This is a genomic window from Neolewinella aurantiaca (assembly GCF_008014675.1).
Classification (GTDB): domain Bacteria; phylum Bacteroidota; class Bacteroidia; order Chitinophagales; family Saprospiraceae; genus Neolewinella; species Neolewinella aurantiaca.
In genome coordinates, this window is record NZ_VOXD01000032.1 from 1 (window position 1) to 57,671 (window position 57,671).

51 protein-coding genes and 1 tRNA gene (1 of these 52 running past the window's edge) are annotated in these 57,671 nt (G+C 52.6%); 19 read left to right on the plus strand and 33 right to left on the minus strand.

Features of this window, described 5'->3' with window-relative positions; translation table 11 throughout:
- Positions 1–200 precede the first annotated feature (200 nt).
- The 4 genes from FUA23_RS17445 to FUA23_RS17460 form a co-directional block, all read right to left on the minus strand.
- A complete protein-coding gene (locus tag FUA23_RS17445) occupies positions 201–665 on the minus strand; it encodes a hypothetical protein (RefSeq protein ID WP_147932049.1) in 465 nt (154 codons plus the stop codon).
- Positions 666–667: 2 nt separating this feature from the next.
- Positions 668–1,894, minus strand: a complete 1,227-nt coding sequence (locus FUA23_RS17450; RefSeq protein ID WP_147932050.1) for a hypothetical protein — start codon at positions 1,892–1,894, stop codon at positions 668–670.
- Positions 1,872–3,155: a DNA cytosine methyltransferase gene (locus FUA23_RS17455; protein WP_147932051.1), complete on the minus strand. Its 1,284-nt coding sequence runs from the start codon at positions 3,153–3,155 to the stop codon at positions 1,872–1,874. Before FUA23_RS17455 ends, FUA23_RS17450 begins: the two co-directional genes overlap by 23 nt.
- A gap of 71 nt (positions 3,156–3,226) precedes the next feature.
- Positions 3,227–4,003, minus strand: a complete 777-nt coding sequence (locus tag FUA23_RS17460) for an ISAs1 family transposase (RefSeq protein WP_147932052.1) — start codon at positions 4,001–4,003, stop codon at positions 3,227–3,229.
- An 89-nt stretch (positions 4,004–4,092) separates the two neighbouring features.
- Here FUA23_RS17460 and FUA23_RS17465 point away from each other — a divergent pair, with 89 nt between their 5' ends.
- The 6 genes from FUA23_RS17465 (at position 4,093) to FUA23_RS17490 (ending at position 12,759) form a co-directional block, all read left to right on the plus strand.
- Positions 4,093–4,974, plus strand: a complete 882-nt coding sequence (locus FUA23_RS17465; RefSeq protein ID WP_147932053.1) for a nuclear transport factor 2 family protein — start codon at positions 4,093–4,095, stop codon at positions 4,972–4,974.
- A 13-nt stretch (positions 4,975–4,987) separates the two neighbouring features.
- Positions 4,988–6,034: a M20/M25/M40 family metallo-hydrolase gene (locus FUA23_RS17470; RefSeq protein WP_147932054.1), complete on the plus strand. Its 1,047-nt coding sequence runs from the start codon at positions 4,988–4,990 to the stop codon at positions 6,032–6,034.
- A 1,937-nt stretch (positions 6,035–7,971) separates the two neighbouring features.
- Entirely contained in the window at positions 7,972–8,283 is a 312-nt protein-coding gene (locus tag FUA23_RS17475) for a YbaB/EbfC family nucleoid-associated protein (protein ID WP_147932055.1), read from the plus strand.
- Between the two features lie 71 nt (positions 8,284–8,354).
- Positions 8,355–10,229 (plus strand): cation:proton antiporter, encoded by a 1,875-nt coding sequence (locus tag FUA23_RS17480; protein WP_147932056.1) that lies wholly within the window; start codon positions 8,355–8,357, stop codon positions 10,227–10,229.
- Positions 10,230–10,442: 213 nt separating this feature from the next.
- On the plus strand, positions 10,443–10,862 hold the full coding sequence (locus FUA23_RS17485; protein WP_147932057.1) for a hypothetical protein: 420 nt from the start codon (positions 10,443–10,445) through the stop codon (positions 10,860–10,862).
- A gap of 313 nt (positions 10,863–11,175) precedes the next feature.
- Entirely contained in the window at positions 11,176–12,759 is a 1,584-nt protein-coding gene (locus FUA23_RS17490) for an NAD(P)/FAD-dependent oxidoreductase (protein ID WP_147932058.1), read from the plus strand.
- Between the two features lie 90 nt (positions 12,760–12,849).
- On the opposite strand, the gene mscL is transcribed toward FUA23_RS17490, so the two are convergent.
- From mscL to FUA23_RS17530, 8 genes are all read right to left on the minus strand, one after another.
- The gene (gene mscL / locus FUA23_RS17495; protein ID WP_147932059.1) at positions 12,850–13,284 is read right to left on the minus strand and encodes a large-conductance mechanosensitive channel protein MscL; all 435 of its coding nucleotides are present in this window, start codon (positions 13,282–13,284) and stop codon (positions 12,850–12,852) included.
- 118 nt (positions 13,285–13,402) lie between these two features.
- Entirely contained in the window at positions 13,403–14,386 is a 984-nt protein-coding gene (locus FUA23_RS17500; RefSeq protein WP_147932060.1) for a DUF6427 family protein, read from the minus strand.
- A 201-nt stretch (positions 14,387–14,587) separates the two neighbouring features.
- The gene (locus FUA23_RS17505; RefSeq protein ID WP_147932061.1) at positions 14,588–16,333 is read right to left on the minus strand and encodes a BatD family protein; all 1,746 of its coding nucleotides are present in this window, start codon (positions 16,331–16,333) and stop codon (positions 14,588–14,590) included.
- Between the two features lie 132 nt (positions 16,334–16,465).
- On the minus strand, positions 16,466–17,257 hold the full coding sequence (locus FUA23_RS17510) for a tetratricopeptide repeat protein (protein WP_147932062.1): 792 nt from the start codon (positions 17,255–17,257) through the stop codon (positions 16,466–16,468).
- A 129-nt stretch (positions 17,258–17,386) separates the two neighbouring features.
- A complete protein-coding gene (locus tag FUA23_RS17515; RefSeq protein ID WP_147932063.1) occupies positions 17,387–18,412 on the minus strand; it encodes a vWA domain-containing protein in 1,026 nt (341 codons plus the stop codon).
- Between the two features lie 225 nt (positions 18,413–18,637).
- Positions 18,638–19,180 carry a hypothetical protein gene (locus FUA23_RS17520; RefSeq protein WP_147932064.1) on the minus strand — a complete coding sequence of 181 codons (543 nt, stop codon included), beginning with the start codon at positions 19,178–19,180 and terminating at the stop codon, positions 18,638–18,640.
- 72 nt (positions 19,181–19,252) lie between these two features.
- Positions 19,253–20,260 carry a vWA domain-containing protein gene (locus tag FUA23_RS17525; protein WP_147932065.1) on the minus strand — a complete coding sequence of 336 codons (1,008 nt, stop codon included), beginning with the start codon at positions 20,258–20,260 and terminating at the stop codon, positions 19,253–19,255.
- Positions 20,257–21,339, minus strand: coding sequence for a hypothetical protein (locus FUA23_RS17530; protein WP_147932066.1), 1,083 nt, complete (start codon positions 21,337–21,339; stop codon positions 20,257–20,259). Before FUA23_RS17530 ends, FUA23_RS17525 begins: the two co-directional genes overlap by 4 nt.
- A 252-nt stretch (positions 21,340–21,591) precedes the next feature.
- Here FUA23_RS17530 and FUA23_RS17535 point away from each other — a divergent pair, with 252 nt between their 5' ends.
- Both FUA23_RS17535 and FUA23_RS17540 read left to right on the plus strand, forming a co-directional pair.
- Positions 21,592–22,326, plus strand: a complete 735-nt coding sequence (locus FUA23_RS17535; RefSeq protein WP_246144325.1) for a YdeI/OmpD-associated family protein — start codon at positions 21,592–21,594, stop codon at positions 22,324–22,326.
- A 108-nt stretch (positions 22,327–22,434) separates the two neighbouring features.
- Complete coding sequence (locus FUA23_RS17540; protein WP_147932067.1) at positions 22,435–23,793, plus strand: lytic transglycosylase domain-containing protein; 1,359 nt, start codon at positions 22,435–22,437, stop codon at positions 23,791–23,793.
- Between the two features lie 24 nt (positions 23,794–23,817).
- Here the strand turns inward: FUA23_RS17540 and FUA23_RS17545 are convergent, their stop codons facing one another.
- From FUA23_RS17545 to FUA23_RS17570, 6 genes are all read right to left on the minus strand, one after another.
- On the minus strand, positions 23,818–24,327 hold the full coding sequence (locus FUA23_RS17545; RefSeq protein ID WP_147932068.1) for a Uma2 family endonuclease: 510 nt from the start codon (positions 24,325–24,327) through the stop codon (positions 23,818–23,820).
- A 107-nt stretch (positions 24,328–24,434) separates the two neighbouring features.
- Positions 24,435–25,469, minus strand: a complete 1,035-nt coding sequence (locus tag FUA23_RS17550; RefSeq protein ID WP_147932069.1) for an NAD(P)/FAD-dependent oxidoreductase — start codon at positions 25,467–25,469, stop codon at positions 24,435–24,437.
- A gap of 191 nt (positions 25,470–25,660) precedes the next feature.
- Positions 25,661–26,338: a phosphoadenylyl-sulfate reductase gene (locus FUA23_RS17555; protein ID WP_147932070.1), complete on the minus strand. Its 678-nt coding sequence runs from the start codon at positions 26,336–26,338 to the stop codon at positions 25,661–25,663.
- A 60-nt stretch (positions 26,339–26,398) separates the two neighbouring features.
- The gene (locus tag FUA23_RS17560) at positions 26,399–27,241 is read right to left on the minus strand and encodes a precorrin-2 dehydrogenase/sirohydrochlorin ferrochelatase family protein (RefSeq protein WP_147932071.1); all 843 of its coding nucleotides are present in this window, start codon (positions 27,239–27,241) and stop codon (positions 26,399–26,401) included.
- Positions 27,242–27,264: 23 nt separating this feature from the next.
- The gene (gene cobA / locus FUA23_RS17565) at positions 27,265–28,062 is read right to left on the minus strand and encodes a uroporphyrinogen-III C-methyltransferase (protein ID WP_246144329.1); all 798 of its coding nucleotides are present in this window, start codon (positions 28,060–28,062) and stop codon (positions 27,265–27,267) included.
- Positions 28,063–28,111: 49 nt separating this feature from the next.
- Positions 28,112–30,232 (minus strand): nitrite/sulfite reductase, encoded by a 2,121-nt coding sequence (locus tag FUA23_RS17570; RefSeq protein WP_147932072.1) that lies wholly within the window; start codon positions 30,230–30,232, stop codon positions 28,112–28,114.
- A 352-nt stretch (positions 30,233–30,584) separates the two neighbouring features.
- Between FUA23_RS17570 and FUA23_RS17575 the strand changes: the two genes are divergently transcribed.
- A complete protein-coding gene (locus tag FUA23_RS17575; protein WP_147932073.1) occupies positions 30,585–31,241 on the plus strand; it encodes a hypothetical protein in 657 nt (218 codons plus the stop codon).
- 70 nt (positions 31,242–31,311) lie between these two features.
- Positions 31,312–31,899 carry a hypothetical protein gene (locus FUA23_RS17580; protein WP_147932074.1) on the plus strand — a complete coding sequence of 196 codons (588 nt, stop codon included), beginning with the start codon at positions 31,312–31,314 and terminating at the stop codon, positions 31,897–31,899.
- 156 nt (positions 31,900–32,055) lie between these two features.
- Here FUA23_RS17580 and FUA23_RS17585 read toward each other — a convergent pair whose 3' ends face one another.
- The 4 genes from FUA23_RS17585 to FUA23_RS17600 all read right to left on the minus strand — a co-directional run bounded on the left by FUA23_RS17585 (position 32,056) and on the right by FUA23_RS17600 (position 37,920).
- Complete coding sequence (locus FUA23_RS17585) at positions 32,056–33,918, minus strand: sodium:solute symporter family transporter (protein WP_147932075.1); 1,863 nt, start codon at positions 33,916–33,918, stop codon at positions 32,056–32,058.
- Positions 33,919–34,240: 322 nt separating this feature from the next.
- Positions 34,241–34,822, minus strand: coding sequence for a hypothetical protein (locus FUA23_RS17590; protein ID WP_147932076.1), 582 nt, complete (start codon positions 34,820–34,822; stop codon positions 34,241–34,243).
- An 83-nt stretch (positions 34,823–34,905) separates the two neighbouring features.
- Positions 34,906–35,832, minus strand: coding sequence for a bestrophin family protein (locus tag FUA23_RS17595; protein ID WP_147932077.1), 927 nt, complete (start codon positions 35,830–35,832; stop codon positions 34,906–34,908).
- Between the two features lie 516 nt (positions 35,833–36,348).
- A complete protein-coding gene (locus tag FUA23_RS17600; RefSeq protein ID WP_187271114.1) occupies positions 36,349–37,920 on the minus strand; it encodes a septal ring lytic transglycosylase RlpA family protein in 1,572 nt (523 codons plus the stop codon).
- Between the two features lie 404 nt (positions 37,921–38,324).
- Here FUA23_RS17600 and FUA23_RS17605 point away from each other — a divergent pair, with 404 nt between their 5' ends.
- The gene (locus tag FUA23_RS17605) at positions 38,325–39,086 is read left to right on the plus strand and encodes an enoyl-CoA hydratase/isomerase family protein (protein ID WP_147932079.1); all 762 of its coding nucleotides are present in this window, start codon (positions 38,325–38,327) and stop codon (positions 39,084–39,086) included.
- A gap of 18 nt (positions 39,087–39,104) precedes the next feature.
- Here the strand turns inward: FUA23_RS17605 and FUA23_RS17610 are convergent, their stop codons facing one another.
- The 8 genes from FUA23_RS17610 to FUA23_RS17645 form a co-directional block, all read right to left on the minus strand.
- Positions 39,105–39,308 carry a hypothetical protein gene (locus FUA23_RS17610; RefSeq protein WP_147932080.1) on the minus strand — a complete coding sequence of 68 codons (204 nt, stop codon included), beginning with the start codon at positions 39,306–39,308 and terminating at the stop codon, positions 39,105–39,107.
- 9 nt (positions 39,309–39,317) lie between these two features.
- A complete protein-coding gene (locus FUA23_RS17615) occupies positions 39,318–39,881 on the minus strand; it encodes a hypothetical protein (RefSeq protein ID WP_147932081.1) in 564 nt (187 codons plus the stop codon).
- Between the two features lie 237 nt (positions 39,882–40,118).
- Positions 40,119–40,598 (minus strand): ExbD/TolR family protein, encoded by a 480-nt coding sequence (locus FUA23_RS17620; protein WP_147932082.1) that lies wholly within the window; start codon positions 40,596–40,598, stop codon positions 40,119–40,121.
- 130 nt (positions 40,599–40,728) lie between these two features.
- On the minus strand, positions 40,729–41,286 hold the full coding sequence (locus FUA23_RS17625; protein WP_147932083.1) for an ExbD/TolR family protein: 558 nt from the start codon (positions 41,284–41,286) through the stop codon (positions 40,729–40,731).
- A 23-nt stretch (positions 41,287–41,309) separates the two neighbouring features.
- Positions 41,310–41,822 (minus strand): hypothetical protein, encoded by a 513-nt coding sequence (locus tag FUA23_RS17630; protein WP_147932084.1) that lies wholly within the window; start codon positions 41,820–41,822, stop codon positions 41,310–41,312.
- Positions 41,823–41,853: 31 nt separating this feature from the next.
- Entirely contained in the window at positions 41,854–42,573 is a 720-nt protein-coding gene (locus FUA23_RS17635) for a MotA/TolQ/ExbB proton channel family protein (RefSeq protein WP_147932085.1), read from the minus strand.
- Between the two features lie 409 nt (positions 42,574–42,982).
- Positions 42,983–43,069 (minus strand) — tRNA-Ser (locus FUA23_RS17640).
- A gap of 122 nt (positions 43,070–43,191) precedes the next feature.
- On the minus strand, positions 43,192–44,010 hold the full coding sequence (locus FUA23_RS17645; protein ID WP_147932086.1) for a TatD family hydrolase: 819 nt from the start codon (positions 44,008–44,010) through the stop codon (positions 43,192–43,194).
- Between the two features lie 223 nt (positions 44,011–44,233).
- Here FUA23_RS17645 and FUA23_RS17650 point away from each other — a divergent pair, with 223 nt between their 5' ends.
- The 4 genes from FUA23_RS17650 (at position 44,234) to FUA23_RS17665 (ending at position 48,326) form a co-directional block, all read left to right on the plus strand.
- Positions 44,234–44,905: a ribonuclease H1 domain-containing protein gene (locus FUA23_RS17650; RefSeq protein WP_147932087.1), complete on the plus strand. Its 672-nt coding sequence runs from the start codon at positions 44,234–44,236 to the stop codon at positions 44,903–44,905.
- Between the two features lie 96 nt (positions 44,906–45,001).
- Positions 45,002–46,105, plus strand: a complete 1,104-nt coding sequence (locus FUA23_RS17655) for a glycosyltransferase family 4 protein (RefSeq protein WP_147932088.1) — start codon at positions 45,002–45,004, stop codon at positions 46,103–46,105.
- 154 nt (positions 46,106–46,259) lie between these two features.
- Positions 46,260–47,033, plus strand: a complete 774-nt coding sequence (locus FUA23_RS17660) for a 3-keto-disaccharide hydrolase (protein WP_147932089.1) — start codon at positions 46,260–46,262, stop codon at positions 47,031–47,033.
- 42 nt (positions 47,034–47,075) lie between these two features.
- Positions 47,076–48,326: an MFS transporter gene (locus FUA23_RS17665; RefSeq protein ID WP_147932090.1), complete on the plus strand. Its 1,251-nt coding sequence runs from the start codon at positions 47,076–47,078 to the stop codon at positions 48,324–48,326.
- Positions 48,327–48,419: 93 nt separating this feature from the next.
- Here FUA23_RS17665 and FUA23_RS17670 read toward each other — a convergent pair whose 3' ends face one another.
- A complete protein-coding gene (locus tag FUA23_RS17670) occupies positions 48,420–49,322 on the minus strand; it encodes a DMT family transporter (RefSeq protein WP_147932091.1) in 903 nt (300 codons plus the stop codon).
- Positions 49,323–49,714: 392 nt separating this feature from the next.
- Between FUA23_RS17670 and FUA23_RS17675 the strand changes: the two genes are divergently transcribed.
- The gene (locus FUA23_RS17675; protein WP_147932092.1) at positions 49,715–50,218 is read left to right on the plus strand and encodes a hypothetical protein; all 504 of its coding nucleotides are present in this window, start codon (positions 49,715–49,717) and stop codon (positions 50,216–50,218) included.
- A 180-nt stretch (positions 50,219–50,398) separates the two neighbouring features.
- Here the strand turns inward: FUA23_RS17675 and FUA23_RS17680 are convergent, their stop codons facing one another.
- Positions 50,399–51,079: a hypothetical protein gene (locus tag FUA23_RS17680; protein ID WP_147932093.1), complete on the minus strand. Its 681-nt coding sequence runs from the start codon at positions 51,077–51,079 to the stop codon at positions 50,399–50,401.
- Positions 51,080–51,269: 190 nt separating this feature from the next.
- On the minus strand, positions 51,270–53,669 hold the full coding sequence (gene rnr / locus FUA23_RS17685) for a ribonuclease R (protein WP_147932094.1): 2,400 nt from the start codon (positions 53,667–53,669) through the stop codon (positions 51,270–51,272).
- A gap of 304 nt (positions 53,670–53,973) precedes the next feature.
- On the opposite strand from rnr, the gene FUA23_RS17690 reads away from it, so the two are divergent.
- The 3 genes from FUA23_RS17690 to FUA23_RS17700 all read left to right on the plus strand — a co-directional run.
- Entirely contained in the window at positions 53,974–55,257 is a 1,284-nt protein-coding gene (locus tag FUA23_RS17690) for an NAD(P)/FAD-dependent oxidoreductase (RefSeq protein WP_147932095.1), read from the plus strand.
- Between the two features lie 399 nt (positions 55,258–55,656).
- A complete protein-coding gene (locus FUA23_RS17695) occupies positions 55,657–56,298 on the plus strand; it encodes an O-methyltransferase (RefSeq protein ID WP_147932096.1) in 642 nt (213 codons plus the stop codon).
- Positions 56,299–56,586: 288 nt separating this feature from the next.
- Positions 56,587–57,671, plus strand: partial view of a hypothetical protein gene (locus FUA23_RS17700; RefSeq protein ID WP_147932097.1) — the 5' portion only. 892 nt of this gene lie beyond the right edge of the window; the window shows 1,085 of its 1,977 coding nt (coding positions 1–1,085); the start codon lies at positions 56,587–56,589; its stop codon lies beyond the right edge, outside the window.

A 57,671-nucleotide genomic window follows, 5' to 3' on the forward strand; every position in this document is an offset into this window, starting at 1 on the left:
GTTATACCATATCGACATCTCGCTAGATTTTGTCGATCGCGCCCTGACTACCGTAACTTACCAGCAGGTCTACGACTGGGAAACCGCCAACACCTGCCCGACGCGATACACTCAGCTAAGAGTGCTCCGAGAGAGGACGGAATCGGCCACGGCCGCAGCCTAACAGAGGGAACATTTTAGTTTTAAGTGTTGATGGCATCTCACTTAAAACCATCAAAACATTCCGTCATATTATCATTATAAAAGCACTCTATTTTCACTCCATCATAAAGTGCAACAAAATCAACACTTTGCAGTTCATTTAAAGAGCGACTCAAGTTACTATCTGATTTTGGCAATCCTATCCCATAGTATATTGACACCCAATCAAACTTCCGAAGCAAGTATCTTAATGACTCAATATATTCGTCAGAATTCTTGATACGTTTAATCTTATCAAAATCTGACTTAGTAAATTTATCTTTATTTTCAAAATAAAGAACTACTCCATTTTTAAATGATATTATATCGGGTATAACCGATTTCTCGTTTTTTGAATCTTTACTTTTCTTATTGCTATGTAATACATAGCCCGTACCACTCTGAGGAAAATCAAAGCAGACTATTGACCAGCCCAAATCACTTAAATGGCTTAGCATTCCAACAGTTAATTCAGCTTCATCCATAATTACCCATCTCTCCACAAGGCACCGTCAGTAAATAGAATTGCATCAGCAAAGTAGCTGTATACTCGGATATGTTTTACCTTACTGTAAGTTGATCCATATCTGACTTGCATATAATATCGAGGTATCTCTGATTTTTTTAGTTCCTTAAATGATTTAGCAAGAATATTTTTGTTCTCGCTCTTCTGAACAGCTTTTGTAAAATCATCTATAGATGCTTTTTCACTATGAAGCTCTAAGCGATAATTTTTAATCTCTATACTTCCCCATGCCAAAACAAGATTATACTTCCTCTCCTCAAATGATTTACCTTCTCTACATATCAAGTAGTCAATTGCTGCTAAAGCTCCTGGATATGGATCGCCTCTAAACTTGGCATTAACTTGATAAATTACCGTCTTGCTCCTAGACCGAAGCAATTCGCCAATTTGATAGTTCATTCCATCCTTTCTGGTAAGATATTCAATTAGATAGGATGTGTCTACCTTTACTGTAGCACTTACAGGAGACATATTTTCATGTCCGCCTTTTCTATTGAACTCCTTACTCATGAATGTACTACGTTCCATTACTGAACGTAAGCCGAGAGAAGCCTCAAGTCCAGTCACTACTCCTTTTTTCTTAATTGATAAAATGAGGTCGTTCATTGTACTGAACATCAAATTCATTTCATCATCCGAACTATCTGGACTTCCAGCATATTGAAAATCTGGCTCATATTTCAGCCCCTTTTTATCCCTATTTGGGCAATCTTCTATTGCGTTTCCATCATTTAAATCAGACGGAAAATAATATAACAATGCAGGAATTTTGTGAATTTTCATTACATCCAACAGAGCCTTAAACACTAATGGGTTTATTTTATCCCATCTACTAGGGACTCCTTTCCTATCAATAATTACTCCCTCAGGATAGATGTAGAATGCTGGCACTTGATTTTCAACAGATGCAGCTAGTCTTGCAAATCTTTGAAATGCATTATGACCAGTACCAGCCTCTGAACTCACTTCAATAGAGAAAATGGGCTCGTGATCGAGTTCTACGATTACGTCAGGTGCATCTAAATAGAGTATGTTTTTGATGTGATGAGGCATAGTGTGAAAAAAAGCAGAGTTGTTTGCATCACTCTCGTACATTTTACTGTACATCACCTCATAATTCTTTAAGTCTGTGTTCTCGACAATAAACTTAGCAAATGGAAGAGCACTATGCCAGATCCGAAACCTCATGTAGATATTGTTTGATCGCTAAAGCTACAGCTTTTGCCAGTAATGGAGGCACAGCGTTTCCTGTTTGAACACGAGCCTGAACAGTTCCACCTTTTATAACTATATGATCTGGGAAGCTTTGTATCCTACATCTTTCTCTTATAGACAATCCCCTTGGATCAGAAGGATGACCTAATTGAAATTGAGGTCGTATGCCGCCCGACACTTGAGTCGGACTCAACCCATCCCACGAAAGTCTTATTCTCTGCTTGAACTTAGGGTACATTGGTGAACCTGGTTCTGTATTCCCTATTCTTGAAATTGTAGCCTTAGGATGCTTAGGCGATCGATGATTCTCAAGCCTTTTACCTTTCTTTTTCCTCATCAACCGCTGAAATTTAGAGGTAGCTTTGCTTCCATATTCAAATTTCTCCTCTCCATTAGATAGCGGTGGTAAATCTCCAATAGCTTGCTCTATTGTCACGTATTCTTGACTCGTAGTCGGACCATGAGTCTTAACAATATCATCAAAACTAAAATCTTTTGACTTAGTTCCCACAAAAACTAGTCTAGTTCTTTTTTGAGGTACTCCGTAATCGGGAGCATAGAGTAGCTTACTCGTTACTTTCATCCCTGACACTAAACTAAGACTCTTTTCTATATCCTCTGAAAAAGTACCAGTACTTTTCATTCCTGATACATTCTCAACAACAATAGAATTTGGTTCTAGATAGTCCACAAACCTGAGAAATTCTAAGTACAAAAAATTCCTGTTATCGTCTTGCTTTCTTTTCCTATTATTTAAAGAGAAACCTTGACAAGGAACTCCAGCAACTAGTACATCAACCTTCTTACCGTCAAGGAGATTTTCAATCATTTCTGGTGTAACTTTCTTGATGTCACCCAAAATCGCTGAAGATTTCGGGTGATTATGCTTGAAAGTTTCGATTGCCGGTCTAAGAATATCACAACCTAATGCGACATCGAAGCCTGCCATTTCAAATCCAACGGAAGTACCACCACAACCACAGAAGAGTTCAACTACTAGTGGCTTTTTAGACGTGTTGTGAATGGTCCCTTTATGAAGTACAGGATCTCCGTTCCAATAGTATGAACTTTTCTCGACTTCTACCTCTTTATCCCATTTGTTGTCAGTAACCATTCTCGTGCTTGAATTTTCGTACAAAGATAACTGTGTATCGTTGACCTCAAGAACACTAACGATAGATTTATACTTCATTTTTTCAACAAAAATACAAATAAATTTAAAAATAAAAAACAAATTGTTCTTGCATGCAAAAACTTGCTTACATACTGTTGTACACTTCCCCTATGCCCACCAAGGCTGACGCATCATACCTGAAACAATTCTGATCGTCGCTTATCTGAGAACGCAGCGCGCATTCTCGCCTTCTTGATTCCAGCTTTACTTTTACCTGGCATCAGATAATTCATCGCTATTTTTCGAATAAGGCTCAAGTTGGTCGCCGCATTTCCCTTTCGCATCCTGCTCGCATCCTCTTCAAAGGTTACATCCAGAACATGATGTAGGCTGTATTCCACAGCCCAATGCTGTCTGATTTTGATCGCAATTTCGTTTATCCCCTTGTCTAGACTCGTCACATAGTAATGTGTTTCAGTGCTAAAATCAGTTTCTTTTCGAGTTATTCGTCGTTCTCTTCTGACTTCAATTACGTTGGCCAGCATCGAATAAGGAGAGGTGACTCGGGCGTCCAATTGAGTGGCGTTTACCAGCCGATACGTTCTGCGCTCTTCGCGACCATGACCTGTTTCGGTAATTTGATACTCATCTTTTTCTATGGCCTCATCACCAAAAACCTCTTTAGCAGCGCCAAGTAATTTACCGTTACGCCCCTTTAGCGCAATCAAATAGTCGGCACCTTTACTTATGATAAGTTCCATCAAGTCAAAGTTGCAAAAATTGGCATCACCACTAATACACTTTCCTTTAACATCAACACTTTCAATCAATTGTACAGCACCCTTCGTTTCACCCGACTTACTGTCAACAGCAGTTTGACCTAAGGCTATACTACTGGCAGCGGCAAAACAGTTGACGACGATCTTAGCGTAATCTCCACCTTCTCTGCGGGGCTTCATCTGGTCCATCCGATTAGCACTGCTCGCCAACCGTTTCAAAGCCCCTCCACCTAAAACCCCTACCTTGTAGCCACTACCGAACCAACCAGCACGTCCTCATGCGCATTATACTTTGCTCTTTTATCCTTTTGCTTTGCACCTGCGTCCGCGCCCAGGAAACGCCCAACCAGACCATTAATTCGGTCTTTGCGTCCATGAAGGCCGGCGATACCACGGGAATGCGCGCCTACTTCCACCCGGATGCGACCCTGCACAGCGTGGTGACCAAGCCGACGGGCGAAACGGTGGTTTCTTCGGGCAGCATCGACCGCTGGTTTGCGGGCATACAAAAAGCCGAAGCGGGCGACTGGGAAGAAGAGCTGAACTACACCGAACTGAACATCGACGGTCACCTGGCCAGCGCCTGGACGCCCTACGTGTTCAACTTCAAGGGTAAGCTGCACCACTGCGGCGTGAATGCGTTCCAACTGGTAAAAGACGGCGAAGCCGGCCAGTGGCGCATCCTCCACATCACCGATACCCGCCGCGACGCCGAAGGCGACTGCCAGCCGGTGAGCAAGCAAACACCCCGCGCGGCCATCGAAGCCCTGGCCACCGGCTGGCACAAAGCAGCCGCCGATGCCGACTCCACCGCTTTCTTCGACGCCCTGACCGACGACGCCATCTACATCGGCACCGATAAGGGCGAACACTGGACGAAGGCCGAGTTCCTCGGCTTCGCCGCGCCCTACTTTGCCCGCGGCAAAGCCTGGGATTTCCACGCCACCGAACGCCACATCTTCTACGACCCCAACCAGCAGGTCGCTTACTGGGACGAAGTGCTGGACACCTGGATGGGACCGTGCCGCGGCACCGCCGTCGTGAAACGCGCCGGCCCCGATGGTTGGAAGATCGCCCACTACACGCTGAGCATGACGATCCCGAACGAGAAGGTGCAGGAAGTGATTAAAGCTACCGGAGAAAAAACAAAAGAACGGTAAAACCAAACGGCTCATGTACCTACAACTTCTGAAAACACTGATCTCTACGCCTTCACTCTCCCGCAAGGAAGACCAGACGGCTGATATAATAGAGGCCTTCCTGCGCAACCGGGACCTGAAGCCCAACCGCCACCTCAACAACGTGTGGTTGAAGTCGCGCAACTGGCAAGACGGCCAGCCCGTGATTTTGCTCAACAGCCACCACGACACCGTGAAGGCCGCCGCGGGGTACACCCGCGACCCGCACAAAGCAGAGGTAATCGACGGCAAACTGTACGGTTTGGGCAGCAACGATGCGGGCGGAGCGCTGGTGTCGCTCATTTCGGCTTTCGTTGAGCTGGAGAACGATCCCGATCTCGGGTGCAACCTCATTCTGGCCGCTACGGCCGAAGAAGAGATCAGCGGCCCCAACGGCATCGCCGCGCTGCTGCCGCTGCTGGGCCACATCGACGCGGGGATCGTGGGCGAGCCCACGCTGCTCGACCTCGCCGTCGCGGAGCGCGGCCTGGTGGTCATCGACGGCGAAGCGCAGGGTGTTTCCGGCCACGCCGCCCGCAAAGAGGGCGTCAATGCTCTGTACCTGGCACTGGATGACATCGCCGCCATCCGCGACCACGTATTTACCCGCCCCAGCGAGCTGCTGGGGCCTACTTCAGCCAACGTCACCGTACTGAACTCGGGGACCCAGCACAATGTGGTGCCCGACCGCGCTACCTTCCTGATCGATCTGCGGGTCAACGAAGCGTACCGCAACGAAGAAGCCGTGGCCGAACTGCAGGCCGTTTGCCGGCACGCAGTGCTGACGCCCCGGAGTTTGCGCTTGCAGTCCAGCGGGATTGCGGCGGCGCACCCGCTGGTGCGCGCGGGTCTTGCCGTCCGGCCGGAGGCGAAGGCCTACGGCTCGCCTACCCTTTCCGATCAGGCGCTGATGCCTTTTCCTACCCTGAAACTCGGCCCGGGCGACAGTGCCCGCAGCCATACGGCGGATGAGTTCATCTACGTCGCGGAGGTGGAGGCAGGGCGGAAGATGTATGCTTCGTTGTTGCGAGAGGCTTGGTGAGGCCATTCGCGGCTCAGCCGTTATTTTCGTGGTGAGTGTATTACAATACTACTCTACATTTTGATTTTCCCCCTCTCCCCCCGCCCTCTCCAACAAGCTTCGCCTAAGGCTCAGCGGAGAGGGAGCCAAAAATGTAGAGTAATGTGGTGTATTACAATACTACTCTACATTTTGATTTTCCCCCCTCTCCCCCCGCCCTCTCCAACAAGCTTCGCCTAAGGCTCAGCGGAGAGGGAGCCAAAAATGTAGAGTAATGTGGTGTATTACAATACTACTCTACATTTTGATTTTCCCCCTCTCCCCCCGCCCTCTCCAACAGGCTTCGCCTAAGGCTCAGCGGAGAGGGAGCCAAAATGTAGAGTAATGTGGTGTATTACAATGGTTCGCTACGATTTCAGGCAGCTCTGGCCCCAGACAATTTTCCCTGCCGGTGCCAAGGCCGACAATCGGGAGTTAAAGCCTTGGATTTCATTTGAAACTACTTTGGTTCCCATATAACCCTCAGGCAAAGCTCAGCCTCCTCAGGAGCTTAAGCAAAAGGTGTGTAATCTGCCGATAAAACAGACCAACGATCTTAACCCCAAAACGCGAAGCGTTTTCACCAGCTCCCTTCTCCTTCGGAGAAGGGCTGGGGATGAGGTTACGAGCGGCAGCGAGCAAAGCAGTCCAGCTGCCATCATGACTTCATATCCACAGACGGAACACCCTTTTGACCTCACCTCACAGAAACTGCACAGCAAAAGGGGCCGGAAACAGGGTTAACACATTCGATTTTAAGCCTCCAGCCCGAAACCATAGCCACCGTCAACAGCTTGCAAACTAAAACGCGGAGCGTTTTCACTAGCCCCCTTCTCCTTCGGAGAAGGGCTGGGGATGAGGTTACGAGCGGCAGCGAGCAAAGCAGCTCAGACACCATTATGACTTCATATCCACAGACGAAACACCCTTTTGACCTCACCTCACAGAAACTGCACAGCAAAAGGGGCCGGAAACAGGGTTAACACATTCGATTTTAAGCCTCCAGCCCGAAACCATAGCCACCGCCAACAGTTGTCCAGCCCAAAACGCGGAGCGTTTTCACTAGCTCCCTTCTCCTTCGGAGAAGGGCTGGGGATGAGGTTACGAGCGGCAGCGAGCAAAGCAGCTCAGACACCATCATGACTTCATATCCACAGACGGAACACCCTTTTGACCTCACCTCACAGAAACTGCACAGCAAAAGGGGCCGGAAACAGGGTTAACACATAAGATTCGATTTTAAGCCTCCAGCTCGAAACCATAGCTACCGCCAACAGCTGTCCAACCCAAAACGCGAAGCGTTTTCACTAGCCCCCTTCTCCTTCGGAGAAGGGCTGGGGATGAGGTTACGAGCGACAGCGAGCAAAGCTATTCAGACACCATCATGACTTCATATCCATAGACGGAACACCCTTTTGACCTCACCTTACAGAAACTGCACAGCAAAAGGGGTCGGGAACAAGGGTTAACGCATAAGATTCGATTTTAAGCCTCCAGCTCGAAACCATAGCCACCGCCAACAGCTGTCCAGCCCTAAAACGCGAAGCGTTTTCACTAGCCCCCTTCTCCTTCGGAGAAGGGCTGGGGATGAGGTTACGAGCGGTAGCGAGCAAAGCTGTCCAGCTGCCGTCATAACTTCATATCCACAGACCTTCATCGTCCTCCGGAGCCAGTATTCTTTTTTTAGATTTATTTTTGCGCACAGGCAGCGTTCTGTTTATTCCAACCGTTTGCCTAACAGTTTTGATGATGAAAGATTCTACAGCCTCACTTTATTCTCACTAGTAGTTTTGTTTTACAGGCTGTTTACGAAAATGGGGAAGCCGGACTAAACGTTCGGCTTCCCCATTCTTTTTGCGGGTGGCGAACTAAAAGCCCCTTCTAATCATTTTTATGGTTCATTACCAAAATACACACCTATGTTCGGAGACATGATGAACCAGATGCAGGAGATGCAGGAGCAGATGAAGAAGCAGCTCGAAGCCCAGACCTTCACTGCCGAAGCCGGTGGTGGTGCCGTTACGGTGACGTGCACTGGTGCCCGCGAGATCACCAACGTCAAAATTGACCCGGAGCTGCTCGACCCTGAAGATGCCGAAGGCCTCGAAGACCTGATCGTTGTAGCCACCAACCGCGTTTTGGAGAAAGCTGCCGAGTACGAGCAGGGCCAGGCGGGCAACATGATGAACAGTATGCTGCCGGGCGGCCTTGGCGGCCTTTTTGGCGGATAGTCACTTCACCCATTTTCGGAAAGCCGTTTTCAGCTTGAGTTAGCGCCCCGGGGTGCTTCTACCAATAATCTATGCAGGAATTAGCCGGAATTATTGTTCTCGGAATCTTCGCTCAGTGGTTGGCCTGGCGCGTTCGCCTGCCTGCCATTCTACCGTTGATCGTGGTCGGTCTGCTCGTAGGGCCGATTTCCACCTTGTTTACGGCCGACGGCTCTAAACTCATCAACCCGATTTTTAACGGAGAGTCCGGTCTTTTCCCGGGGAAATCCCTGTTTTACTTCGTCAGCCTTGCCATCGGCATCATCTTGTTCGAGGGTGGGCTCACGCTCAAGGTGAAGGAAGTAAAGGAAACCCAGCGCACCATCCTGCGGCTGATTTCGATCGGTAGCCTGATCACTTTTGTTGGCGCGGGCTTCGCCGCGCACTTCCTGATGGAGCTCAGCTGGAGCATCAGTTTTCTTTTTGCCGGGCTCATCATCGTCACCGGTCCTACCGTTATTGCGCCTATTTTGCAGAACATCCCCCTGAACCGCAACGTAGCTACGGTACTGAAGTGGGAAGGCATCCTAATTGACCCTATCGGTGCTTTGGTGGCCGTACTCGTATTCGAGTTCATTAACTCCGCGGGGCACGGAGCGGAGTACACCGTTCATGCTTTCGGCACCTTCCTTCAGATCGTGATCATTGGCGGCACTTTCGGTTTTTCGGCGGGGATTGCTCTTTTCCACATCCTCAAAAAAGAGCTCGTTCCCCACTACCTGCTCAACGTATTTGTGCTGGCCTACGTGCTGATGATCTTTGTGGGTAGCGACATGGCTGCCCACGAATCGGGCTTACTCTCGGTGGTCGTTATGGGCCTCGTACTGGCCAATAAGGACGTCCCGAGGATCGAAGAGATCCTTTACTTCAAGGAAAGCCTGAGTGTTCTGCTCATCTCCATCCTCTTCATTCTGCTGGCGGCCAACATCGACATTACTGAGCTTCAATTGCTCTACGAAGATTGGCGGCCGATTGCACTTTTCGGCTTCGTGGGTCTCGTGCTGCGGCCGTTGAGTGTGTTCGTAAGCACCTACGGCGGTAACCTCAACTTTCAGGAGAAGCTTTTCATCAGCTGGGTTGGTCCGCGTGGCATCGTGGCGGCGGGTATTGCCTCTCTTTTTGGGCTTACACTGGCCGATAAGGGAGTTCCCGGGGCAGAATACATCACTCCGCTGGTCTTCATGATTGTGCTTGGTACCGTTTTGCTCAACGCTACAACCGCCCGGTTGGTCGCCCGCCTCCTCGGCGTGGTACAGGATGTATCGGATGGCGTACTCATTCTGGGTGCCAACGGTTTTGCCATCACCATCGGTAAATACCTCAAAGACCACGGCCGGATGGTCCACCTTGTGGATTCCAACCCCAACCATATCGCCAAAGCGAAGAAAGCCGGCCTGGAAGGCATCGTAGCCAACATCTACAACACCGAACTGGCCGACCTGTACGAGCTGCTCGACGTAGGCTACCTGCTGGCCTTCACCAGCAACGACGACGTGAACACCTACGCCCTCAATCGCTACGAGAAAATATTCGGCGAAAGCGGAGCTTACCGGCTCGTTACCGGCGATGAGCTGAAAGGCCGGACGGAGCCTTCCGACGAGCGCGTCTTCAGCTACACCGAAGATTTCATCAACCTGAGCGAATCCAACCGCGAGTCTGCTACCATCCGCGAATTCCCGTTCACTACGGCCGGGCAACTGCAGGAGATGCTGGCGCAGGCCGCTACGAACATCGACATCGCGCCAATTTTCCTCAAGCAGCCCGACGGGCAGCTGCAGGTAATCCCCGAAAACCCGGGCGAGCTGAACTTCGATACCGGTGCCATCTGGCAGCTCGTTTGCCTCGGTAATGCACTGGCCACTTCAGACGACACTCCGCAGGCGACCGAAGCAGAGAAGGAGGCGTAAAGCCAGCAGAATCCGTTCTGAACGTTGGGCGTAACCGTTCCTGACGGCTACAATTCCCGACCGCAGGAATGCGAAAAACTCACATTTGTCGTGGGGGCGCGGCCGCAGGTGCAAGGCGGAGAACAACAAGGAGCAAGGCAGGGACGTTAAATGGTTACAACTGTGAGCAACACCTTAAAACCTGAAATTCCCCGTCTAACCAACTCTCCTCTCATGCGCTTTCTGCTAACCCTGGCCATTCTGGCCTGCGCCGCGCTTTCCTTTGCACAGGACCCGGCCGACATCTACCACAAAACCGTCGATCTCGACGACATCAACCAGATCAGTTTCGATGTCTACAAAGATGACCAGCTCGAAATCAAGAGCTGGCCGGGAGACGACATCCTGATCGAAACCAGCGTTAAGCTCAACAACGGCGAGCCCCACATCCTGAAGTTCTTCCTCGGCAAAAAACGCTGGGACCTGGCCGAGCAGGTTTCCGGAGACCAGTTGGTCCTGGAAAGTGTCGATAAGCAACGCCGCGTCGTTCAGGGTACTGAGTTCTCCACATCCGAGACCGTCAGCATCGTCGTCTATATGCCCGAAGATTTCTCCGAATCAGGAGACCGGACCTACAAGCGACAAAGCCGGTAACGCCTGTTCGGCAGCCTTCAGGCTGCCCCTGCGCCGCAAAAGCAATCGGCCCCACAAGCGACAAAGCCGACAACACCGGTTCGGCAGCCTTCAGGCTGCCCCTGCGCCGCAAAAGCAATCGGCCCCACAAGCGACAAAGCCGACAACACCGGTTCGGCAGCCTTCAGGCTGCCCCTCTATCGCAAAAGCAATCGGTCCTCGAGTGTGCGTATCGCCAATCAAAAGCGATTGCGACGCAGGAGCTTGCGATAGCCCTGACGCGGCTCCGAAAGGACCATTGTTGTACACACGGGGTTCAGTATCTTTGCAGCTTATGCCAACTACCTTCGAGATCAAACTTCCCCCAGCCGATTTACACGACCAGGACGCCCTGCGCCGGGCGGTACTTCGTCAGGGACCTCTGCCATCCGCCGATGTGGGCGAAATCATTGTCGAGCGCCGGAGTATCGACGCACGTAGCGCCCGCCCCGTATTCCGGATGCGGGTAAGCGTTCTCGGCCCGCAGGAGACCATCACCCCGGAAGCTCCCGTCATGGATGCCTACGGCGATGTTTCCGATAAGCCCGCCGTCGTGATCATCGGGTGTGGTCCGGCCGGCATGTTTGCAGCCCTGGAGCTAATCGAACTCGGCCTGAAACCGATCATCATTGAGCGGGGTAAAGATGTACAGGCCCGGCGGCGCTCCCTGCGCGCCATTCAGCAGTTCGGGGAGGTAGACCCCGACTCCAACTATTGCTTCGGAGAAGGCGGAGCTGGCACCTATTCCGACGGAAAACTCTACACCCGCAGCCTGAAACGGGGTAATTACCAGAAGTCGCTCAACATTCTCGTAGAGCACGGCGCTCAGTCAGAAATCCTGATCGATGCCCATCCCCACATCGGCTCCAACAAACTACCGCAGGTAGTTGCTAATATGCGCGAAACCATCCTGAAGTGCGGCGGAGAGATTCGCTTCGGGCACCGCATGACAGAGTTGGAACGGGACCAGAACGACATCCAGGCGCTGGTTATCCTCGACGAAAAAGGAGAGACCTACCGCCTGACAGCCAAAGCTTACATTATTGCGACGGGCCACTCGGCCCGCGATGTGTACGAGCTGCTGCACCGCCACAACGTACGGCTCGAGGCCAAGCCGTTCGCCCTCGGGGTCCGCATCGAGCACCCGCAACCGCTCATCGACCGCATCCAGTACCGCCAACCGGAGCGGGAGGAGAACCTCCCGGCCAGCAGTTATAAACTCGTTACTCAGGTAAAAGGCCGGGGCGTTTTCAGTTTTTGTATGTGTCCCGGCGGCTTGGTTGTACCTGCCGCCACGGCCCCCGGCGAGATCGTTGTGAACGGCATGAGCCTTTCGCGTCGCGACAGCCCCTACGCCAACTCGGGAACCGTTGTTGCGGTGGAACTCGAAGACCTAAAGCCTTACGCTAAACACGGGGTCTTTGCCGGCCTTGAGTTTCAGAAAGATGTAGAGCAGCGGATGTTCCGTGCCGGCAACGGCAGCCAGGCGGCCCCGGCTTCCCGCATAACGGACTTCACGAAGAGTAAAACCTCCAAAGACCTACCCGACACGAGTTACATTCCCGGTTTATTCCCGGCTCCTCTTCATCAGTTGCTTCCGCAGTCCATCTTCAGCCGCCTGCAGCAAGGCGTACAGGACTTTGGCCGCAAGATGCGCGGGTACTACACCGAGGAAGCCAACGTGATCGGTACCGAAAGCCGGACTTCAAGCCCGGTCCGTATCCCCCGCGACCGGGCCAGTTACCAGCATCCCGACCTGCCGAGTCTCTATCCCTGCGGTGAAGGCGCCGGCTTTGCCGGCGGCATCCTGAGTGCGGCCATGGACGGGCAGAACGTAGCGAAGGCCGTTGCGGCAGTACTCGTTGGTGATAGTAAGTGAACGGCGTGAGATCAGGCACATCAGCCAGGACATCAGGTAGTGCAGCAACCTGAAACCGTACAGTAGGCTACATCAGAAACCGGCTTCCAGTTATTTGCTGCTGTTCATCTTCCGCATTTCGTCTCTGATGTCAGACAGGAGCTGGATATCCTTAGGGGTTGGCACTGTGGCGTTTTTCTCGTCCTCGGCTTTCTCTTTTAGTTGGTTGATTACCTTGATCACGAAAAACAGCGTCAGGGCCACAATCAGGAAATCGACCATGGCCTCCAGGAAGAAACCGTAACCGATCACTACTCCGGGGTCCGTCACCGTTCCGTCGGCGGCGGTTACAGGCTCCTTCAGCACCAGTTCCATATCGGTCAGATCCACCCCTGCGGTGAGGTAGCCCAGGGGAGGTGTGATGATTTTTTTGACGAGTACATCAACGATTTTGTTGAATGCCGCACCGATGACGACACCGATGGCCAGGTCGACCATATTGCCCTTGACGGCAAAGTTTTTGAACTCCTGTAAGAACTTGCTCATAAGTTGGGTAAGAGACTGGTTATATCCTCTCCAACGGAAGGCGGAGACTGTTTGTTAGCAAGCCCTGCTCTTTAAGTCCGTCCGCATTGCACCTGCGCCCGCGCCCGACCAGCAAAAGTTAACCTCCGAAGGCCCGCCACAGCAAAGGACCAACCGCCAAAACGAACAGGATGAGGTGAAAAAACTCAGCCCTGCCCGACGGTAAAAGAATGAACCGCAGGCCAACCAGCAGGCCCAGCGGGCACACCAGCACCTGTAAAGCCGGCAACAACCCCACGCTACTGAGCAATAAGCTCAAGGCGCCGAAAAACAATACCCAGGCGATGATGCCCGAGTTCTTCTTCCCCTCGATGTTCAACAACCGTACTATATTCCCGTACGACCCCATCACCACCAACAGCAGCACCCCCAGAGCGATCAGCCCCGGCAATGAGGACGCTTCGATCCCGGTAAATTCGACAAACCGGAGCCCCGAGAAATTTCTTGCCGGTACTCCTTCCCAGTTCCCGAAGATATAAGCTATCGTAAAGCCCAGAAAGTACATGAGGCCTCCACCTACCAAAAGTTGCATGATGCTGCGGAGATCGGGCCGCCGTAACGTCCCCACCCCGATGATCAGCGCGGGCAACAGGCAGAGATAGAGGGGAACGAACAGCGAAGCCAGCCCCAACCACGCCCCGGCGTTGAACAGGGGCACAGCGGCTTCTTCTTTCTTGTACACACTCGCCAGAGACAAAAGCCCCAGCATCAGAAAAAGATTCGCGAAGTGGAACGATTGTAACTCCCGGAAAGCAGGTATCAGGCCCCAGCAGAGTACGATAAAAAGCCCAGGAAACTGAGTCACCTTACGCGACAACCGATACCGGGTAACCAGCATGTTGGCGACGATACCCTGCATGGTAACCAGCAGGACGGGCAGCAACAACGACAGCCACCTTTTGCCTTCCAGCCAGCCAACTACCGTCCTTCCGGCCGTACCACTGATTACCTCCGCTCCCGCCGCATCCGGAGTACCAAAGAAGGCCGGAAGCTGCAACAGCAAAGCATAAAAAAACAGTAATAGCCCCGCAGAGGCCTGATTGGTACGAAAAAGAGAAAGCAAGATGAGAAAGAGGTTGAAGCAAATAGAGGGCTTACCAGAGAATCCGCATCCGGCGGACGATTGGCCGCTTGAATTCAGCTGTTGGATTCTCTAACGGGCCCTAAGGTAATCTTGAAACGCACCTGTAAAAAGAATTTCAGGAGAAATCCGTTCATAACTGCCTAAAAACGTTGCCGAAAGAGGGTATTCCCGTAGTCTGTTCTAAAACTCTCCGCTTGTTTGGCGCTCAGTGTCAGCAATCAGCTCCGTTGCGGTCTTATACGCTGCCGCGAGGTCATCGGCTTTATCCTGGCCGGCATACAGGGCCATTTCGCAACGTTGGAGCAGCTGATCGTACCGGTCGGTGAGGGTCGCGCTTGCACCGGCGGAGGTCAGTTTTTCCCGGATGTTGCGCCGGGTGAGGTCCGCTACCGGCAGCTGGAACTTATCCCGTAGATACCCCAGTAGTGAGCCTTCGATCGCATCGTAGAAAGCCCGGGGCTCTACCTTGTCGAGGTGAATTTTGGCCGACTTCAAGCGTTCCTTCGCAGCCCGCGCTGCGCGTTCGCGGGCGAGTTCCACGGGGTCGCGGTTGTCCAGGTGGGAACGGTAGCGCTGCCACCCGATGAGCCCTCCGGCGAACAACAAAGGCAGCAGGAAAAGCCCCCAGTAAAGCGGCTGCCCGGGCAGGCTGCTACCGTAGGTTCTGCCCGCGGGCAGATCGGTTACGGGCAACAGACTGAGCTTAGCCTCTTCGGTGGTGGTGGTATCGATTTCGTAGGTGGTGTTACCCGATCCCGCGGCGACCGTGATGTTGAAGTTTGTTGGTGCGTGCACGACGTAGCGCGCACTGTCGACGTCGAAGTAATGCATTTCGGGGCGCAGGTTGTAGACGCCGGCCCGTTTGGGCACCACCTTGTATTCGAATATTTTACGTCCCAGCATCCCCGTAGGACTGTCCAGGAATTCTTCGGAGATGATGTCCGGGTCGTAGATGTTCCAGTCTGCTTCACTCACCGGGGGGAAGGTTTCCAGCCTTTCTATATCGCCTTCACCGGTCACCGTAATCCTCAGGGTAAGGGCGTCGTCGGTCGTCATTCGGTCACGATCGGCCTGTACTTGCATGCGGTATTCACCTACTCCGCCGCTGAAATTGTCTGGCCGCGGCTGCGGCAATTCGCTGACGTCTACGTATATCGTATCGGTGTTCAGCGGGATTTGTTCGGTAAATCTCCGGGAGTAACTGCTGTTGCCGCGGTACCGCAAAGCGCCCAGCACCATCCGGTACGGCGTGATGGTAATGCGCCCGCTCTTGGTGGGAAACAAAGCGATGCTCAGTAAGGTCCGCCGCTGGTATTCGCGCCCGTTCTCGATGATCGAACGGGGCCGGCCGTCGTATTGCCGGCGGGGCTGAGCGTAGAAACCATCGTAGCTGGGCTCCTGCACCAGGTTACGGGAAATGATGTTGGTGGTGGAGTAAAGGTTGAGGTTCAGGATGATCTGCTGGCCAACAAAAGCCGTGTCGGTGGTTAGCTCTGCGCGCAGAAAATCATCGGGCGTTCCCGCTGCTGCAGCGTCGTCTACTTCGAGTACATCTACCGATTTCGAATTGGTCCGGTACGTGCGCCCGCTGGCGCGGATGGAAGCGGGGCCAATGGCCAGCTTGCCCGTACGCTTAGGTTGCAATTGCCAGCTGTAGCTCAGGTAACTCGTCCCCACACCGTTGATGATCGAGGTTCCGAGCGAGCGCATGGGCCCGCGCAGGACAATGAAGTTGTCGAATTTCGGCGGGGTCAGCTCATTGCCCTGGGCGTTGTTGAGCGTGAGTTTGAACTCCAGCGTGCTGTTTTGCAGCATTTTCGTTTTGCTCACTTCCGCGACAAAAGTGATGTCCTGATGCTGAGCGGCCAGTTTCGGGGCGCCAACGCAGGTGCAGAGTACGATTAGAAGAGCAAAGAATGGTCGCATCAAAGTTGGTTCGTTGGTTCGTTGGTTCGTTGGTTCGTTGGTTCGTTGGTTCGTTGGGGCAACTCTTAATCAGAGTTGAGGTTGTCCGGGGCGGGGAAGTTTTCGGTGATTGGTCGAGATTGCTACCCGGTATTACCAGTCTTTTCCGTCTTTGCATCCGGAGCGGGCTCCTTGTTGCAGTTTTTTCATTGTTTCCTTTTCTGCCTCTTCGGCAATTCCGAGTTGCCGTTCGGCTTCCTCACGGCTCATCTTCGGCTGGTTACGGTTAGCGGTAGACTCTCCGTTTTGCCCTGCCTGTTGCTGTTGTTCCTGGTCTTTCTGCTCCTGCGGATTGCCGTCTTGCTGTTGCTGGTCCTGTTGTTCTTGTTGCTGATCGCTTTCGTTCTGCTGATCGCTGTCTCCTTGCTGCGGGTTACCCTGACCTTGTTGCTGCTGATCGTTCTCCTGGTTCTGGTCCTGAGGGTCACCTTCCTGCCCTTCTTGATTTTCCTGCTGTTGCTGTTGTTGCAGCCGACGGATGGCTTTACTCAGGTTGTACTTCGTCTCTTTGTCTTCCGGGTTGATGCGCAGGCTTTGTTTGTACGCTTCTACGCTCTCCTGGTAGTTTTCCTGACGGTAGTGTGCGTCGCCCAGGTTTCGGTAGGCACTTGAAGTAATCGTCGGGTCTTTGCTCAGGCTGGCGGCTTCTTCGTACTTCTTGGCTGCTTCCTCGTAGTCGCCGCCCTCGTAGAGCGCGTTGCCGAGGTTGTAATTCCCCTTGGCCGAGTTGTCGGATTCGAGGGCGCGGTTGTACTCCGATTTTGCTTCTTCGAAGTTCTTGTCCTTATACGCCTTGTTCCCGTTGCGCAGGGCACGGTGGCTCGTTTGGGCTTCGATTGTGGCCAGGGAGGCAAGCGTTAGCAGCAATATGAGTAAGTAGCGCATTTTATTCGGATGTCAGGGTTCAGAAATCGGGGTTCAGTTGTTGGAGTTCAAAGATCAGGCTCAAACACGGAGCAAAAACTTCAGTTTTGGAGCGGGCCGTGCGGCAGCCTGATCGCCGCGCTCTGACACCTAGATTTCAAGTTCCGCGGCTCGTTTGCGGTCTTTGCGCCCGAGTGCAAACTCGAACAGCAGCAGGAGGATCGCCGGAGCGAGGAACCAGTAGAAATAACTGTCGTAGGTAGAAAAAGATTGGCTCTCGAACTCTTGTTTTTCGATTCGGTCGACCTTGGCCCTGATGGCTTCGGCCAGGTTCTTGCTGTCGCCCGAGAGTGGGAAGTAGCTTCCGCCGCCAGCAGATGCGATGGCCTCCAGCGTGGCGGGATCGGCATTGGTGGTTGCGGGCCCTCCGCCGTTCTGGCGGACATAATCTCTGCGGCCATTGGCCAGCTCCACAGGCATAAAGCTCCCCTCCTGCTTACCTACACCGATGGTGTAGATCAGAAGCCCGGCGTCGTTGGCGCGGCTTGCCGCCGCGGCTGCGCTGCCGTCGTGGTCTTCTCCGTCGGAGATGATGATGAGGGCACGGTGGTTGGCGCTCTCGTCTTCGTAAGCCTCCTCGGCTCGGTCAATTGCTTCGCCGAGGTTAGTTCCCTGAGCAGAAATCTGGTAAGGCCCCGCTGCGGAGATCACCGACTTGATGAAAGCGTAATCCGTCGTGAGCGGCGCCTGCATCAGTGAGGTGCACGTAAAGAGTTCTACACCGATGTTGTTGCCAACGAGTTCGTCGACCAGTGTCGTGGCGAAGTAGCGCGCCCGTTCCATCCGGCTGGGCTGAACGTCTTCGGCCAGCATGGAGTTAGATACATCCAGCGCTACGACTACATCGATGCCTCTGCGTTTTACTTCCTGCCGCTCGGCCGCCCACTGAGGGTTGGTCATCGCAACGGAGAGTAAAGGGATGGCGAGTACCAGAAGGATGAACTTGGTCCAGGGCAGGCGCCGGTTCATTCCCGGAGCGAGTTGTTCGATCAATTCCCGGTCGGCAAAACGATCTAGCGCGGCACGGCGTCGGTTCCAGTACCACAAAAACAGGCCGATCAGGACGGGGACGACCAGAAGCAAATAGAGGTATTCGGGGTTTTGTAAGCGAAACATTTAGATGATTGCAGTATGCAGATTGCAGGGTTCAGGTTGCAAGATACGGGTTGAGCGCTTTTGGCGCAGCAATTTAGAGGAGCAATCGTGCGGCAGGCGTTCAGTCCCTAACGTTACCGCGGGAGAGGAGGTGCTTGAAGGCCTGTGCCCTATGCCTTCCAACCTGTTTTGTATCCCGCGTACGCGCCTTATGGTGAGAATTTACCGCGCGAGACGATACAACGCTTACTTAACTCCTTTTATGTCCTTTATGATTCCCATGATCGAAGGCGTCATCTCCTTCGGCATCGCGAAGGTATCCCGCCGGTATTTCGCCCAACTTTCCTCCTCGGCCAACCGGTGATCGACTTCCCGGCGCAGCGCCGCACAAAGGTGCCTCAGGTGGCGGAACTTCTTTTCGATCTCTTCGAGTATCCGTTGTGATTCCTGCATGCTGTTACTCGGGAAGATGTCTACCTGCAGCGCGATCTCAACCCGCCGGGCCTGCTTCGAGTAGAACCACTCCTGGATTTCTTCCAGTGCAATGCCGCCCCGGTTTTCGGCGCTCCAGCACAAAACGTTGTACAGTTCTGCTACTTTAACAGCCGGTATTCCCTCGCTCAGCTTATAGATCAGTTCCGTGATTTTCTCGCGGGGCACCATGCCCAGAAAGGTGAGCAATTCGGCAAAGGTCTCTTCTCCAAACCCTACCTGTTCGTAGCCCGGGCGGCCTTCAAGCACCATCAGGTCATAGACTTTTCGGAGTTGGGTACGGGCTTCGCTTATCATAATTCATTGATTCGTTGGCAGAAGTGACTCGCTGGGCATTTTCCTTTGTTCCGGTACACCCGAACATTGTCACTATGGTACTGTCCGTAACACCGTGTACCGCAAAACGGTTTCCAGTAACAGGAGCCCCAGGCCGATGAGCAGGAACCGGCCGAATTGTTCTTCGTACCGCTTGAACACGGTCGTTTCAATTTCGGTCTTCTCCAGTTCGTCAATATAATCGTAGATGGAAGCCAGCTCTTCTTCGTCGCGGGCACGGAAGTAACGACCGTTGGTGGTTTCGGCGATGTAAGCGAGCAGTTTGTCGTCTACCGTACCCCGGGTAGGCTTGAAGGTGTAACGCCCGCCGCCCAGCGGGCTGCTGGGCATCAAAGTTTCCTGACCGCTGCCTACGCCGATCGTGTAAACCCGGATGCCGAATTCTTTGGCCAGCTCCGCGGCCAGCTCCGGGCTGTGGTATCCCTGATTGTTCTCGCCATCGGTAAGGAGGATGATAATTTTACTGGCCACATCACTGTCTTTGAGCCGGTTTACAGCCGTGGCAAGACCGGTTCCGATGGCGGTACCGTCGGTAATTTCCCCCATTTCAAGCTCAGCAATAAAACGGTCGATGATGTCTTTATCGACCGTCAGTGGAGATTTGGTGTAAGCTTCTCCGGCGTAAACAACCAGACCGATACGATCAAATTCCCGGCGGGATACAAACTCGCGGGCAACCTGCTTGGCTACTTCCAGGCGGTTAGGTATGAAATCGGTCGCTCCCATACTGGTAGAAAGATCCATCGTAAGCACGATATCGATTCCTTCCGCGGTGACGGACTCTTCGCTCAGGTCCAGTCTTGGACGAGCCAGAGCGATGATCAGAGCAGAAAGAGCCGCAACCCGCAAAATGGGTAAGAACGGACGAACGGTGCTCCGCCAGCTACTGAGCCCGGCGATAGATTTTGTGCTTGGCAGGCGCAGGCTTACCTCCTGGTCGCGCGTTTTCCGGAAACGCCAGTACCAAATCAGCGGCGGCACCACCAGTAAAGGCAGCAGCCAGGGAAAGACGAACTCGAATTGATTCCACCAGTCTATCATTCTTCTTCGTTGTTGCCCTCTCCCCCGGTCCCTTTCCCCGGAAGAGGAGAGACATTGGAGGTATCAGAGTTGTTTGAATCATCAGGCGCGGCCGCAGGTGCAGGCGAGGTTGCCGGAGCAACAACCGCTACCATATTGGGTTCGGGTTCGGGAGCTGGCTCTGGCTCAATGCCGGTTTCTTTCACAAAGGCGCGTACCCGGTCCAGACTCTCTGCGTGCAATTCCACCGCGGGGCGTGCCTTGGCGAACTTCACCAGATCAGAAATCTGCAGCAGATTACTCAGTTCTTTGGCCCTGCCTTTATCGAAATCGTTGCGCTTGCTCAGTTTATCGGTGATCTGGCGGGTCGTCATCTCCAGGGCCTGTACGTTGAAACGGCCTTCGAGGTATTCACGGAGAATGTGCGTAAGCTCGGAGTAGTATTCCTTGGTTTGGCTTTGTTGCCAGAGCTCCTTACCCTCTAGTTCTTTCAGCGCATCCAGAGCGACGAGGTAAGCCGGTGGCGGCGGTGGCGGTGGTGGCGCATCCGCTTTGCGACGCTTCTGGATGGTGTAGAGGATGTACCCCAACCCGGCCACGATGAGCAACAGGAAGAGCCACCAGAAATCTAAAAGATTCAACGGCTCTTCAATGATAGGCTTGATGGGCATGATCTCTTCGTCGTCGCCTACGGGAAGCGCGTTTACCGTCAGGAGCAGATCGTTGGTGTAGGCAGTGTCCAGGCGTCCGTCGGCAGCTTTAAAGACGAAGGGCAGCGGCGGCACAGCGATGTAGCCGGTATCGAAACTCGTGATCAGGAAACGTTGCTGGAGCAAGAGCTCCGGATTTTCGGCAACTACATTCAGCTCTTTGGCATCGATGGTTTCTAATCCCTCGAGTCCGTCAATGTAATCGGGAGCCATGCCGGTAACGTCCGTTCCCGGAGGTGCGGAAATATTAACCGTAAGCCAGATCTGATCGCCCAACTCAATGGTTTTACGGCCCAGCTCTGCCCGGGCAAGGACTTGCTCATTGGTACTCTGCTGGGCGGCGAGGCCGGTTGCCAGGAAGATCAGTAGGAGTAATAGTCTTTGGGGCACGGAGGGCTTGGTTCGTTGGTATTTTGGTTCTTTAGCTTGAGATGCAAACTTAATGAAAAATGACGTGGCCAAATTGTTCCGCAACCAAAAGGTATTCTGCCAGCGGGTAAGATTTGTACTTTGCCCGTAAGGTACCGGACAAAACCCTTCCTCCCCGAGGCCTCCGGGGCAAGCGCTTTTAGCGATTATTAGCTAACAATACCGTTCGGCAGCCTTCAGGCTGCCGTTTTCCGGCTGAAGCCCGGAAGATTAATGGAGAACAGGTTTGACCGCGCCGGCCTGATCGTTATTTTTTTCACGCTAAAGCATAACGAGCAACAGCCTAAAGACTGCCGGGCAGAGCTTTCGGCCCGATCCCATAATTTCAATAACTTACACTATCCCTTTCACGACGAAATAATAAAAATGAACGACAACGACCCGGACCGCTATACGCCTTCAAGCCAACACGACTGGCGAAACTGGTTAGAAGAGAATCATGTGTCCCGCGACTTCGTCTGGGTGATATTTTACAAAGTATCCACTGGGAAGTGCACTATCACCTGGAGCCAGGCCGTGGAAGAGGCGCTCTGCTTCGGCTGGATCGACAGCGTAAAGAAGACGCTCGACAAAGAACGATACATCCAGTACTTTAGCAAACGAAAACCCGGAAGCACCTGGTCCCGGGTCAATAAAGAAGCTGTAACCAAATTGATTCAGGAAAAACGGATGATGGAAGCAGGGGCCAAAAGCATCGCTGTCGCCAAAGAGAATGGATCGTGGACAATCCTTGACCAGGTGGAAGCCCTGATTATTCCGGATGATCTTGCTGCTGCGTTCAAGACCCGGCCGGGATCAGAAGCTTTTTTCCTGAGTCTCAGCAAATCGAAACGAAAAGTGATGCTCTCCTGGATAGTTCTGGCCAAGCGCAAGGATACGCGGGACAAACGGATAAAAACCATAGCTGAGCACGCAGAGCAGGGGAAGCGTCCTCCTAATTTTGCGTAGCGGCCGGTCGGGTAATCCCGGTCATTCTTCTCCCCCTGAAAGCTGGCAAATGCCCGTTCTGCGCCCCATCCCCTATCTTAGCCCGTGAATTATCCCCCCTCCCCGGCTTTGAATCTTTCCAAACAGTTTACCTATTTACTTTTTCTGCTGCTGCTCCCCGTCCTTACAGTTCGGGCCGAAACGCCCGTTGAAGCGCAGGTAACTTACATCATGGAAACTGCAGATTCGTTGGTGAAGGCCCGCCTCGCCCTCTTCGACCAGTCGATCATGGAGCACCGCTTCGATAAAGCGGTACGCCGTCGGATCGAGAACTACGTCGGCAACTGGAGCCACGCTACCGGCCGCGTGTTGGCCCGTTCTGCCCGCTTCTTCCCCATCTTCGAAGAGCAACTGGCGGCGAAGGGAATGCCCCTTGGCCTCAAATACGTTACCATTCAGGAAAGCGCACTGCGGCCCTACGCTACCAGCCACGCCGGAGCCGGAGGGCTGTGGCAACTAATGCCGGGGACTGCCCGCGAGCACGGTCTTGTCGTCGATGAAATACTCGATGAGCGCCTCGACCCCGAACTCGGCTGCGCCGCCGGGCTGGAGTACCTCCAGATCCAGTACGAGCGCTACGAGGACTGGGCCCTGGCGCTGGCTGCATACAATTGCGGCCCCGGCAACGTAAACAAAGCCCTGCGCAAGGCCGGAGGCCGGGACAAAAACTACTGGCAAATCCGCCGCTTTCTGCCGCGGGAGACGCGCAACTACCTGCCCAACATCATTGCGGCGGCCTACGTGATGGCTTTCCACCACCTGCACGACGTCCCCGCCGGACAAATGGACCTTGACTTACAGATTACCGAAGCCATCACGGTAGAGCGCAGGCTGAGCCTGCACCGCGTAATTCAGGTGACGGGCCTGAGGCCCGACGTTGTGATCGAGCTCAACGCCCAGTACCTGAAAGGTTACCTGCCCGGGTTACCTGGCGGCCACCGCCTGAGGCTTCCCAAACGGGTGATGCCCGCCATGCGCAGCTACCTCACCCTGCATCCTGCGGACGCGCCCGAAACCGACGCGGACCTTCCCTGGACCAGCCCGCGCCTTCATAAAGGAGAGTTGACAAGCGAGCGCTATTACAGCCAGTACCGCACCACGGTCGGAAGCCAGGACACGACCCTGCGGCAGGTTGCCGGAAGTTTTCGCATTCCGGTAGATCAACTTGCCATCTGGAGCAACCGCGGCGAATTCGACAGCCTTGCACTTTTCGACGAGGTCGTGTTTTATAATGTAAGCGAGTACCTCCCTTTCGATCCGCGCGACCGTGACACTCCCGCAGCAGCACCACAGGTGGATATGCTTCCCGCCGCGCCGGTGAGAATTCCGAACCGGAACCGGGTCAACGGTCTTCCGGAGGTGCAGCCAGCGGTTAAAACCGAAAAAAGAAAACCAGGACTCGGAGATATCCTCAAGTCCTGGTTTTAGGGTCTACTGGTTCTTTCCAGAAAGCTATTCTTCTTCTGTATCCGGTAAAACTTCGTCCACATTTACCTCCCCACAAAACGGGCTCGTGAATTGCGATCCGGATTCATATACCGAAAGTGTGCGGTAAAGTCCCTTTTTTTCACTAGGCTTGAGGTACAGTTCAACCTGACGCTCTGGAATATTGATTATCCAATATTCTTTCACTCCTGCTAATGCATAAGCTTCTGCCTTTTGGCTACGATCGTACTGCAGGGTAGAATCCGCTACCTCAATAAGCAGTAAAATATCCTCGGGCTTTGGATGCCCGGTTGTGCGATTGTACTTACGGCGGACAACAACGGCAAAGCCTGGCTCCGGTTCAGAGTCATTCGGAAGCGTAACCGGACTTTGCGCCCTGAATTTGTACTTCGTGCCAAGTCTTTGGTAAAAGAAATCTGCGATGTTGGACAGGACGTCCGCGTGATGTTCTCCTACCGGCATCTTTGCAATTATTTTTCCAACGAGTAATTCGACCTTGTCCAATTCCGTCAGCACCCCAATTCAATTGCCTGATGGTAGCGCTCAAGGCTCCATCGGAATTCAAAGTTTGATGCTTCTGAAACAAACTTGGTCATGATCCAAAGATAAGGATTTTATCTGCGTTATGCCGTAGCAGTCTCCGCTTCCTCTTTAGGCAATCCCTCGACTCCGTTTACGGTAGTGTACTTGAAGCTGAGCTTCTTATCGGGGTAGATGTAGCTGAAGGCAGACTGCACCGCAATCGTTCCTTCGTGGAAACCACAGAGGATCAGCTTCAACTTTCCTTCGTAGTGGTTGATGTCGCCGATGGCGTAGATGCCTTCGATGCCGGTGCTGTAATCACGGGTATCAACCACGATAGCGTTCTTGTTTACCTGAAGTCCCCAGTCGGCAATCGGGCCGAGCTTGGGCGCGAGGCCAAAGAGTGGAATGAATTCCTCGACTTCAACGAGTTCCTCCTCTCCGGATTTGTGCTTCACGGTGATTCCTTCCACGTGGTCGTTGCCAGAGATGCCAACGGCCTGAGCGTTGGTCAACAGATTGATTTTTCCTGCTTCGGCGAGTTCCATTACCTTCTCGACGCTGTCGAGGGCTCCCCGGAAGGAGTCACGGCGGTGCACGAGGGTTACCTCTTTAGCTACGTCGGCGAGGAAGATCGTCCAGTCGAGAGCAGAGTCACCGCCACCGGCCAGTAGCACCTTCTTATCGCGGTAAACTTCCGGATCACGGATTACGTAAGCAACGCCTTTGTCCTCGAAATCAGCGATACCCGGGATTGGGGGTTTGCGGGGGGTGAATACACCGAGCCCTCCGGCAATCATGATAACGGGAGCCTGATGAACGGTGCCTTTCGACGTCGTCACCTGGTACATCTTCTCCCCCACCTTTTCGATGGTTTGAGCACTTTCACCCAGGGTGAAACCGGGGTTGAAGGGTTTGATCTGTTCCATCAGGTTATCTACCAACTCTCCGGCCAGCACGCTGGGGTAACCGGGGATATCATAGATCGGCTTTTTTGGGTAAATCTCCGTCAGCTGGCCGCCGGGTTGCCCGAGGCTGTCGATCAGGTGACAACGGAGCTTCAGCAGTCCTGCTTCAAATACGGTAAATAAGCCAACGGGGCCTGCGCCGATTATGAGGATGTCTGTTTGGATCACGGGGTATTAATTTTAATTGTTGGAGTTAAAACGGTTCTGATTCTTTTGGGTTTTGGGCCAGTGGGTAGAAGGTAGTAGATAGTGGGTATTGGGTATTGGGTAGTGGGTAGTGGGTAGAATGTAGTGGGTAGTGCTACCGCACGAAAGCACTCCTTGCTGAGCACTACCCACTACTTTCTACTCACTGCTTATCAACTGACGTGCAGGCCACATTCGTCTTTGTCCTTACCGGCCCAGCGGCCAGCCCTACCCTGCCCCGGGCGGGTACAGTGGTGGCAACCGATGGATCCGTAGCCTTTGGCTTCGAGCGGATGACGTGGTAGTTTGTCTTTTTCAAGGTAGTAAAGAAATTCACCTTCGGTGATGTCGATGAGCGGGTGAAAGTGGATAAGACCATCAACTTCTTCAAAAATCCGCATCGCCGCACGGTTCATGGTCTGGTAGCTGTGAACCCCCGACATCCAGACGGTGTGTACGTCTTTTACTGCCTTAAGGGGCATCACTTTATTGTAGTGGCAACACCGGGCGGGTTGGCTTTCCCACATTTCGGTATCGAGCGTTTGCTGGTGGCGGGTCTCATCGGGATGAATTTCAACGACCTCCAGCCCGGTCACTTCCGAGAGCGTGTCTTTGTAAGCCAGCGTTTCCGGAAAGTGATAACCGGTATTCAGCATGTGTACCTTCTGTGCAGCGTTGCCGCGGCTCACCAGGGTCAGCATCACAACAGACTTGGTACCGAAACTGCTCGTAAACAGCACCTGATTTACCGGAAAGTATTCATAGAGTCGCTTGATTCGTTCCTGAAAATCCAGCGGCTCGAATTCGGCATTCAAGGCCTCTATGTCTGCGTTTATGATGGTTTGGCTCATTGTTGGTTATTATTAAAACAGGACCTGAAAGAAAGCCCCTTTCGGTGTTCAAACATCACCTTATCGTTCAGGCTCGTTATCCGGCGCACCTTCCAGGGGCGAGGCCGCAGGTGCACTGATGGTTGAAGAAGCAGTACGGTTAGCTGCCGCTTCTACCAGACATTCTCCTTCGGGGCACCGGCAAGCCGGATTTGAGTCTTCGGTAGAAGCGAGTAAACTATTGGTCACCGCATTTAGTTGGCGCACCTTCGCCCGAAAATCTCCGGTTAGCCGGTCCCTGAACGTTTTCAGGTTGTCCAGCAGGTTACTGGTTTCGAGGTCTGGCAGCTCTGCTTCCAGAAACTGCCGGAACCGTTTGGCAAAGGTCGGGCTCTGTCCGTTGGTACTGATCGCGATCTTGAGCGGGCCACGGGTTACGATGCTACCGAGGTAGAAATCGCACAGGCTGGGAGTATCGGCAATGTTCGTTAGCCGGCGGGCAGCTTTAGCCGAGGCGTGTACCGTCAGGTTCACTTCTTTGAGGTCGGTAGCGGCAATAACGAGGTCTGCGATTTCAACGTCTTTTGCTTTGAATCTCCGGGCGTACCAGATTACGGTACCGCCGGCGGCGGTGCGCCATTCCCCGGCTGGCGCTTCGTGGGTAAAGCGGGCAGCCGTGAGAACATCGCCACCAAACCCTGCTTCGTCCAACGGGCTTTGCTCCTGCGTGCGCGCCTGCTTATCGTAGTTGTCCAGAAGACCCTTCAGTTCTTCTCCCATCCATGGAGCGACAATGACCACCCGGGCGTTTGGGCTCGACTTGAGGATAAAGCTGAGTTTTTCTTCGCCCACCTCGCCCGCTCCGACCACCAGCAACTGGAGGCGGTCTAAACGAAAGAAAGCGGGGTATAGTGGATTGGTCATAAAGGTTCTTGATTCTCGGTTTGCTACCGTGCGTTGGAAGTCGTTGCGAGTACCCTGGCTTTGAAGTCCGGGTGCTGAGAAACGGTCGCTCCCAAGACGATGATCCCCGGTCCTTTGTCACGTTCGGCGGCCACGCGGGGAGCAATGTCGTTTACGGTGCCCACCCAGGCGCGTTCGTTCGGGCGGCTACCGTTCTGGATTACCATCGCGGGAAGATCGCCTTTTCCTTCGGCATCCCAAAGCGCGCAGATCTGATCCAGACGACCAAGCCCCATCAAAATGATTACGGTAGCGTTGCTGCGCGGGGCCAAAAGTAAGTCATTACTCAGGCCTCCGTTACGTGTATGCGCCGTCAATACCCAAAAACTGTCGGCATAGCCCCGGCTGGTGGGCGCAACGCCCTGCAGCTCGGGTAAACTGATACAGCTGCTGATTCCAGGCACCACCGTCACGTCCAGGCCCTCTGCTTCGGCGTAAGCTTTTTCTTCCTGACCACGACCAAAGATGAAAGGATCGCCTCCCTTAAGCCGGACGGCGTGCCCGTACTCGTAGGCCGAGGCAACCAACAACGCATTGATCTCGTCCTGCTTTTTGTAGTGGCACCCGGCCCGCTTACCAACGAAGATCCGGACACAGTGATCGGGGGTCTCCTCAAGCAACTCATCCGAGCTCAGCGCGTCGTACAGGATCACATCTGCGGTTTGCAACGCCTTGAGGCCCTTGCGGGTGATCAGGTCGGGATCGCCGGGGCCGGCGCCTACCAGGGTTACTTTTGGTTCGTTGGCCCGTTGGTTCATTGGTTCCTTGAGTTGTATAGCCATTTGCTCTTGCTTTGTGGTGAAGGACGGTCGTGACGGCCCAACAGACCAATTACGCTTTGTAGTATTCGCCCACAACGACTTTGTCCAGCTGGCTCTCCCGCTCCCGGATGGCTTTCGAGACAAAAGCCCGGGCATCATTCAGGTACTCGGTAACGAACGCTACGGTAGGCTCCTGTTTCTTGATACGGAGTACGAATTCCTCGAAGGGCATCGCTTCGGAGAAACGGTCGCCGAAGAACTCACTGAAATCGCGCAGGATGCCGATGTGGGTGTTACACTTTTTGTCTTCGGCCAGCATCAGGGCTTTAGCAGCCGTGATCATGGATGAGTAAGCGTGGTAGGCAGCATCCTTCTCGTGGCCAGCCTTGAGGGCTTCGCCGGCGGCGATAACTTTATTGGAGGCGTCGTTCAGAATGGCTCCGATCACATCGAGGCTCACCCCGGCACATTCGCCTACACCAATCTCCTGGATGTACTCTTTGTCCTGGCCCCAGTCGTAGAACTCCTCCTCGGTGATGGTTTTTGCGTCGCCGAGTGGCTTGAGCACGTCGTAGAAGTAACGCTTGCCCTGGCGCACTACGTAGTCGTTGTAGTATTCGCCTTCGGTAGCGTTCGCTTTGTAGTCGTTGAACAGGTCGCGGATCACCTGCGGGATGCGGCGGGTGGGCACTTTGATTACTTTCTCGGCCACAAAACCACGGCCGTCGTCGGTGATACCTCCACCCACAACCACCTGCATGGCCGGGGCGATCTTCTTCCCTACCCTGATGCTGGAACCGTGGAAACCGATGTTCGCCGCCATGTGCTGGCCACAGCCATTCATGCAGCCGCTGATTTTGATGCGCACGTCGTTTTCGGTAACCATCTCGGGGAACTCGTCACGGACGAGCTCCTCAAGAATAGTGGCTAAACCAGTCGAGTTGGTAACACCCAGTGCACAGGTGTCGGTTCCAGGACAGGCGGTTATATCGGCGGTGGTATCATACCCCGGCAGGCCGAGGTTCAGGGCGTAAAGGCCGTTAAACAAATGCGGCAACGCACTGGGGGGAACGTATCGAAGAATCATTCCCTGTTGCACGCTCAGGCGAATATCGTCGCTGGCAAAATCTTTTACCAGGCCGGCCAGTAAGCGTGCTTGCTCTGCCTCCAGATTACCGAGTGGCACCCGGATCGCAACGGCGCGGTAGCCCCCCTGCTTTTGTTCGGATACGTTTGTTTTCAGCCATTCGGCGTACATGGCGGGATGCAGAGGTTCAACGGGCTCGAAAGTGTCGGCCGGAATATCTCCCAGGGACGGAGCGAAAGATTCATCTACCTCGAAGGTTTGGTGCTCGATGGCAACCATTTCTTCGTTCACGAGGGTCATGAACTGCTCCAGACCAAGGTCTTTCAGCAAGTACTTCATCCGGGCTTTCATCCGTTTTTCGCGCTCGCCGTAACGGTCGAATACGCGGATAGAAGCTTCCATGAAAGGAATGATCCGGTTGGCTTCCAGAAACTCATAGGCCGTGGGGGCGATCATCGAAACGGCTCCGAGGCCTCCGGCGATTACCACCTTGAAGCCTTTAACACCGTCCCGAATGCGGGGGATGAAGCCAAAATCATGGAAATAAGTGAACGCAGAGTCCTCCTCACTGCTCGAAAAGGCAGGCTTTATTTTGCGGCCCATCTCCTGACAGATCGGGTTACGCAGAAAGAACTCATAAGAAGCCTGAACGTAAGGAGTTACATCGAACGGCTCTTTAGGATCAACGCCGGCAAGGGGACTGGCGGTGATGTTGCGCACGGTGTTGCCGCACGCTTCGCGGGCGGTCATACCGGCTGTTGCCAGGTCTTGCCACACCTTTACACTATCGTTCAGTTTAACGTAGTGCATCTGTATATTCTGACGGGTCGTGATGTGCAACCGGCCGTTGGTGTACTTCTCAGACATATCGGCTAAAGCAATCAATTGATCCGGCGTCAGGTGACCAAACGGAATTTTGGTACGAAACATATGCACCCCGTGCTGCCGCTGGCCGTACACCCCCCTGGTCAGGCGGTAGTGCTTGAAGCGGTCTTCATCTTCCTGCATCCGCTGGTAGGCATGGATGCGGTCAGAAAGTTCCTGAATATCGTCGCGGACAGGAGCGGCAAGGTGGTCCAGATTTAATTGTTCGGTAGTAGTCATGTCCGAAAGTACCCGTCTGAAGCGGCTTAGTTTGAATAAAAACATGAACAAAACAACATATGAACGGACAATGGTTAAGTACAACATTTTAAACAACAGCACTTTACAAAAATAAAATTAAATCAACCATAAGAATCTTAACATATATTTATTTAAATAAATTAAATGATTAGTGTTTTTGCTCAGTTTGGCTAAGCAGGAGGGCGCCGGCGCGCAGGTGCAATACAGGGACGAATGAGCAAAGGAGGTTGGGAGGTGAAAAAAGCGGAATACCGGGCAACATCCGTAGCGGTTGCATCTTTGCCGAAAGAGCGCAAACGGAGAAAAGGCGCTTCCCGTGATAAATCAGCTAATGGAGAGTGCAACCGCCCGAAAAAGTAAGCTGTTGCGTTTTTTGCCTGTTCTTGCGGTAGAAAATAACAGCCGCATCAACGAAGGCCCGGATGAACCCTCCTTGCTTCAAGACCATTATACCCCTATGCCAACCGATCAACGCATTCTATTCCATCCAGGCCTCAACCCTCTTTGGGAGAGCATGGAACGCGACCGCCGTCAGCAACAATACGCAGCTATTGTGCTGATGCTTCTGTGCTTCGCATCGATTATCGTGGGAGCAACCTCGCAATACCTGGGCTGGGCTTTGCTTGGCGGATTCGGTGCCGCCGGAGCTCTGTGGTGGCTGCTCCGCATCGTGACCGAGCAGCCCCTGGCCTACTGGCGAAGACTGCTCACCGAACATCCGGAGTCTGTTGTCTGGGTCTACGGATTGGTGACGGAGCGGATGCCCTTTGGCTTCAAAACCGTTGCCATCGGCACGCTCCACCTTGTGGGTTCTGACGGCGAAATCCACACCTTCGGGATGAAGCCCACCGAACTGAAACTGGTTACCAAAACGCTCAACCGTGTACTTCCTCACGCTGAATTCGGCTACTCCGCCGAGCGGGAACTCAGGTACCGGGGTGAGGTGACCGACTTCAAAGGTCGGGACCAGTTCAATCAGATCAAATGATTGTCTTTTACCCCGCCGGTTGCCGGTAACCGTTCTCCTTCAGCCTTGATTATTCTTTAATGCTCCGCCTATGACCTTCTGGGACCAGATCAAAAAAATATTTGCCGAGGCCGACAGTTCTTCACCTTCTTCCCCCACCATCCATGAACTCATACAACGAAGCGAAGAAGACCTTGCCGCTTACGGGTACTGGAAATCGACTGCAGCCCCACGCCGGCTGCTCGACTGGCTCAGTACCCAGTACACCCGGAGTAAAGACGGACTGACGACCGATAATACCATCGGCTTTCTCGACACCCAAAGCTCTAAGGGTTTTGTGATGTACTTCCGGGAGATGAACTACAACAGGGAAGAAATAACTCACTTTTTCCACTACCTCAAAGAACGGGTACTTACCCTCAACTACCGTTCCGATATATCCGACCGACGCATCTTCCCCCGCAACGATTGGATCGAGACCCAGGAGCGCCATTATCTTAAACCTAATACGACCTTTAGTGAGGTGAAGATGGACCAGGCCTTTGGCAACATCATGATCGAGTTTGAGCTGCGCAACGAACTTCCGCATAACCTCCGCCTGAGAGCTACCGTTTACAACGACGCGCTCTACGAAGCCGGCGGCAGCTTCGGCGGTCTGGTTATGGCGCTCACTGCGTAGCAAGCCCTGGCCTCTTACCTCACGCTGCACCTGCGTCAGCGCCGACTCCACACCGGCAAATGAGATTATTCTCTTCACAAAAAGACAGCATCCAGGCCACCGTAAGTAGATCTGGATGCTGAATATATGCTTTCTGAGTCGTCGAAAATTGACTCGTTAAGCGAGGAACCCGTAAATGAGGGCCAGGATAAGCAGCACCGCAAGTGCTGAAATATTGAAGCCCATCCGGGTACGGAAGAGCGAAGGCTCCAGATCGATTGCCTTATGATCGTCTTCCTGCTTATCGGTATAAATCAGGGCCAGCACGGCGACCGAGAGAACGGCGAAGAGGTACACCGCCCAGTCTGGAACACCCGGTACTGGCTGTACGAATAACCGAATGGCCGTACATACACCAATAACGATCACGAGCACCGCAATACCATTCCGGATACTCATATCCTTTACGATAGCTGCCGACGATACAGTAGGGGAAGAAGCCTCTTCCGATGCGTTGCTGAGCGTTTGGTTGAGCGCCGGATCAGCTGCTTTTTTGCTGGTCACACCGCTGAGTACGATCATCAGCGCACTGGAGATGAGGAACATCAGCGCCATCCGGTCAAGGAAAGCCAGGTCTGGCAGGATGAACTTGAACAGCAGCGAAAGCGGGACACCCAGCAGAATAACCACCAGTGCAGCGCGGGCAGTACCACGACGGTAGAACATACCGAAAATGAATACGACCAGAACCCCCGGGCTAAGGAACCCGGTATACTCCTGGATCACCTGAAAAACCTGATCTGCCGCAGCCAGAGCCGGAGCCACGATGGCTCCGATGATCAGAGCCGATGCCGCTGCGATCTGTCCCATTTTAACTTGCCGTTTCTGGCTGGCCGCAGGGTTGATGAATTTGTTGTAGATATCAATCGTGAAGATCGTGGAAGCACTATTTACCATCGAACTTACAGAAGAGCCGATTGCGGCCACCAGAGCCGCAAAGGTGAGCCCTCTGAATCCGACTCCTACGTAGTTACCGAGAACCCAGGGAAAGACCTGATCTGCCTTCTCGATGTCTACGTTAATTCCCTTTTCGGTAAGCAGGTAGAAAGCTGCAATACCGGGAAGCACCGCGAAGAACGGAATAAACAGTTTCATGAAAGCAGCAAAGGCGATACCTTTTTGCGCTTCCGGCAGGCTTTTTGCCGCCAGCGCACGCTGGATGATGTACTGATTGAAGCCCCAGTAATAAGTATTCACAATCCACATTCCACCAAGAAGGAGTGCCATACCAGGAAGAAGGTTAAAGCTCGAACGTTCCTCGCCGGTCGCAGTATCCCGGAAAGTATCGGACGGCTCAAACAGCATTTCGAAGTGGCCAGGCAGGACATTGTAAAGTTCTGTAACCCCTCCTATGACGCTGCCTTTGCCCACAAAACTGAGGATACCCCACGCCGCGATCGTTCCACCAAGCAGCAGGACAACAACCTGGACGACGTCGGTCCAGACGACCGCTTTGAGCCCCCCAAAAATCGAGAAACAGGCAGAATAAATGACCAACCCGATGATGCCTATATACAAGGGAACATCCAGCAATTGCTCGATCGCCAGAGCTCCGAGGTACAGGACCGTGGAAATATTCACGAAAACGAACAGCGCAATCCACATCACCGACATAATCGTACGTACCGTACCATCATAGCGTTCCTCGAGGAACTGAGGCATCGTATAAATTTCCTTTTTCAGAAAGACCGGCAGCAGGAATTTAGCAACGATGATGAGTGTAATAGCAGCCATTAACTCGTAGGTGGCAATGGCGAGCCCCAGTTCAAAACCGGAACCGTTCATTCCGATGATCTGCTCCGCGGAGATGTTAGACGCGATGAGTGAGCCACCTACCGCCCACCAGGGCAGGCTGCGGCCGGCCAGAAAGTAATCACTGGCCGTAGCGGACTTATCCCGGTTCGATATCCAAATACCGAAAATGATTACAGCGACGATATAAACGCCGAAAATGGTTAGGTCTAAACCTTCTAATTGCATGATCCCTAAATATGATAGGTGAAAAAAGTATGCCCAAAGTCACCCTACCGGACATTTCTGATGGTCTCTTCGCTGAGCCGGAAACCGGCCATGAAGTATTGTGGTGCCCCCCCCCTGCCGGAAAGACTGGAAGGTAGGGTCGTTCAAATATGTCTGACAATGTGCTGAAAGCACTAAAAGCGAGGCAATATAGTGGATTGAAACATAAGCACAGCGATCAGTTCGTGTAAAATGACCACTAAGCACCATTCATTTACGGTCAGATGAACAAAAGTTACCTGCTTTTGATCAGAATTAGCCTCTTAATCCCCAACGACCTGGCTCAGTAAACCCTCCGGGTTCCGGTTTGCATCAAGCCTTCCACAGCCTCAAAAATACGTTCCGGCTTCTGAGGTCGCCAGGCAAGATTATTGAACTGCTCTCCGTAGGCGAGATAATTATCCAACCTGGTTTGGGTGAGTTCATCCATCACATGATCGTGAGAATTGAGCAACGCAATCCACCCACCATCTTCAGTTATTTCTTCCACCCATTCCTCGTAGTAGTCGGTATCTCCGCCGTGGAAATTCAGAACGCCCTCCATGATGATGATGAAGTAACGAATTCCGTTGCCGATGAGCTGGTCTGTAAACTCACGCTTCAGGTGCATCACATCATTATGCACGGCATCGTTCCACTCCCCTATCATTTCAATGATGACGTAGTGCTCGTCGTAGTCCGTAAACAATTGTTTCAGGTACAGGGTCTCGGCTCCGAATTCATCCCATTGAGGATGAAGGAGGTAATTGTACACCTTGTTGGTGTAGCCGAATTCGGAATATTCGCGGCCGTAAAAAGGGGAGTAGTTATCATTTTCGGCGCGGTACTTTTCGCGCCAGCCGAAGTGGGGTTCAATATCGTGCACAGGCTTTATCGATTTGTTCTTTAATCGGTTCGCTTCTAAAACGCCTGCCTTTACAAACAGTGCGGTTAGCGTTCAGATAGCCATCAGAATACTTTCGTGTAAAGCTCCTTTCGGTGTTCCTCGGTCGGCGACCGGTCTTCGAGCAGTTCGAATACATTCCGCTTGATGGTGTGGGCCATGTCGCCTGTGGGCAGATCGTTGCAGTCAAGCCCGAAAGGATCTTCGATTTCTTCGCCCATCAGTTCAATCCCCAGCAAAGCAAAGAAAATGAGCATGGTGACGGGCACCGTCGTCCAACCAAAACTTTCCATCAGTCCGCAGGGCAACAACAATGCATAAGCCGAGATGAACAGCTTCAGGTACACGTTATAGCTGAATGGAATTGGTGTTTTCTTGATTCGTTCGCACGCCCCCAGAATGTCGAGCAGGCTTTGATGCTGTGCTTTTATGTTGATGTAGTCGCCTTCGTTGATGTCACCCTTTCGGTGCGCCTCCGCCATTTGCTGAAATATACGCAAGGCGATGAAGTTGGGGACATGGTCTTTCGACGAGTAGTATTCGTTTTCTTCCGGGCTGAGATAAATCAGTTTATCGAGCTTAACCCCATCACGAAGGTGCTCAGACAGGGCAATACAAAAATTAGCAATGTGCTTAGCCATAAACCTGCGGATCCCCACATCGCTCTCCGGCCACATCGTATCTACGTAGATCGCCATGTTCCGGGTGTTGTTAACCAGTGCCCCCCACTGTTTTCGGGCTTCCCACCAGCGATCGTAAGCGGTTGTCGTCCGAAAACCAAGAAACAACGAAAGAATCACCCCCAGGAGCGAAAAGACCGTTGGGTCCATCATCATAAAATGACCAAGGTCAAAATAGTCTACCACCCACACAAAGGCAGCTGAATAAATACCGATGCCCACAACCGACCGGACGATGCGCCTCATTGTCCATGATGTGAACAGATGGCGCATATCGCCAAACCAGTTTCCGTTGGTTTTGTAGAGTATCATATTTTTTTTGTGAGTGTCTGACCCTGGTAATACAGTTTAAAGCCTTCAAGGTTTGGATTTCCTTCGGACCAGAGGCCTGTTCCCTTGGCAAAATTGCCACTCAGCATACTCACGAGTCTCTGTCCGGTGTGCCTTTCGTTACGGTTTTCACCCCTGCTTCCCCTGCCCCCTCAGGGGCTTCTGCTATAGTGATGTTAAAGCTACAGCCAACTAGTGCGGAAGCGTTATTAAAGCTTTAAAAGACATCATACCACGTACCTTTTCAACTGCCTTGAGCGTCAATACGGGCATGAACAACGTCGAAAAATACTTTCGCCTTTCCGTCCTGGTCTTACTCCTTGTAGCACCGGCATTGTTACTCTCCCTTCTGGGAGGTTAAAGACAACAACGTGTCGCTTTCCGGCAGTACGTCTGTAACAGCCGCTGCCTTGAGGCAGCGCACCTAAGGAAATCAGACTACCGAAAGCAGCATTTTCAATCATCCCCGATGTCAGGTGATTACGGGGTGGCCGACTACTATTGAACTCTCCGTACGGAGGCACCTTCAATGCCGGCCTCTTCGAGTTTGCCCTTCTCTTCCGCGGCCTGGCTCTGGAAGTAAAACTTCCCGACGAAGACCCGAATGGTTTTACCTACATCTGCACTATACACCAGGTCAAAACCGAGGTTTTTCAACTTCTCCATCATCTTGTCGGCATTGCTCTTCGAAGAGTAAGCGCCCACCTGAACACCGAAAAGTATTTCGTCAGGTGCAAATTCCCGTTGTACAGGCTTGGCCGGCTCCGGGCTGGCACCTCCCGCATTACCATACGTTGCGGGGGCGGCATCAGGAACCTCCGGTGTTTCGAATTTGCTCCTGAGCACTCGAATGGAAACCACTTTGGGTTTAGCATATCCTGCTTCCACCAGGTCTTTTTCAACTACTTTGGCTTCCTCCTTTGTCTCTGCCAAACCGGTGAAAACTTTGGTGAGTTTTGTTCCGGTGACTGAATAGGCGTCAGAGAATCCGTTATTTTTCAGTTCCGCGACTAACTTTTCGGCGTTATCCCGGCTGCCAAAAGCACCTACCTGCAGGGTATAGGCGCCCACCAGGTTTTCGGGCTGCTCTTCAGCGGATTTAACGGGAACAGTAACCTGAATTGGTTCCGATCCACCGGTCCCCGGCTTAAGGGCAACTGCATTTGCTTCAGTTTCTTTCTGATTTTTCAGCCACTCGGAGCGGTTACACGTCGGGCCTTTAGTTCCCTGTTCAAGAATTCTGATGCTCACCATCGCGGTCCCTGCTGCCAGAATACCGATTTGCTCGGCGGCAACACGGCTCAGGTCCAGAATACGATCCGGGCTGCTTGGGCCACAGTCGTTTACCGTAACTTCGGTTTTAGCTCCACTAACGATGTTGGTCACTTCCAGGCGGGTACCGTAAGCAAAGGCTTTACTTGCTGCAGTGTATTTGTTATGGTCGTACACCTCCCCTGTACTGGTGGTACGCCCCTGAAACCGATCGGCATAGTAACTCGCAAGGCCCTGTATATCTCCTTGTGGTATCGGGAACCCAGGACTCACAGAAGGGCCCGGAACCACTTCGTTTACCGGAGCTATTGCTACTGTTTCGGTAGGATCCCACGGTGGTGGAGGTCCCGGAATTTCTTTTCCTGCTGCTTTCAGCTTTTTGGCCCACTTGCTCCGGTTACACGTTGGCCCTGAATTGCTCGCCTTGATGATCCGAAGACGGACATTGGCTTCCCCGTCTTTGACAAAGTCGAGGTCTTCGGCTGCAGCACGACTCAGGTCAATGATTCTTCCTTTAGCATGCGGGCCGCAATCATTCACTCTTACCTGAGTGGTTTTGCCATTGCTCAGATTAGTTACTTCAACGATTGTACCCCAGGGCAAATCCAGGCTGGCCGCGGAATAACCTGCTTTCCGAAAAGTTTCTCCGGTACTGGTGGGTCGGCCGTCAAACTTATCACCGTAAAAACTGGCAACGCCTTCCAGCTTCTGGGCCATAGCGTAATGAGTCGATCCGAGGGTGACCAGAAGAAGGAAAAGCCCCTGAATAAAGCGGGCAACAAGAGGTTGATTATTCATAGTTCGGGAAAATGATGAGGCACAAATTAGCCCGGTTTTTTGAAATACTGATCTTAAGGGTGAAAAATGACCTGTTTTATTTAGCAGATCAGGGCGCTGACGCAGGTGCAAGGCTAAAACGCTTCGCTGTAGCTTCATTGTTGCAGAACACTTCGTTTTCTGCTCCAAAGCCCATTTCAAGCCCCGGCCAAGGAGTAATCCACTCCATCTCCAACTCTTTACTGTCGCAGAATACCGGGATAAAGCGCTACCCCGTACTACTGATTGTATCCATAGGTTTCCTCCGGAGACGTCTGTTGAGGCCAGGATAATTAAGCTCAGGATTTCTCTTATGCCCCCGTTGAGGTTTAAGTAATGCAAGGGTACTGGCTTACCTTTGCTGAACCAAATAAAATCATCAGATCATGAACCCCAACGGAGAACTCCAAAGCCAACTCGCGCCCTCCGGTGTACGCACCATTACCTTCGGCCACCCGGCGCACAACAGTTTCCCCACCCACCAGTTACGTGCCTTAGTTGCAGCCCTTGACTCTGCCTCACAGGACGACGCTACCCGCAGCGTGCTGCTGCGCAGCGCCGGCGACCGCACTTTCTGCGCAGGAGCCAACCTCGACGAACTACTGGCCATCACCGATAATAAATCCGGGCAAGAATTTTTCATGGGTTTTGCCAACCTGATACTTGCGATGCGACGGTGCAAAAAACCGGTAGTCGTTGCAGTACAAGGCAAAGCCATCGGAGGAGGAGTCGGGATTGCTGCTGCCGCAGACTATTGCCTGGCAACCGACGCAGCAAGCATCAAACTCAGTGAACTGGCCATCGCTATCGGCCCCTTCGTTATTCTTCCGGCCCTGGTCCGGAAAATGGGAATCGCCGCAGCCTCTGAGCTCAGCATCGACACCGAGTGGCACAATGCCGGTTGGGCCAAAGAAAAAGGTCTTTACCAGCGCGTATTCGCGACCAACGAAGAACTCTACGATGCGGCTACTGCGCTTGCATCCAAATTAGCGACCTACAGCCTCCAAGCCACCGCAGAATTGAAAGCGACGCTCTGGCACGGCACCAACCACTGGCCATCGTTACTTGAAGAAAGAGCCGGAGTTTCGGGAAGACTGGTACTCACGGACGAAGCCAAAGAAGCCCTATCTGCCTTTAAGCGAAAGTAACCTCCCTCGCCGGAAAACTCAGGCAAGGTTACTACGCTCAACCTTATCCGCGAAGTAGCCTTGCCGGCTTTCCTTCATTTCAAAACGCACTATATCTCCGGCTTTTATGCCGGCCGATAACAGGTTCTTTTCCCGGAAATGAAACTCCTCCCGCGTATTCAGCAGACGGAGGTAACCGTACCCCTTTTCGGGAAGATAAAAAACAATGATGCCTGTATGCATAGAAGAGGTTCAATTTGTCACCACAATACCCAAAGCTGCATAAGCCCAACGCTGGCCACCGAAATCTCGGTTGATGTCACTCTTACCCGGGCTGAACAGCTCACCTGTTCCGTTTCGAACAGTAAATTCAGGCCGAAATTTAAGGCTCTTTAGCTCAACCTCCACACCAACTACCACTTCGAGGTACGGCAGTACTTGCTCCGGCACGGGAGCAAGCGATGACTCCATCTTCCCCACTCTGATCAAAAACCCGCCTCCCAATCCAACCGAGGGTTGCAACCGCTGCTTGCCAAAGTTCAAGGTTGCCCGGACTGGGAGCAAAAATGCATCAGGAAAAACCTTTTCCTTAAACCGGACACCTCCATCATTGTCAAAGTGACGAAAGGAACTTGTTGACTGCCGAATATAGCCAGGCCTCAGACTTAAAGTTAACTGATCAATCCGGTAACCAAGCAGCAGGGAAAGTTCGTATCCTTCCCCTCCCATCACACCCGTAGACTCCTCCGGTCTGACATTCAGAGGTAAACGTTCGACTTCCCAGCTTGTACCTACGGCAACGGTAAGCCCCGCCACGAACTCCTGAGCACGAAGCGGGTGAAAGAGGAGAAACAGAAAAGTAAGGCAGATAAGAATTCGGGTAATCACGGTAAAGTAAGCGGGAACACCCTAAACGTATTTCAGGACAGGCCTTTTTTAACGTTTGCGGATAACGAAAAGGCACTACGGCACCTTCATTTCCGACCAATAAAAAAGCCGCCCTTCCCGGAAGAGAAGAGCGGCTTTTCAGCCGTTAAGGCAGAGGCGGTTAGCCTAGTTCTTAATTTCACCTGCACGTTTACCGGCAGAGTAGTTGATACGTAACTGGTTACTCTTACGTAGTTTGGTTTTTACATCCTGTACGATGCCCATTGTCACTTCACCATCAACCCGGAGGGAAGAAGTGATACGACTGCGCTTCGCTTCGGGCAGCTTTACCTTATGCTGCTCAAGAAACAGTGGAATATCATCAACGGTAGAAATTTTGTCGCCCAACTGAATGCGGGGAGACGTACCGTAAACTTGTTGGTACTGCTGCGTCGGACGGCCTACGTAAATGTAGTTTACCAGCGACTTCTCATCAAGCTTAGTAAGCTGGGTCGCTTCCGGAGTATTTACTGAGAGCTTCAAGTCAGAATCCCGCAGAACGGTTACCATCATGAAGAAGAACAGCAACATGAAGATGATGTCCGGAAGAGAAGCGGTAGAAATCGCGGGGCTTGACTTGCCGCGTTTTTTAGAAAACTTAGCCATTAGATTGATGCTTGAATTGAGTGAACGGTGCTATTGAACAACCGTAAGATGCCACATCGGGCAAGGTTTGGTGGAGGGAGAATAAAAAAACGGGCCGGAACACGCCGTAGCGGAACCGGCCCGTGTCTATTTAATTCTCTTCACCAAAGTTGGTGGGCTCCGCTTCGGAGAGTACCATCGGAATCTCTCCCTTGATGGCCTTGCGTTGAGCAAAAGGCATATCGTCGGAGTAAGGTTCACCGTAACGTTTCTGGGCAAGTTCGTCCCATAGTTCGTCGTAAGCACCTTTCAGTTCGTTATAAACGGCCAGGTACGTTTCGTAATTCGTACCACGGTCATTCTTCAGCGAAATGATCGCGTTCTTAGGTGATTCAGCCATGTTTGGCAGTTTCCGGGGGTTCGCGATGAACTCCTTAGCATTTTCCCGTAGTTGGGCAATGCGCATAGGTTCTTCACGGACCAACAACTGGTTGTTGGCGTTAACGAGTACGGAGTACACGTTACGTTCCTTCAACTTAGTGATATCAGGGTCTTCGTCAGACCAGGGCGGCAATCTTACGAGGATACCCTTGTCTTCGGCGATCGTAGTAGTGACGAGGAAGAAAATGAGAAGCAGGAAGGCGATGTCCGCCATAGATCCAGCATTGATCTCATTGTTCATCCGGTCTCTGGTCTTAGTCTTAGCCATAGTCTGGTTGAGATTTATTCAGGTTACTTAAAGATGCCGCGGATACCAAACACTACAAGTGAAAGGATCGAGAGGGCAATCATGATCAGGGCGGCCAGAATAGCACCACTAATGAATTTCAGGTTTCCGCCGGAGAAGGTGGTTTCCTGAGAAGTGGTGAACTTTTCGATAGCCCGTTGGATCTCGGGAGTTTCAGCTGCGATTTCGCCGTTGGCTGTAGAGTAGCCAATGAAAACGATAACGCCAAGAACCACCAGACCGATCAGGCCTTTAATGGAACCTTTAGGGTTACTGGCAAACTGGACGATACCGAAGAGTAAAGCCACAATAAATGCCAGAGCAGTGAGCGCGAGGGAGATACCGATACCGAAGTCAAAGACACCCGTATCGTACTTCTCCGCACCTGCGGACTCAGAGTTCAACAGTTCCATCTCGGCGGGGTCGCCGGAGAAGATACTCATCAAAAAGATGGCAACAACCAGCACTCCAATCCCGAAAGCCAGCGCCTGACCGTATTTATTTAAAAATGCGTACATGCTATGATTGGATTTATAAAATGAGGGCTGGTTAGGCCTTAAAGCTGTTGTTTGTGGCCATGATGTCTACCAGGGCGATGGAAGCGTCTTCCATTTTGTTGACAATACCGTCGATCTTGTTAACGATGTAGTTGTACAGGATCTGCAGGATAATGGCGACAACGAGACCGAATACCGTCGTAAGAAGTGCTACTTTAATACCACCGGCTACTACTGCAGGAGAAAGGTCACCTACTGTTTCGATACGGTTGAAGGCCTGGATCATACCTACTACTGTACCCATGAACCCGAGCATGGGCGCAATCGCGATAAAGAGAGAGATCCAAACAAGGCCGCGCTCCAAAAGACCCATTTGTACGGAGCCGTAAGAAACGATAGCTTTTTCTACAGCGTCGGGGCCTTCACCACTGTGGCGGAGTCCTTCGTAAAGTACGCTTGCAGTTGGGCCAGGGGTGGATTTGGCTACTTCACGAGCACCTGCCATGTCGCCTTCTTCAAGACGTTCACCGATACGGGAAAGTAGTTTGTCCGTGTTGACGGAAGCAAGGTTGAGCGTTATGATACGCTCGATGCAGAATGCAAGTCCGAGAATCAGACAGACAAGAACGATCGCCATAAAGCGCCAGTCACCATCAATGAATTGCTTCTTGAGGACCTGGAAGCCAGAGGCTTCTTCTGCTTGTGCTGCGAGATCGGCAGCGGAAAATACTACCAGCGTGAGCGCCGCCAGTGTTTTGGAAAGATGTCGCATAGCCAAATTTAGGTTTAACGAATAGTTTGTGCGTGAAGAGAATAAGAACCGGCACGAATGCCAGCGTATAGTGTTCTTTGAACCGCCGTTGCGGTCGAATGTGCGACGAACATCGCAACATATCATGCCGAAAGGTAAGAAAAATTCCATCTTATTGATTGTAATGATGGAAAATGCGCCGATGAAACCATCGGTAAACGTCAGATTGCAGATTAACAAGATAATTTAATCCCGTCGTACTACCATGACAGTTCCACACCCTACGATACTAAGAAAAGGTCTTACCCCTTTCTGTTCTTCTAAAAAAACGGAAAAGAAGGAAAAACCTCTGACCATGATTAAAGGGTACAAAATTTGTACTCCGTAACACACGACGAGGAGAACTTCCTTCCTTTCCTGAATTTCAATGCGGAGAGAGAGGGATTCGAACCCTCGGTACAGTTACCCGCACACACGCTTTCCAAGCGTGCTCCTTAAGCCACTCGGACACCTCTCCTTTTGTTGTCAATCTCCGGCGAAATGAGCTCACTCGTTAGTAACAGCTCCCGGAATAGACGCAAAAATTGCAAAAACGATCAACAAAACAAAATTTTTATTGGCATTCGTGAAGATTAATACTCAACGGCTAGCCGGTCTTGTGGCCGCCCAGGGGTAAGTTGTCTTTACAAAGCGGTCAAGTTCAAAGAGTTGCCATGTATTTGCGTTTGTTTGTCGGCCAACTTCCTCCGGAGAAGTTTCCCAAAGTTCTGCAATTTTTTCTGCAACAAGTGGGATGTAAGCCGTTTCGTTTCGTTTCCCTCGTTTCGGAACGGGTGCCAGGTAAGGTGCATCGGTTTCCAGTAAAATCCGGTCGCGGGGCACCGAACTTACAACCGGACCGATACCTCCGTTTTTGAAAGTTACCACTCCTCCGATTCCGAGGTAGAAGCCTCTCGCTATTGCCCGGTTGGCTTGTTCGAGGTTTCCTGTCCAGCAATGAAAAACGCCCCTTAATTTGGCATCGTCGATACCATCGATCAGTTCCAACAGTTCATCAATTGCTTCACGGGCGTGGATACAGATGGGCAGATCGTAATCGATTGCCCACTGACATTGCCGCAGGAAAGCAGTTTCCTGTTGTGCACGGAAGGTTTTATCCCAGTACAAATCCATCCCGATTTCGCCGATCGCTACCCAGGAGCGTTCTCCCAGGTATTTTTCTACAGCAGCAAGCTCAGTCTCGAAATCTTCCCCAACGCTACAGGGGTGCAGGCCGATCATGGCCAGCGTCTCAGCGGGGTATGCTTTTTCGAGTTCCAACATAGCCTTATGGCTACGTAAATCGACCGCTGGCATGATGGCCAATTCGACCCCGGCGTTCCGGGAGCGCATCATCATTTCATCACGGTCGTCCTTAAATTTATCACTGTAAAGGTGGGTATGCGTATCGATGTACATATATAAGGTATGTTCTAGATGCAGAGCAAGTTCGGTTTGGTGGGTACTTTAGTTCTCCGTCAACCTGAAAAGGATGGATAACTGAGGGACCACCGGCCGGGTGGTCATTGCAAAGACGACTCGCCTGCACCTTAGTTTGCTTTAGCGGGCCCAAAGGTAGCAAGCCGGTAGGTGAGTCTCAGAGAAACAACTCGATAACTCCGAGACTCATTACCTTGCGGCCATGGCAAAAGCAAAGAAATTCTATGTAGTCTGGGTAGGTCACGAACCGGGGGTCTATACAGACTGGGGTAAAGCCAAAAGTCAGATTGATGGTTATAAAGGAGCAAAGTATAAATCTTTCCCCTCCCGGGCGCAGGCCGAAGCGGCGTACGCTAACAGCTTCGGTAATTACATTAAAACGGCAGCGTCGGGCATCAAAAAACCATCTTCGCACCCGCGTTCGCGCCAAAAAGCACCACGGAGAGGCAACGCGCCTTCCACCCCCACGATTATAAGTCAGAGTATCAGCGTCGATGCCGCCTGCTCGGGAAACCCAGGAAAGATGGAGTACCAGGGCGTGACAACCAGCGGAAAAAAACAACTGTTTCACAGGGCGTTTCCGCTCGGCACCAACAACATCGGGGAGTTCCTGGCGCTCGTCCATGCCCTGGCTTTCCTGAAAGGCCAGGATATGCCCGACCTGCCCATTTACAGTGACTCTCAGATTGCCATCGGGTGGGTAAAAAAGGGCAAATGCAAAACCACCCTTGCACGCAGTAAGAAAACCGCCGAGCTCTTCGAGTACATCGACCGGGCCGAAGCCTGGCTGAAAGCAAATAAAGTAACCAATCCCATTTATAAATGGGACACCAAGGGGTGGGGAGAAATTCCGGCAGACTTTGGCAGGAAGTGACGCGTGTTACTTTGTCCCGGCCCAGGGAACGCTTTGTTTGTTGACCGGGACAGCTACACAACCAATCAAATATCGAGAATCAGTACCTTCGCCCCTATGCTCAACCTCCTAGTCGTAAGCGATTATCGTGACTCTCTCAATGCTGTGCGGCCCGAAGGGCGCTGGTTTACCGGATTGATAAAGGACTTCGGTTATTCCATTACCCTGATGACGCCGCGTGAAGGCTCCAGTTACATCAGTGAACTCGAAGCGGGAGGCGTCCGCATCATCGACTGGCACCCCGAGAGCAAGTTTGGCAAAGCTGATCGGGACGGCATCAGGGCTGAGCTGGAAGCTAATCACTACGACTTACTGCATCTGTTCAACAATAAAAGCATCGTTGCGGGTATTCGCGCAGCGAAGGGCTGGCCGGGGAAAGTGCTTACTTACCGGGGCTATACCGGCAACATTCACTGGTGGGATCCCGGTGCCTACTTTCAGCACCTCAACAAGCGGGTCGATGGTATCATCTGTGTTTCCGGAGCCGTAAAAGAAAGTTTTGACCGGCTCCCGTTCTTCGACAAGTCCAAAACTCTCGTGGTTGGCAAGGGGCACGACCCTGCCTGGTACGCCGATATTGAGCCCGTTGACCTGGAAGCCGAATTTGACATCCCTCCGGAGCGTACCACCATAATAGTGGTTGCCAACGCCCGCCGGATGAAGGGGATGAACTACCTTGGTACGGCCATCGGCCGCTTGCCCGCTGATCTAGGACTTCACTTCCTCTTCGTTGGCCGCGGCCTGCAGGTTCCCGACTTTGAGTCTGACCTCGCCGACAGCTACTACGCCCACCAGTACACTTTTGCCGGTTTCAGAACCGACGTTCTTAATATCCTTGCCGCTGCCGACGTAAGCCTCTTGCCCAGCGTAAAAGGCGAGGGCCTCAGTAAAGTCCTTCTTGAAAGCATGTTCCTCGGCCGCCCCACCATCATGACCGACATCGGTGGCAATAAAGGCCTCGGGATCAACGGCGAAACGGCCATTATTGTGCCGGCAAGAAGCGATGAAGCGCTTACCGAAGCAATCCTCAGCATTGCCGAAAACCCGGCACTCCGCCAAAAGCTGGGCCCGGCGGGAAAGACCTACATCACGGAGCACTTCCGGGCAGACCGGACCGTACAGGAGCTCCACGCTGCTTACCAGACCGTTTTGAGCAGGTAAAGCTGCCCACCAGTGCCCCGTCAGACGACTTCCCGCAAGGCAGCTTTGTGTCACATTGGGTGTATTTTCTGACACCAATCGATTGCTAAGGCATTCTTGTGGCTTTAGTTCCCTGCCGTTTACTATCTTCCCCTTCTCATATTCAACAACGTTCATGCGAAGCATTAATCTGATCTTTTCCGCGGCACTGCTTTTGCTGCTGTCCTGTGGAGACACTGCCACCTCTACTACCTCGCCAGAAACAGACCCCGCACCTGCTGCCGAGCCCGAAATCAAACCGATGACGGCAACCGGTGAATGGGTATCCCTCTTCAACGGAGAAGATTTCACCGGCTGGCACACCTACGGCAAAGAAAGCGTTGGTGCTGCATGGAAGATTGCCGACGGTAGCATCTACCTCGACGTAGCCAACAAAGACGGCTGGCAAACCGAAGGCGGCGGCGATATTGTCACCGACAAATCTTACGCCAATTACGAGCTCGAACTCGAATGGAAAATCGGCAAAAACGGCAACAGCGGCATCATCTACAACATCGTTGAAACCGACGAATACGACTACCCCTGGCTCACCGGCCCCGAAATGCAGGTGCTCGACAACGACGGCCACCCCGACGGAAAAATCAAGACCCACCGCGCCGGCGACCTTTATGACTTCATCTCCGTCGCCGAAGAAAACGTGAAGCCCGTTGGCGAGTGGAACAAAGTAAAACTCGTTGTTACCGACGGCAAGGTCGAGCACTGGCTCAACGGCAAAAAACAGGTTGAATACGCCAACAAAGGCCCAGAATGGGAGGCCATGATCGACAAGTCGAAGTTCAAAGATTACGACGCTTTCGGTATGTCGACCTCCGGCAAAATCTCTCTTCAGGATCACGGCGACGCCGTTTGGTTCCGGGGCATTCGCATTCGCGAGTTGGGATCAAAATAATACTTCAGTTTAATTTCACCACTTAACAAAAAGCTTAAAGACATGCCTACATTAGATAGCGGCGCGATTCCCAAGCGGACATTTGCCGACGTTCCCGAGAACCGCGACCGGCTCTTCCTCGCCAGTTGTTTTGCCCTCGTCGTAACTTCCATGACCTTTGCCATCAGGGCCGGCATCCTGGGAGATCTTGCTGCAGATTTCGGCCTGACCGATGGCCAGCTGGGCTGGGTTAACTCGATGAACTTTTTCGGCTTCCCCGTAGCTATGCTTGTTGGTGGCGCCATCTACAATGTGGTAGGCCCTAAAATCTTGCTCTGGCTTGCATTTGCGACCCACGTGCTTGGTCTTGCCCTCACCATCATGGCCGGAGGTTACTGGGGGCTCCTCATTTCCACCTTCCTGATCGGTTTTGCCAACGGCTCCGTTGAAGCGGCCTGTAACCCGCTCATCGCGGATATGTACCCGGACAAGCAGACCGCCATGCTCAACAAATTCCACGTTTGGTTCCCTGGCGGCATCGTGATCGGCTCTCTGATTGCCTTCTTCTTCGGCGGCGCTATGTCATGGCAGATGCTGATTGCCACCATGTTTATCCCCACAGCTATTTACGGATTCCTTATGCTGGGCCAGGCTTTCCCCAAAGGAGCCAACATCGTCAGCGACACCGCAGAGAACATCAAAGGTATTCTTACGCCGCTGTTCATCATCATGGCGTTGATTATGACGGTTACCGCTACTACAGAATTCGGCACCACCCAGTGGGTGGAGCGCATTCTCAGTAATGCAGGCGCCAACGCAATGATCCTGCTGGCACTTACGGCAGGCATCATGGCCACCGGACGCTTTTTTGCCGGTCCGCTCATTCAGAAACTGAACCCTATCGGAGTACTTATTGGCTCCGCCGTTCTTGCATGCCTGGGCTTATTTATCCTTAGCAGCGTTACCGGCCCGATGATTTACGTCGGAACCGCAGTCTTCGGTCTTGGCATCTGTTACTTCTGGCCAACAATGATCGGTTTCACCGCCGAGAACATCCCCCAATCTGGTGCCTTTGGCCTTTCCCTCATTGGTGGCGCGGGCATGCTCGGTGCGGGTATCTGGAACCCCATTATTGGTGGTTGGATCGACAGTGGCCGCGAAACGGCACTCGCCAGTGGCCTTACGGGCGAAGCCGCCGAACTGGCAACCGGTCAGGCAACGCTGGGAAATATTGCTCTGTTCCCGCTGTTGCTCATCTTTGTCTTTACCGGACTCTTTTTCTACATGCGGAGCCGTAAGCCGGCCGCAGCTTAATGCACTTAGTTGTTCCTAAAAAAAACGCCCACGCTCCAGTTCCGGAACGTGGGCGTTTCTTATGGCGCGCACGCGGGTGCAAAAAACGCTACCTTAAAGAGCAGTGTTTCTGGCCAGTCGTTCCGCCCGGAGGCGGAAATACCGCTTCAGTCCAGCGTACCCGAATACAGCGACCAGGATCAGCCCCGTCCCCCAGTAAAAACTAGGTGTAAGCTCTTCAGCGTCGTTGAGCAGAAAATAGGCCAGTACGATGCCGTAAACCGGCTCCAGGTTCACCGTCAGGTTTGCCGCAAAAGCGGAGAGCTTCTTGAGCGCCCGCAGGAAGAGGAAGTTGGTAAAGGTGGTACAAATCACGGCCAGGACGATCAGCCAGACCCAGTCCATCGGGGTGGGCCAGAAACTACCCGGCATGAACGGGAGGAAGGGGGTAAGGAACAGCGTACCCGCCGAAAGCTCGATAAAGGTGATCCGCAGAGGATCAGATTTTTCCACGTACAACTTGTTGAAGGTGGTAAAAAAGGTCACCAGCAGCGCGGAACTCAGCCCTACCAGTACACCGGTTGTCATCGAAGCATCCACTCCGTCGATGATAAGCCAGATTCCCGGAAGAATAAATAATCCCAGGGCGAGTTCGTACCAAAGAAATTTTCGTTTCACGATCAACGGCTCCAGGATGCTCGAAAACAAAGCGGTGGTAGCCAGACAAATCAGTCCCACACTTGCGTTGGCCAGTTTGATCGCACCGTAGAAAGTTACCCAGTGTAATGCAACGATGCACCCCAGGCCGGCAAAGATCAATGCCTGCTTACGACCAACATCTCTGATGATGGTTTTCACCCGCACCAGCGGCAACAGGCTGATACTCGTAAGCAGCACCCGCCACCACACCAACGTGACGGCGTTAAGGGATATGATGTCGCCCAGGATGGCCGTAAAACCCCAGAGGAAAACAGCGATGTGGAGTTCTAAATAAGCACGATTGTTGGAGTATGCCATATTGCAAGATTCAGGTTGCAGTTTGAAAGGTACTGGACTGCGCACGTTCCAGGTGCGCGTACTTTTTTTTTTCAGGAATCAATTTGGGGCGAAGGTGGCATATAAATACGAGAAAAATAAAGCCTGCCGCACGAATGGCCTCCACCCACATTTAAAACTTGCTTTGGTACTTAATCCTAAGAATCTGCATCACAGCTAAACACCCCAACAGCATTCAAAAAACGCATCAATACTCGTGCAATGAGTACAAACCCCCGAAATACAAAAACCGTAAAATCACTCTTTCCTCCCCCTCTCACATGCTCCTAATTTTGCTCTGTTGCAATGACAGACATTGTGATTAGTATTTAACCATCGGAGAGAAACATGCCACTCCGGACAAATATTCTTTTATGAATGCCACCAATCATTACCTACTAACCCAACAGCTACACGAGGCAGCCGTTAGCAACCTCCAACAAGGTTTGGAGAGCAGTCAGCAGTTTCACGAACAGGTATTGGGTACGAATGCACCTAACGCACTCTTGGACAGTGCGGCTACGGGCGAGCAAATTTCCGCCAGCGTGCACTGGTGGGGCGTTGACATCGTGATGAACGAAAAACTCACAGACGACATCATCAACGGTATTACTGGTGGCGGGGCAGTAGGCAGTGCCATTGCAGCTGCCTTCGGAGCTGCTGGAGTCGTAACCGGAGGGGTGGCGACGGCCATCGGTGCTGCCATCGGCGCCATCGTTGCCTTGAAGATCGCCGAGATAAAAATTGTTAACAATGGCAGTGGCGTTCACTGGCCAATCACCTGGCCACAATGGGCACTGCTCTTAGCAGCACTACCGGCCGGGCCTGCTGGAATCATCACTGCGGGAATGGCTTTCATCCACCCACTACGTAACTAATACCGTAACCTTGCCAAGGTCTTTCCTACTCAGGCTTCAGTTCTCCTGCGATTGAGCCCGGGCAACAACTGCTGAGCCCAGATGCGGGGAAAGAAGGGAAAAACCAGAGAAGCCGGATCTCCCCAAAAGGACGATCCGGCTTCTCAATTAATGTCTCTCGTTTTATTTTTCGGGAGTACCCTACTTCACAGTCACGCTGTAGTGCGGTGTGGGGTTCAGCGGGCAGGAGTACTGGTAGTTACCCGGTGTCAGAAAGACCAGTCCGGTGGTATTGGTTTCGCCTTTACCAACGAGTTCTTTGAGACCGGAGTTTTGCACCTGTGCACCAGTTTCGTCCTGGAGGTAGAAGCCGAGGTCTTTAGCGACCTTCTTGTTCGTTACTTCAAAAACGTAGTAGCCGGCGGCGAGTTCCAGATTGCCTTCGTTGTAAACGCCCTCCTTTTGGGTCAGCTTGATGGTTTTAGGCGTACCGACATTTACGGCGTAGTGAGGCGTTGGGTTCAGCGGGCAGCTGTACTGGAAAGAACCTTCGGTGAGGGTTACCACGCCGGTCCGGCTGGTTTGGCCCTTACCGATCAGGTTAGCAAGGCCGGAATTCTCCACCTGCGCTCCATCTTTATCCTGAAGGTAAAAACCGAGGTCTTTGTCCACCTCAGTGTTAGTCACCTCAAAAATGTAATCTCCGGGAACAAGGTTGAGTTGGGTAGTGGTGTACTCACCTTCAACCTGATCGAGTTTGATTACGGTAGGAGTGGCTTTACCTTTCATTTTTTTGCCTTTAGCAGCCATGTGCTGGGCACCGACCGCAGAAGCAGCAAAAACGAGAACGAGAAGAGAGAGGAGTTTTGCAAAATTTTTCATTGTACTATCAATTTTGGTTGTTAATGACCCGGGGGCCGTTTAATTTGATAGTACAAAGATGGGGGGAGCAGCAACCGGTTAGCCTACCAGTTTTCCCCGCAGGAAGATCATTATTTCCCTTTCCGATTAATTCTTCACCCGAAGGTGCGAATGGTCACGCTCCCCTCGCCTGGTAACGGAGATCGCCGCGCTATTTTTTCTTGCGCGGAGTACGTTGCTTACGGGCGGGCTTAGGCGAACCTAACGAAGACTTCGCCTTTCCGCGCCGGGAAGAGGATGCCTTTGCGGTGTTACCCGTACGCCGGCCACTGCTCCTCCGACCGGTTTTTGCACCTGCTGCCGAGCCCTTATCGTATTTCTTGCGCGATCCACCGGCTGCACCTTTGTCCGGGGCGGCCAAATCAGCTTCGGTTCCGTGCACCTCGAGCACATCAATAAGTTCCATATCGATGCGACGGCGCTCCATGTCGACCTTCTTAACACGGATGCGGACGGAATCCCCCATCTTGAGGCGCTTACCGGTTTTGCGACCGGTGATGTAAAGTTTTCCGGAGCTGATATCGTACGGCTCGTCCATATCATCGTAGCTGATCATGCCCTCTACATAGTTGGCGGTCAGTTCTACAAACACACCAAAGTCGGCCATACCGTTGATGATACCGTCAAACTCTTCGCCGACGTTGTCGAGCATGAATTCGGTCTGTTTGTACTTGATGCTCTCCCGCTCGGCGGTGGTCGCTTTTTTCTCCTGCGCAGAGATGTGCTTACAGATTTCCTCCAGCTTTGTGGGGTTCATCTTATAAAGGCTTCCCTTTTCGAGGTTCTCGTCCAGGATGCGGTGCACCAATACGTCGGCGTAGCGGCGGATCGGGCTGGTGAAGTGCGTGTAGTTTTCGAAGCCGAGACCATAGTGACCGATATTTTCGGTCGTGTAGATCGCCTTAGCCATCGTCCGTATTGCAATCGGCGAAAGCATCTTGACCATCGGGTCTTCGGCGGCTTTGGCCAGCAACTCGGTGTAACTCTTAGCGATGGATTGCGGCGTACGAAGGTCCATTTTGTACCCCAGGGCTTCTGCGAATGCAGCCAGTTCGATCACTTTCTCCATGTTCGGCTCATCGTGGACACGGAAGACGAACGGAATTACTTCCTTGAGTCGTTCAGCTTTCTTGACCATAAAGGTGGCCACCTCTTTGTTGGCCAGCAGCATGAAGTCTTCGATTAGCATGTTCGTATCGATGCGTTCCTTCACGTAAACCTCGAGCGGCGTGCCGTCTTCGTCCAGTTTGAAACGCACCTCGTTGGTAGCGAAGTCAATCGCACCGTGCTTGAAGCGTTCCTTACGGAGCACTTTCGAAATCTTATCCAGCTGCAGCAATTCGTCGCAAAAGTCACCGCTTTTGGTATCCAGCACTTCCTGCGCTTCCTCGTAAGTGAAGCGTCGGTCGGAGTGAATAACCGTAGCTCCGAACCAGCGCTGGGTGATTTTGAAGGTCTTAGGGTGCATATTGAAGACGGCAGAGTAGCTCAGTTTGTCTTCGTGCGGGCGCAGAGAGCACAACTCGTTGGAGATGCGTTCGGGCAGCATCGGGCAGACGCGGTCTACGAGGTAGACAGAGGTTGTCCGTGCAGCAGCTTCCTTATCCAGGGCACTACCCGGGCGGACGTAGTGGCTCACATCGGCGATGTGAATGCCAACTTCTATTTCTCCGCTTTCGAGCGTCCGGATGGAAAGTGCGTCGTCAAAGTCCTTCGCCGTTAACGGATCGATGGTGAAGGTCGTGATGTCACGCATGTCCCGGCGGATGTTGATTTCCATCGGGCTGATTTCGCTGGGCAGCGCTTCGCTCTCGGCAATCACTTCTTCGGGGAAGGTGATTTGGAAGCCGTTGTTGATGAGGATCGACTGCATAGCGATTTCACTGCTCCCTTCTTCGCCGAGCACGGCGGTGATTTTACCGCTGATCTGGCCAAAGCGATTGGGTTCCCAATCCAGGATCTTAACGACAACCTGGTCGTTGTTTTCACCGCCGATGAGTTCGGCGCGGTGTACAGCTACGGCGAGCGTTGCGTCGCCCGGTTGCTTCACCACCACTTCGGCGTACTTCTCGTGAATCATGAGTTTACCGACGAAGTGAGTTACACTACGTTCCAAAACTTCTACCACTTCGCCCTCGGGTTTCCTGCGACCGGTGGGCGTCCAGGTGCGGATTTTTACTTTGTCTCCGTCTTGAGCATTTCCCAGGCGGCGGTTGGTGACGAAAACGTCATCCTGATCGCCGTCGAGGACGATAAAGGCGGAACCGGAGCGGGTCATATCGACCACGCCTTCCGCGTAAGTTTTGGAGGTTTTCTCCTGTATATTCTTGATTGCTTGAAATTTGTAGTCGCCGTTTTCGCGAACGAGTCCGTCGCTTACCAGCTTACTCAGAGCGGCCTTGACGCTATCCTGAGAATTTTTGATTTTCAGCTTCCTGATGAGCTGTTTCGGGTTAAATTGTTTGCGGGCGTTGCTCTTGAGTTCTTTCAGGAGGGCACTGCGTAAATCGCTGGCCTTGAGCTTACTGCCCTTAATCTTCTTTCTAGACATATAAATTGCTGGGTGTGGGTGGCCATCTGCCACCACCGCGTTCGTTATGTTGGACGCACAAATAATGAGCTTTACGCGTCATTTGCCCGAAATACAGGCGGCGCTGTCGCGGATTTTGGGTTTAGGGTTATTCCCTTATTCGCACTCATAACACTTTCCAATCTTCAAAAGTTCTGTCTTACCCCGGGGCCAGCTTTATGGTTAGGTTAAGTTTATGGGTTTTCCTGGGCGCGGCCGCAGGTGCAGGGAAAAGTTCGGAGGCTCAGGCGAAGAACTATAATAAACCTCGCCGTACCTTGTGCCCATGTCTTCAAAGAAAACAAACATTCTCATTGTTGGTGCAGGTCCTGCCGGAGCAGCCACTGCTCTACGCCTGTCTTACCTCAACATTCCTTGTGTCCTGGTCGACAAAGCCACTTTCCCGCGCGATAAGGTTTGCGGCGACGCTTTGTCCGGAAAAGTTCCTACCCTACTGAACCGGCTGGACCCGGCAATCATGGACAGATTCCGTCAGCGGTTTACGCCGGTAGACGTATGGGGAATTCGCTTTTTCCCGCCCAGTAAGAAGCTCATTGAGCTTCCCTTCAAGGTAGGCTACGAGCGCGTCCCCGACGAGGCTCCCGGATACGTCTCCAAGCGGATGGATTTCGACGCCTTTCTCATCGAAGAAGTTCAGCGGCGCGAGAACATTGAGCTCCGGCTGAACACCGAAATCGGCAGCTGGGTAAAAACAGCAGAAGGCTACACCGTAACCACCAAAGACAAATCTGAGAGCTGGGACTGTCGCTTGCTCGTAGACGCCAGCGGAGCCAACTCCCGTTTCAGCCGCAAAGAGGCCGGCCAGGAAATGGATCACGACCACCACGCCGCCGCAGTGCGCGCTTACTGGAAAGGAATTACCGGTTTCCACAAAGACAATTTCATCGAACTCCATTTTCTGGAGAAATACAACCCCGGTTACTTCTGGATCTTCCCCCTGCCCAACGGCGAAGCCAACATCGGTCTGGGGATGCGATCAGACATCGTCAAGAAGAAAAACATCAACCTCCGCGAAGCTCTGGACGACATCGTTGCCTCCGACGAATTCAAAGAGCGCTTCAAAGATGCAGAGCAAATAGACCCGACCATGGGCTACGGTCTTCCCCTTGGCTCTAAAGACCGCGTTCTTTCCGGAGACAACTATCTCCTCGTAGGTGATGCCGGGCACCTCATCGACCCGCTTACCGGAGAAGGTATCGGTAACGCAACTTACTCCGGCTTCATCGCCGCCGAACTGGCCGAGAAGTGTCTCGCTGAGAACCGTTTCGACGCCGAATACCTCGGCGCGTACGACGTCAGAATCGAGCGCGTACTCCGTACCGAACTACGCCTGAGCTACCGGATGCAGCAAATAATGCAGATAAAATGGCTAACTAATTTCCTTACCGGCATCGTCGCAGCCAACCCTAAGGTCATTGAAGTACTCTGTAGAATGTACACCGACTTCGAGTTGCGCAAACAATTGGTAAAACCAATGTTCTGGTGGAAACTTTTCCGGGCCAAGACCGGAAAGCTCCCAGCAATAGATTCTTCGGTGTCCGACCAGTAAAATTTGACCGAAAGTCAAATCCCGACCGTCTGTCAGTGACCAAATATCACGCTTCAGTCAGGAATCAGACATCAAATCAAGTTCTTCTCATTTAATACGTTAATATTTTACTAACAACGTAACAAATCGCAAATGAGACTGGTTATGGTTCGTAGTTGATTAAGTTTCATATACTAGTGAGTGTAAAGTGAGCCTCCGACCCTATTTGACGGGTACGGGGGTTCTTTTTTTGCCCCCCTCGCTTAAATCTCCTACTTGCCTGCACCGTCAGATTTATCTCGTTTCCGCCCCGGCGATTACCCTGCGGGAAAAAATTAATTTCTAAGTTGCGCGCCTGTCCGCCCGGAGCGGTCTTGCGAGAGCAGTTATAAACGTCCGCTTCAACATTTTCAATTTAATATGCGCAACGAAATCGATCCCCACTTCGAGTACGCCCAGGCTCTTTCCGGCCCTGTCCCCGATTATCTTCTGGAAGTGGAACGACAAACGTTTCTGAAGACCATGGCTCCCCAGATGCTTAGTGGCCAGCTTCAGGGTAGGTTGCTCTCTTTGCTCAGCAAACTCCGCCAGCCGGAGACCATCCTCGAGGTAGGAGCCTTCACCGGTTACTCGGCCCTGTGCCTCGCCGAGGGGCTCGCTCCCGGTGGAAAGCTGCACACCATTGAGGGCAATCAGGAGGTAGCATTTCTTGCCCGCCAGAATTTTGCGGCATCTCCCTTTGCTGACAGCATCGAGTTATACACCGGGCAGGCAATGAACCTGCTCCCTGATCTCCCCCCGGTATTCGACCTCGTTTTTCTGGACGGAGACAAGCGTGGCTACCCGGAGTACTTCGACCTGCTCATCGACCGCCTCTCCCCCGGTGGCCTGTTGCTGGCCGACAATATTTTATGGGACGGTAAAGTAAGCACCTCCGGGAAGAAGGATCTCGATGCCGAAGCGCTCCGCGCTTACAACCAGTTACTCGCCGATGATGACCGGGTTGAAGTAGTTGTACTCCCCCTGCGAGACGGACTCAGCGTGGCACGAAAAACGGTTTAATCCCGACCAGGAGCTCCAGAAAAACCAGAAGGCAAAGCCTGGCTATGCTACTCCGAAGGAACCTCCCTTCGCACCAGCGCTCCCGCCCCTCCCTTTTCTGCACTCGGGTGCAAACAAAACCCTGGTATCTTTCCAATTGCGCTAAGGAAAACGTTAGTGTGCGATCAGAAACAGACCTACGGCCATGGAAAGCCCGGCAGCTGCCGCGGATTCGTATAGTCTGTTACACCGCAAGCCGGCAGCGGGTCGATGTGGAGCTAAAAACTTATCTTTAGCCTACTAACCACCATGGACACAGCCAACCCTTACCTCAACCCGGTAGAACTCTTTGACCTTTCCGAAAAGCCGGAACTTAAGCCTGCCGACCTGCGTAAAGCGAAAAAACGGTTTCTTACAGAACTCGAACTGGATGGTCGTGAAGACTTCGACTACCACGGCCGGCTCTTCACCCGCAATGATCTCGATCGCGTAAGCCAGGACATTGAAGACGAGGCAATGCTCGTTGCATACGTCACCGCAGCTAAAACAAAAGGGCTTTCGGCGTTTCTGGCCTCAGGCCGGACGGATCAGGAATTCGACAGCAACCAGCTTTTCAATCCTCGCCTCAAGCCTCTCCTCAGGTCTTATTTTGGTCCGGCCTTCAATCAGACCTTCGGGCGGGCGGTAGCCAATCAGGACCAACAGGCCGTCGACAAAATGAGAAACTGGAAGGCGGAGAGCGCAGGCATTTCCCCGTCGGTACTCTACCAGGACGCTTACCGTAACCTGGACTCGAAGATTGAAGTCCTTGCCGGTACGGTAGATGCCTACCTCCGCGACCCTAAAAGCCCCGCCGCCCAAAACCTGCGGGGCATGAAAGCTTTCGACGATAACTTCCCGAAGGAACTCATTTCAGCCCTCCCACCCTACTTTACCGATCTGACCGGCAAACTGGCCGACCGGCTCACGCCTTATATCATTCGCCTCAACAACGAACGGCAGAACCCCCGCATGGCCCTGGCCCTGACCAAATCCATCCTCCGGCTGGAAAACCTGGCCGACGATAAACGAGAACAACTGAAAAAGATCGGGCGGCAGTTACGTGATAATGTCAACACTGCTAACCACAATCGTGAGGCACAGAGTAGTGAAGGAGGAATGGGCGCAGGCCGCATTGTATGGCTGATCATTGTTCTGGTAGTGATGCTGTTTCGGGTAGGCTCGTGTATCTCCAGCAACAGCCGTTCCAGCCGGAGCAATTACCGGACAAATTCTTACTACGCCGAGCAGCGCTATAAGCCTGTTTCGGCACTGACCTACAAAATACGGTATGCTATCAACCTGAGGCAGGCGGTGCAGCGGGGCCTCTCGCCCACCGCTGTCACACCAGACAG

Coding starts and splice junctions, on each gene's coding strand:
- FUA23_RS17610 (WP_147932080.1), bottom strand. CDS start 39,308: ATGCATACAGGCATCATTGTTTTTTATCTTCCCGAAAAGGGGTACGGT.
- FUA23_RS17465 (WP_147932053.1), top strand. CDS start 4,093: ATGCGCATTATACTTTGCTCTTTTATCCTTTTGCTTTGCACCTGCGTC.
- FUA23_RS17655 (WP_147932088.1), top strand. CDS start 45,002: ATGCTCAACCTCCTAGTCGTAAGCGATTATCGTGACTCTCTCAATGCT.
- cobA (WP_246144329.1), bottom strand. CDS start 28,062: ATGGCTATACAACTCAAGGAACCAATGAACCAACGGGCCAACGAACCA.
- FUA23_RS17690 (WP_147932095.1), top strand. CDS start 53,974: ATGTCTTCAAAGAAAACAAACATTCTCATTGTTGGTGCAGGTCCTGCC.
- FUA23_RS17520 (WP_147932064.1), bottom strand. CDS start 19,180: ATGATAAGCGAAGCCCGTACCCAACTCCGAAAAGTCTATGACCTGATG.
- FUA23_RS17575 (WP_147932073.1), top strand. CDS start 30,585: ATGGAGAGTGCAACCGCCCGAAAAAGTAAGCTGTTGCGTTTTTTGCCT.
- FUA23_RS17660 (WP_147932089.1), top strand. CDS start 46,260: ATGCGAAGCATTAATCTGATCTTTTCCGCGGCACTGCTTTTGCTGCTG.
- FUA23_RS17600 (WP_187271114.1), bottom strand. CDS start 37,920: ATGAATAATCAACCTCTTGTTGCCCGCTTTATTCAGGGGCTTTTCCTT.
- FUA23_RS17470 (WP_147932054.1), top strand. CDS start 4,988: ATGTACCTACAACTTCTGAAAACACTGATCTCTACGCCTTCACTCTCC.
- FUA23_RS17525 (WP_147932065.1), bottom strand. CDS start 20,260: ATGATAGACTGGTGGAATCAATTCGAGTTCGTCTTTCCCTGGCTGCTG.
- rnr (WP_147932094.1), bottom strand. CDS start 53,669: ATGTCTAGAAAGAAGATTAAGGGCAGTAAGCTCAAGGCCAGCGATTTA.
- FUA23_RS17480 (WP_147932056.1), top strand. CDS start 8,355: ATGCAGGAATTAGCCGGAATTATTGTTCTCGGAATCTTCGCTCAGTGG.
- FUA23_RS17445 (WP_147932049.1), bottom strand. CDS start 665: ATGGATGAAGCTGAATTAACTGTTGGAATGCTAAGCCATTTAAGTGAT.
- FUA23_RS17650 (WP_147932087.1), top strand. CDS start 44,234: ATGGCAAAAGCAAAGAAATTCTATGTAGTCTGGGTAGGTCACGAACCG.
- FUA23_RS17595 (WP_147932077.1), bottom strand. CDS start 35,832: ATGATACTCTACAAAACCAACGGAAACTGGTTTGGCGATATGCGCCAT.
- FUA23_RS17475 (WP_147932055.1), top strand. CDS start 7,972: ATGTTCGGAGACATGATGAACCAGATGCAGGAGATGCAGGAGCAGATG.
- FUA23_RS17450 (WP_147932050.1), bottom strand. CDS start 1,894: ATGAGGTTTCGGATCTGGCATAGTGCTCTTCCATTTGCTAAGTTTATT.
- FUA23_RS17490 (WP_147932058.1), top strand. CDS start 11,176: ATGCCAACTACCTTCGAGATCAAACTTCCCCCAGCCGATTTACACGAC.
- FUA23_RS17515 (WP_147932063.1), bottom strand. CDS start 18,412: ATGTTTCGCTTACAAAACCCCGAATACCTCTATTTGCTTCTGGTCGTC.
- FUA23_RS17485 (WP_147932057.1), top strand. CDS start 10,443: ATGCGCTTTCTGCTAACCCTGGCCATTCTGGCCTGCGCCGCGCTTTCC.
- FUA23_RS17620 (WP_147932082.1), bottom strand. CDS start 40,598: ATGGCTAAGTTTTCTAAAAAACGCGGCAAGTCAAGCCCCGCGATTTCT.
- FUA23_RS17675 (WP_147932092.1), top strand. CDS start 49,715: ATGAATGCCACCAATCATTACCTACTAACCCAACAGCTACACGAGGCA.
- FUA23_RS17695 (WP_147932096.1), top strand. CDS start 55,657: ATGCGCAACGAAATCGATCCCCACTTCGAGTACGCCCAGGCTCTTTCC.
- FUA23_RS17635 (WP_147932085.1), bottom strand. CDS start 42,573: ATGCGACATCTTTCCAAAACACTGGCGGCGCTCACGCTGGTAGTATTT.
- FUA23_RS17505 (WP_147932061.1), bottom strand. CDS start 16,333: ATGCGACCATTCTTTGCTCTTCTAATCGTACTCTGCACCTGCGTTGGC.
- FUA23_RS17625 (WP_147932083.1), bottom strand. CDS start 41,286: ATGGCTAAGACTAAGACCAGAGACCGGATGAACAATGAGATCAATGCT.
- mscL (WP_147932059.1), bottom strand. CDS start 13,284: ATGAGCAAGTTCTTACAGGAGTTCAAAAACTTTGCCGTCAAGGGCAAT.
- FUA23_RS17665 (WP_147932090.1), top strand. CDS start 47,076: ATGCCTACATTAGATAGCGGCGCGATTCCCAAGCGGACATTTGCCGAC.
- FUA23_RS17460 (WP_147932052.1), bottom strand. CDS start 4,003: ATGGACCAGATGAAGCCCCGCAGAGAAGGTGGAGATTACGCTAAGATC.
- FUA23_RS17605 (WP_147932079.1), top strand. CDS start 38,325: ATGAACCCCAACGGAGAACTCCAAAGCCAACTCGCGCCCTCCGGTGTA.
- FUA23_RS17560 (WP_147932071.1), bottom strand. CDS start 27,241: ATGACCAATCCACTATACCCCGCTTTCTTTCGTTTAGACCGCCTCCAG.
- FUA23_RS17585 (WP_147932075.1), bottom strand. CDS start 33,918: ATGCAATTAGAAGGTTTAGACCTAACCATTTTCGGCGTTTATATCGTC.
- FUA23_RS17535 (WP_246144325.1), top strand. CDS start 21,592: ATGGAGAACAGGTTTGACCGCGCCGGCCTGATCGTTATTTTTTTCACG.
- FUA23_RS17580 (WP_147932074.1), top strand. CDS start 31,312: ATGACCTTCTGGGACCAGATCAAAAAAATATTTGCCGAGGCCGACAGT.
- FUA23_RS17630 (WP_147932084.1), bottom strand. CDS start 41,822: ATGTACGCATTTTTAAATAAATACGGTCAGGCGCTGGCTTTCGGGATT.
- FUA23_RS17510 (WP_147932062.1), bottom strand. CDS start 17,257: ATGCGCTACTTACTCATATTGCTGCTAACGCTTGCCTCCCTGGCCACA.
- FUA23_RS17570 (WP_147932072.1), bottom strand. CDS start 30,232: ATGACTACTACCGAACAATTAAATCTGGACCACCTTGCCGCTCCTGTC.
- FUA23_RS17670 (WP_147932091.1), bottom strand. CDS start 49,322: ATGGCATACTCCAACAATCGTGCTTATTTAGAACTCCACATCGCTGTT.
- FUA23_RS17555 (WP_147932070.1), bottom strand. CDS start 26,338: ATGAGCCAAACCATCATAAACGCAGACATAGAGGCCTTGAATGCCGAA.
- FUA23_RS17680 (WP_147932093.1), bottom strand. CDS start 51,079: ATGAAAAATTTTGCAAAACTCCTCTCTCTTCTCGTTCTCGTTTTTGCT.
- FUA23_RS17645 (WP_147932086.1), bottom strand. CDS start 44,010: ATGTACATCGATACGCATACCCACCTTTACAGTGATAAATTTAAGGAC.